This is a genomic window from Streptomyces mesophilus (genome assembly GCF_011044995.1).
GTDB classification, from domain to species: domain Bacteria; phylum Actinomycetota; class Actinomycetes; order Streptomycetales; family Streptomycetaceae; genus Streptomyces; species Streptomyces mesophilus.
This window is the reverse complement of the sequence record NZ_JAAKZW010000002.1, coordinates 57,672-113,141: the sequence shown is the minus strand read 5'-3', so window position 1 is coordinate 113,141 and position 55,470 is coordinate 57,672. Positions and strand designations below refer to the sequence as shown.

The following is a 55,470-nucleotide window of genomic DNA, read 5'->3' as shown; positions in this document are numbered from 1 at the left end:
GAGCATCCGTGATCGCGCGAGGTCAGCGGGAAGCGCCTGGAATCGCAGATCGCGTCGGAGTGCAGCACCGAGGTGAGCGATCTGGTCGGCGCGGCTGAGCACCTCGGGTCCGGTCAACAGGTGCGGGCCGTGGTCCAGGTGGTTGTCGGGTGCGAGCAATACCGTTACGGCAGCATCAGCGACATCACGCTCGTCGACGACGGCTGTGCGCGCCGCTTCTGGGCCTGAGACGACATCGCCCGCCCCCAACTGCTGCACCCAGCCACGGGCGTTGGAGGCCAGTGTGTCGCTACGCAGCACCACGGGTCGCAGTCCGGCATCGTGGAGCAGGGCTTCCATATCCGCGTGCACTTGAACGATGGGATCACTCTGACGAGCGGCTTGGTCGTCTATGGCGGTCGAGGACAGGTAGACGACACGCGGCGCCGCCGTGGTGAGTTCTGCGATCAGGTCGTGGGCAGGGGCGGAATCGAGCAGTGGCCAGATCAGAAAGACCGCGTCGATGTCCACGAGCGCCTCACGCACGGCACCGGCCTCCGTGAGGTCGTCGACCACCCACTCGACTCCTGGGCGCGGGCCGGCCTGATCGCGCACAAGGCCGCGTACGCGCGCGCCGTGCGCTTGGAGACGGTCGACAATCTCTCGGCCGAGGTTGCCAGTCGCGCCGGTGACCAGGATCGATGGACGGTACGGGGAGCTCGTGGGGTCGGTGGTGTCAGGCATGATCGTGACGCTATGGGTTCAGGTCGACATGAAGGCAAGGCGTGTGTGATGAGGACGATCGGGGAAGCGGCCGCAGAGCTCGGCGTTGAGGCTCACGTGCTGCGGCACTGGGAAGACGTTGGTGCCCTCACCGTGCGTCGCGATGGCAACGGCTACCGCATCTATGACGACAGCGCGCTGGAGCAGGCACATACCGTGCTGAAACTGCGACGCGTCGGGCTCTCATTGCCTGAGGTCGCTGCCGCGATGGCACCGACGAAGTCGGCGGCACAGGCCGTCGTGAAGGCGAAGATCGCAGCGCTCGAAAGTGAAGTCGTCCACAGACAGCAGGCAATCACCTTCCTTCAACACACCGTTGAGTGTCGGCATCGATACCTCGACGACTGTCCGGACTGCGCAACTTTCGTCCGTGGCGCTTAAGCCGCACTCACGCCGGGATCGACAGCCCCGACAGCCCCGACAGTGCCCGCGCCACCGTCATGAACGTCATGCCCCGCAACACCTGGACGTTCAGGTGCGGGCCACGTAGACCGTGTTGGTCGCCATGCCGTTTTGCAGGGGGTTGTCGAATTCCACGACGTGAGCTTCCGCCTTCTGGAAAGCCGCCTCCAGCCGCGTGGTGAACTCGCCGTCCGGCGGGTCGTTCGACCACAGGGCGAACACGCCGTCGGGACGGAGTTGGGCGGCAAGCGCCTGTAGCCCTGCGGGCTCATAGAGCGCGGCATGCCGTGGGTGCAGTACGTGGCGGGGCGAGTGGTCGACGTCCAGGAGGATCGCGTCGAAACGGCGGCCGGGCTGCTCGGGATCGAGGCCGTGCACCTCGGCCGCCGGCGCGAAGAAGTCCCCATGCACCAAGCGGCAGCGGGGATCCGTCGAAAGTCCCGCGCCGAGTGGCACCAGCCCTTGCCGGTGCCATGCGATGACTTCGGCGAGGGCGTCGATGACGATCAGTGAGCCGACCCGCGGATCGTCGAGTGCTGCCCGGGCGGTGTAGCCGAGTCCGAGTCCCCCTACGGCGACGTCGAGTTCGTCGCCTTGAAGGTGCTCCAGGCCGAGCCGGGTGAGGGCGATCTCGCCTTCGACGAAGAGGCTGGACATCAGGAACTCGTCGCCGAGTTTGACCTCGTGGATGTCCCGGCCCGTTGCCGGGTCCCGGCGGCGGCGCAGGCAGAGGTCGCCCATCGGGGTCGGGCGCCAGTCGAGTTCCTCGATACGTTTACTCATCGTTCGGCCTTTCTCGGGTGCGGTAGCCAGGGTCGCGGCCCCGCGCCGGTCAGCGCACCCGCCCTCGCGCCTTCAACGGCACCGCGGGAAGTTCCGGGGCCGGCAGCGGATCCCCGTCGTACCCTTTCACCTCACCGAACCGATCGCCGTTCATCCAGTCCGCGCGCGCCTGTTCGATCTCCTCCTGCGCACGGCGAGCAAGACCCTGGCACACGGCATGGGTACCTACTTCAAGGACTGCTCCCACGCCCCGTCGCGATGGGCAAAGTGCCCCCATCTGTACAAGATTCAGTTTCGCAATGCCTTCGGCAAGCAGACCGTCGAGTCCGGGTTCGACACCGAGGCCGCCGCTATCACACGGTTGACAGAAATCTACAACGCGAAGAAGGCCGCGCCCCGCCGGAACAGCAGGGCGGTGCGCATTGCGAAGTATGGGGCAATGCGGTTCGAGGACTATGCGGCGGAGTGGCGGGAGAGTCAGCGGCATCTTGAGGGTTCTTCGCTGCGGCATCTGGACTCGCTGCTGGAACACCACATTTTCCCGGCCATGGGCAGTCGGCGAATGGACTCGTTCGACCACAAGGTGGTGGACGGGTTCATCAAGACGATGGAGCGGAACGGGGCCGGGCCGACGAGACAGTCCAACGCCGACCTGATGCGTGGCTGCGCGCTACGAAAGGCCGAGCCCACGGCCGTGACGCCTCAAGCACCGCAAGATCGGTGAGTATCGGGACGTGTCTCTGCCAGCGCGTACGCGGCTGACCGTCGAGTGGTACGCCGACAAGTACGGCACCACCGACGGCTACCTGCTGCGCGGATCAAGGGCGGATCAAGGGCGGTTCGGTGGTGCGGACCCCGGTTCGGGGAGGGGCATTTGAGCCGCGGCCACTGCTCCGACCACGATGGGGGTGTCGCTGATCCGGCCGCCGATGTCGTTGATATCGGCGATGTCCAGGACGTCGGCGATGATGCAGGTGACATTCTCGGCCCCGCCCGCGCGCAGCGCGAGCCGGATCAGGTTCTGTACGGTTTCCTGGGGTCCTTGGTACGCGGCGAGTGTTTCCTCCATCGTCTCGTGGGAGATCACACCCGACAGGCCGTGGGAGCAGAGCAAGTAGCGGTCCTCCGAGAGCACTTGGTGGATCGAGAGATCCGGGTCGACCGCGCCGCCGTCGAGAACTCGGTCCTGCCGCGAGCCCTCCGCATGCACGGTGGCCTGTTCCCCGGTGAGCCCGGCCTCGTCGACGAGCCGTTGCACCCAGGTGTGGTCCTGCGTGATCTGCGTCAGTACGCCGTCGCGCAGGAAGTACACACGTGAGCTGCCGAGGTGTACGAGGCCCATGCGCTGACCGGTCCACGACAGGGCGGTGAGGGTCGAGGCCATGCCTGCGAGCTGTGGGTCCGCCGCGGACAGTTCGCGCAAGCGGCCGTTGGCGCGCTGTACAGCAGTGGCAAGGGAGGTCAGCATGTCCGAGCCCGGGACGTCGTCGTCGAGCGTGACGATCGTGGAGATAACCTCCGCGGAGGCGACTTCGCCGCCGGGGATGTGGTCGATCCCGTCGGCGATGGCGAGCAGGCGCGGACCGGCGTAGCCCGAGTCCTTGTTGCTGTCGCGGATGCTGCCCCGGTGCGATCCGGCGGCGAAGTTCAGCGCCCGGGGGATCCGCTCCTCGTGCACCGCCTTCGGGTCCGACTGCGGGACGGATTGCGGAAGATGCGCGCGCGAGGGTGCCCCCGGCGGGTCGGATGGGGGCTCGGACGGCGGCGCCGGATACCGGATCGCGCGACCGCGAAGCCCCGCGACGGCCTGGCTCAGCTGCTTCGCGCCGCCGTAGCCGGAGGGGTGCTGTGGGAACAGGGCCAGGAGCGCGACGGTGTCCAACTCGTCCGACAGCTGCGGCTGATGCACCGACGGCCGCGTGGGCCATCCGGTCCCCCTCGGATCGGGGACGGGCCAGGGCGAGCGGCCCGTGAGGAGGGTGTAGAACAAGGTGGCGGCGGCCCGGAGGTCGTCGTCGCCGGCCTCGGGAGGTGTGGCGATGGGCTGCCGGTTCGCCCAGCGGCCCGGGTCCTCGGCCAGGTCGACGAGCTTCACGTGGTGCCCGGGTGTGAGGACGACGCTGTCGGGGTTCAGGTTCCAGCCGAAGACGCCGACCCCATGGGCGTACTCGAGGAGCGACAGCACGTCGCGGACGATGCCGATCGTCTCGTCCGGGTGCGGCAGCCCTTCCCTGATCCGGTCGGTGAGGGTCGAACCGACAACGGCCTCGGTGACCAGGTACGGGCAGCGGACACCGCCGCGGTTCACGTGCCCCATGTCGAGCAGCATCGTGGTCAGCGGATGGTGGAGCAGCGCACGGGACTTGGCCCCGTCGACGAAGCCCTCCGCGAGACGGCTGTCGCCCGCCGCCTGCGGACGCATGACCTTGAGGGTGACCGGCCGGCCCAGCGTCGTGTCGCGTGCGTGATACGTGTCGGTGGCCGCGTCGCGCAGCAGCCGCTTACCCAGTTCGTAGCGGCGTCCGACCAGGCCGGCGCCGGGCTTTCGTACCGCGTACGCCCGGTTGCGGAAGAGGTGCAACTGGCCCGCGCTGTTGCGGACCCGCTTCTGGGGTTCGGGACGGGACCGTGCCCTGAGCCCTTCGGAAAGCAGCCGGTAGACGTTGTCGAGCTCGAGGAGTTCGGGTCCGTCCGGCACTCCCTGTGCGAGCAGGTTGATGAGTTCGCCGGTGAAGACGGTGTGCTGTTCGCCGGGCAACGCGAGCGCCTGGCTCGACTCGCCGGCGGAGGCGAGCACGTAAGTACCCTCCACCATGGCGCCGTTGGCGACCGCGGTCTGCGCTTCGCCCATCGTGCCCAGCGCCCGCCCGCTGTAGCAACAGTCGATGATCATGATCCGGCGCTCGGCGCGGCTGCGCAGGAACTGCCGCCGCACCCAGTCGTACGGCATGGCCGTGTCCGGTTCACCGGAGAGCGACCCGGGCAGGCCGAGCCAGAGGTCACCCTTGTCGGGGTCGATCAGGCCGTGCCCCGCGTAGTACACGAGGAGGGTGTCGGAGGCGCTGTCGACGGCGCTGCGCAGGGGGCCGATCGCGGTTGCGGAGTCACCGGGTTCGAGCACGACATGGCAGCGGTCCGCGGAAAGACCCCAGACCGAGGGGTCCCGGAACTGGCCCGCCAGATCCGTCACGCTGCCCCGGACCGCTGGCAGGTCGGGTAGATGCACGTACCTGCTGACACCGATCAGTACGGCACTGGATCTGTCGGGGGAAGCCGCGGTGGTCATGGACCGTCGGGGTCCGGGGGAGCGCCCGTGCGCAGGGCCGCCAGGATCCGCTCGGCGGTCGCGGCGTCCTGGCCCGAAAGCGTCACCGTCACGCCGCCGGACTCGACGGTGATCTCGGGCGGCTTGGGACGCGAGCCCCGCCAGGCCAGCCAGGCGAGAACGAAGTTCGCCAGCTGGAACCCGCTCTCGAGCATGAGCCGGATGCCCTCGAGGTCGCCGCCCATATGTCCGGGGGCAGGCTCCTTCTCGTCGAGGCGCACCCGGGCGTACCGCCGTACGTGGCTGTCGTCCCGAAGCCACTGGTACAGCGAACGAAGCTCTGCCTCGTCGGCTTCCGCGCCGATTGAGATGCCGATGTCCATGGCCCTGTTCCCCCTGCTGAGCCGTCCCCTGGCCCAACTGTGGCACGCGCTGCGGACCCCCGGGGCCGTCTTCCTGGAAACGCCCCCGCACGCGCCCCGCCACTTATGCGGCCCCCGCACATAGGGAGAGTGGCAGCCGTGGCAGTACTGGCGGCAGTCGTCGGGCTGCGGTCAGCGCGCGGCGAAGGCCGAGCTGTCCCGTCCGTTCGACGGACTCGCCTCGCGCAATGCCGGCGCACTGGTCTGCTCGAACTCCTCGCAGACGGGCTCCTGTACGGCGAGCAGTGACGGCCGCGGTCCGGGGACGCCGAGCGCTGACATCAACGGGCTCCGCGTGCCCGATGCCTACCGAGGCGCACTCTTCGAGAAGGACTTGCCCCTCGGACTTGCGAGGATGCGGGCCGGGCAGTCCCCGATGCTCCCTGTGATGAAGGAAAGCCGAGCCCTGGACGGGCTCGCTCGCCATCACGGGTTCTATGGCGGTCAGGAAAATTCACAGGCGAACAGCCGTCGTGCTCTGCGGTGTTGCGGTCGCGGCGGGTCACGTCCGCTGGAGTGGTGTATCGACGGCCACTCGGTGATCCATTTTCAGATTATGCAGTGTTCGGTCGGCAGGGCGAGATCGTCGGTTTCTCCGTCGATCGGGTTCAGGCGGGCCTTGGCAAGGAGTTCGCGGCTCATGTAGCGGCGGGCTTCGGACCATTCGTCGTTCTGCTCGGCCAGGACCGCGCCGACCAGGCGGATCACCGCGGTGCGGTCGGGGAAGTTCCCGACCACGTCGGTCCGGCGGCGGATCTCCTTGTTCAGCCGCTCCTGTGGGTTGTTGGACCAGATCTGCCGCCAGATCTCGCGTGGAAAGGCGGTGAACGCCAGCAGGTGGGTGTCGGCCTGCGCCGACAACAGCGCGTCGGCGAACGTCTTGACCATCGCGCGCAGCAGGTCCGGACTCGCCGCGGCGAGGTTGTCTTCGGCGAGGGCATGCAGGGGCACACTGTCTGGTGCGGTCGTCGTGCTGATCTCCTTCGAGGCTTCGACACTTCGAAGAAGGGCTCCAAGCAACCGTCGCTCACCGCGCGCGGCTCCCTACTTCCTCACAGTGTGCGTCACCGGCTGATCAGACATATGCGCAGGTCAGCGAACCCGACCCCGCGGCTTCAGTGGCACTGACGGGAGCTCAGGCGCGGGGATTGGGTCCCCGTCATAGCCCTTCACTTCACCGAACCGATCGCCGTTCATCCAGTCCGAACGGGCCTGAGCGATATCCTCTTGGGTACGCCCGATGAAGTTCCACCACATGATGATCTCCTCCTCGAACGGCTCGCCGCCCAGGAGCATGATCGAGGCGTCCGACTCGGCGCGCAGCGGGAGTTGGGTGCGGCCGCAGCCGAGATAGAGCATCGAGCCCGGGACGACGGGGACGGCGTCCACGTGGACCTCGCCGGACATGGAGAGGACCGCGTACTCGAAGTCCGGCTCCAGGGGCAGCGATGTTTCGGTGCCGCGGGTCAGCGTCAGGTCCGCGCCGACGATCGGTGAGTACGTGGCGCCGGGCGAGGTCGCCGTGTCGAGCGTGCCGAGGATGACCGTCGCCGTCAGTCCGGCGGACGTGAGCTGCGGCAGCTCCGTGTGGTGCTCGAAGTGGGCGTCCACGTGCCGGGCGCCGTCGGGCAGCGCGGTCCACAGCTGGGCGCCGTGCAGGAAACGCGAGTGGGACTTGGGCGTCTCCTCGGAGTGGCTGATCGCCGATCCCGTGGTCTGCAGGCCGAGTTCGCGCGGGCGGATCGTGGCGAGCGAACCGGTGGAGTCGCGGTGCAGCACCTCGCCGTCGTGCAGCCAGCTGACGGTCTGCAGACCCATGTGGGGATGCGGCGGCACCTGCATCCCGGGCTCGTCGGCGATGTCGTCGGGACCGTAGTGGTCGACGAAGCACCAGGCGCCGACCATACGGCGTCCCAAGTTGGGCAGCAGCCGCCGCACTTCGGTGGACTCGCCGAGCCGCACCGTACGCGGGGTGAGGAGCTCGCGTACGGGCTCGGCCACGACGAATCCGCGTCCGCCGCACACGGACAGCGCTGCCTCACGGTCAAGATTGCTCATGCGGCTCAAGGTAGCCGTTGGGTGCGGGAAAGTCGCTCAGGGGGCGGAGGTTGCCCCTCCGTCCGGCCCCACGCTCCCCCGGCGCAGCACCCGGACCCGGCCTCAGCGCTTGGTCGCCCGCAGCACGACGAACTTCGGGTTGCCCGCGACCATCCGGCAGTTACCGAAGATCCGCCGCAGCGAGACGTGGTGCCCGAGGTGCCGGTTGCCGACCACCCACAGCTCGCCGCCCGGCCGCAGCGCCCGGCGGGCGTCGGCGAACATCCGCCGTGCGGTGGAGTCCGTGACGGCCTGATGGCTGTGGAACGGCGGGTTGTTGAGCACCAGGTCGACGCTCCCCGCGGGCAGCCCGGCAAGGCCGTCCCCCACCAGGAACTCCGCCTTCCCCTCGGCGTTCTCCCGGTACGTGGCTTCGGCGGAGGCGACCGCCTGGTACGACTCGTCGGTGAAGACCACCTCGGCCTCGGGGTTCGCGAGCGCCGCCGCCGTACCGACGACGCCGTTGCCGCAGCCGAGGTCCACGATGCGCGCGGCACCCGTTGTGTCCGGGAGGTGGCCGAGGAGGAAGCGGGTGCCGATGTCGAGGCGGTCGGCGCAGAAGATGCCCGCGTGGTTGGTCACGCCGCGGCCGCTCATCGGGCCGATTCCGGTGGGCAGTTGATAGCGGTACGGCCAGGGGTCGGCCTCGCGCGACAGGTCCGGGTCGGGCGTCGCGAAGATCAGCCGGGCCTTCTTCTTGGCCAGGGAGGTCTTCGTCGGGCCGACGATCCGCTCGAAGAGCTGGAGCGTCGAGGTGTGGATCTCCTTGACCATGCCCGTGCCGATCACCACGCTCCGCGCGTGCAGCGCGGGGGCGAGGCGGTGCAGCTGGTCCTCCAGGAGCGCGAGGCTCTTGGGCACGCGGACGAGCAGCACGTCGATACGGGCCGGGGGCGTGTCCTGCGTGGTCAGCAGGTCCCCCGCGGTGGCGCCGGCGCGGGCCAGGTTCTCCGTGGTGGCCTGGCGTGTGAGCCAGGAGTCGGTGATCTGGACGGGTGCGTACGAGGCGAGCGCGGTGGTGAGCGCTCCCCAGCGGTCGCCGAGCACGACGATCCGGCGGCCGTCGAGGCCGACGTCGTCCAGGTGCTCGAGCAGGTACTCGTCGGAGGCGTCCCAGGCGCGGAGCTGATCGCGGGGGTCGACGGGGTGGCGTGTGAGGTCGCAGGCGCCCCATGACGTGGTCAGACGGTTCATCGTGCGGTTCAGGCTAGTCGAGCGGGCACCTGTCGGCTGCCGGCGCCCTCCCCATGTACGCCGAGGGCCCCCGTACAAGCGGAGGACACCCCCACGTACGACTGGTGGAATATTCAACTACCAGCTGCCGTTGACCCGCCCGAAGGAGGTCACCCCGTGACGCACACGTACTACACCCAGGGAAGCCCCACCGAGCGCTGGGAGCGCGCCGGCCTGTTCTTCGAGGCCAAGGACTACGCGGCCGCCGCCCGGGTGCTCGGCTCGCTGGTCGAGGAGGTCCCGGAGCAGGTCGCGCCCCGGCTGCTGCTGGCCCGCGCGTACTACCACTCCGCGCAACTCACCCGCGCCGAAGCCGAGTTGCGTGCCGTGCTCGACCTCGACCCGGTGGAGCACTACGCGCGCCTGATGCTCGGCCGCACCTTGGAGCGGCAGGGCCGCGCCGAGGAGGCCGCCGGGCATCTGCGGCTCGCCGAGGCGCTCGGGGCGAGCCTGGTCTGAGGGGTTCCGGGAGCGGGGCACGGTCGTGCGGACCGTGCCCCGTGCGGGCTAAGACCACAGGTTCCGCCGGGCGGCCGCGTGCCAGGATCATGAGGTCGGAGAACCTCGGGAAAGCACAGTTCATGGCGGACGGCTGACACTGGTGACGCTGAGCGGCGACGCGAAGGACCGCGGGGTCGCCTCCGCACGCCCCGGGGCCGCCTCCGGGCGCCGGGGTCCGACCCGGCGCCCGGTGGACCGGGTCCGGATGATCCTCGCCCTGGCCGGGCTCGTGCTCGTGATCGGGCTCGCGGTGCTGCAGCGGGCCGTGCCGGATCTGCTGCTCGCGCCGATCGTCTTCGCGGCCGGTGTGGTGATGGCCGCGGTGCCCGCGTTCGTGGCCGTCGAGCGGCTGTTCCGCGGTGAGGCCCGGCTGGTCACCAATGGCGTGCTCGCCGCGCTCATCGCGTATCTCGTGGCGCTCGGACTCAACCTCTATGTGCTCGGGCCCGGGCCCGACGTGGTGCAGCGCGCTCTCGCGCAGCGGCCCGGCGGCGGCGGGAACATCGCGCCGCTGCATCTGTACATCGCCACCGTCGTCGCGTTCATCACCGTCGTCGGCTTCGCCGACCGGTATCTGCTGCGCAACGCCGCCTGGGGCGGTCTGGTCGTCACCGCGCTCGCCGCGCTCGTCGGGAACACGGCCACGCTGCCCGGCATGCTCCTGACGTTCCTGCTCGGCCGGCTCGTCGCGTTCGCGGTGCGCTGGCTGCGCGGGACGACCGATCCGTCGCCGACAGACGCGGATGTCGCGGCCGCGCTCGCCGAGACGGACCTGCCGCCGGTGACCAGCCGGCGGATCGCCAACGCACGGGACGGTACGCGGCGCTACGAGGCGTTCACCGACACCGACGAACGGTTCACGGTCACCGTGCTCGACCGCGACCGGATCACGGCGGGTCTCGCGTACCGGCTGTATCAGCGGCTGCGGCTGCGGCGGCCCGCGCAGAGCCAGGGACTGATGTCCCTGCAGCATCTGGTGGAGCAGCGCACGCTGCTCGCCCTCGCCGTGCGGCACAGCGGGATCCGGACCCCGCGCCTGGCCGCCGTCCGCAAACTCAACGCCGACGCGGTGCTTTTCGCGTACGAGGATGTGCCGGGCCGGACCCTGGACCGCCTCGCGCCCGAGGAGCTCACCGACGCTCTGCTCGAAAAGGTCTGGCAGGTCGCGGAGGATCTGCACCAGCACCAGATCAGCCACCGGCGGATGTCCGCCGACGCGTTTCTCGTCGGCGACGACGGCAAGGTGTGGCTGACCCGCCTCGAAGCGGGCGGGGTCGCCGCGGCCGCGCTGCAGCACCGGCTCGACGACGCGGAACTCCTTGTCACGCTCGGCCTGCTGACCGACCCCGAGCGGGCCGTGCGCACCGCCCGGACCGTACTCGGCGACGCCACCCTCGGCGCCGTGCTGCCGCTGCTGCGGCCCGCGGGCCTGAGCCTGACCACCCGTTCACGGCTGCGCCGCAACAAGGGTGTGCTCGAGCAGGTGGGCAAGGAGATCCTCGCGTTCCAGCCGGAGGCGCCGGCCGCGAAGGCCGTGGTCTACGAGCGGCTGCAGCCGCGCACGATCCTGTCCGCGCTCGGCGGCTGTGTCGCCGTGTACTTCCTCATCGGGCAGTTCGCCTCGCAGTCGATCGGTGAGGTGTTCAAGGGGATCTCCTGGCCTTGGGCGCTGCTCGCGCTGGCCGGGGCGGCGGTGACGTATCTGGCGGCCGCCATGAACCTCGCCGGGTTCGTGCCCATGCGGCTCAACTACGTCCGCCTGTTGCTGGCCCAGCTCGCGGCCTCCTTCGTCACGCTGGTGACGCCGGCGGCGGTGGGCGGGCTCGCGGTCAACACCCGGTTTCTGCAGAAGGCAGGAGTGGCTTCCGGCCTGGCGGTGACCTGTATGGCGGCCTCGCAGATCGCGATGTTCGGCGCGTTCCTGCTCCTGGTGATGCTCTTCGGTTCGCTGTCGGGTTCGTCCACGGGCTCGCAGCTGCCGCCCTCGTCGGTGATCGTGACGGTGCTGCTCGCGGTGGCGCTGATCGGCGTGGTGATCGCGACCGTGCCGCGGCTCAGGAAGTTCGCACTCGACCGTGTGAAGCCGTACCTCAGCGATGTCGGTCCGCGGATGCTCGAACTGGCCCGGGATCCGGTGCGGCTCGCGTTCGGCGTGGGCGGGGCGTTCCTGCTGCCGCTGGCGGGCAGCCTCGCGCTGTGGGCCTCGGTGCTCGCCTTCGAGGACGACAAGCCGGTGCAGTTCGCGACCGTCGCCGTCGTCTTCCTGATCGGCAAGACCGCCGGATCCCTCGTCCCGACGCCCGGCGGTCTGGGCGCGGTGGAGGCGGTCCTTTCCGGCGGTCTCGCGGCCGCGACCGGGATCACCGGCTCGACGGCGTTCTCCGCCGTGATCCTCTTCCGTCTCCTGACGTTCTGGCTGCCGATCGCCCCCGGCTGGATCGCCACGACCTGGCTGCAGAAGCGCGAGGCGCTCTGACCGGCCTCACGGTCGGTCGGAGCGCCTCGGTCACGAAACGTCTCAGCCCCGGTACGTCTCCAGCAACCGCAGCCACACCTCGCTGATCGTCGGATACGCCGGCACCGCGTGCCACAGGCGGTCGATGGGGACCTCGCCCGCCACCGCGATCGCCGCCGCCTGGATCAGTTCGCCCGCGCCCGGGCCGGCGAACGTCACGCCGATGAGCACCTCGCGGTCGGGATCGACCAGCATGCGGGCCTTGCCCCGGTAGCCCTCGGCGTACAAGGACGCGCCCGCGACCGAGCCCATGTCGTAGTCCACGGCGCGGACCTTGCGCCCGGAGCGTTCCGCCTCGGCGAGGGACGGGCCGACGGAGGCGACCTCGGGGTCGGTGAAGACCACCTGGGTCACCGCGTCATGGTCCGCGGTGGCCGCGTGGGCGCCCCAGCGGTCCGTCTCCAGGAGCGGGACGCCCTGGGCGCGGGCCACGATCGCGGCGCCCGCGATCCGTGCCTGGTACTTGCCCTGGTGGGTGAGGAGCGCCCGCCCGTTCGCGTCGCCCACCGCGTACAGCCAGTCGCTGCCGACCACCCGGCAGCTCTCGTCCACGTCGAGGTACCGGCCCGGTGTGATGCCCACCGACTCCAGGCCGATGTCGTCGGTGCGCGGCGCGCGGCCGGTCGCGATGAGCAGTTCCTCGGCCTCGAGCGTCGAGCCGTCGTCCAAGGTCACCGTGACCGTGTCGCCGGAGCGCGAGACGGACGTGGCCGAGGTGCCGGTGCGGACGTCGGCGCCGGCCTCGCGCAGCGCCTCCGCGACCAGCTCCCCGCAGAACGGCTCCATCTTCGGCAGCAGACCTGATCCCCGTACGAGCAGAGTGACCTGCGCACCGAGCGCCTGCCAGGCGGTGGCCATCTCGGTCGCCACCACTCCCCCGCCGACCACGATCAGCCGCCCCGGCACGGACTGCGCGCTGGTCGCCTCGCGGCTGGTCCAGGCGCGGGCGCCGGTCAGGCCCGGCAGATCGGGCAGCGCGGCACGGGTGCCGGTGCAGACCGCGACGGCGTGCCGGGCCGTGAGCACATGACGCTCGCCCTCGGGACCCTTGACCTTGACCCGGCGCGTGCCGTCGAGGCTGCCGTGACCGCGGTAGATCCGGACGCCGATGCCGTCCAGCCAGGCCGCCTGGCCGTCGTCCTTCCAGTGGCTCGTGAACGCGTCCCGGTTCGCGAGCACCGCGGCGGCGTCCAGCGGGCCCTGCACCGCCGCGCTCAGGCCCGGCACCTTGCGCGCGTCGGAGCGGGCGATCACCGGGCGAAGGAGCGCCTTGCTGGGCATGCACGCCCAGTACGAGCACTCGCCGCCGATCAGTTCGCTCTCCACCACCGCGCAGCTCAGGCCCGCGGCCCGTACGCGATCGGCCACGTTCTCGCCCACCGGGCCCGCGCCCAGGACCACCACGTCGTATTCGGTCGTCTCCACATGTCCCTGTGCCATGAATGCCAGTCTGGTGGCAGGTGTAGTCCGTGGCCACAGGGGCAGTCGACCCGGCACGGATTCGTCAGCGACATCCGTCCCGGAATAGACCGGAGACTCCCGCAGTTGTGCGGGGCAGCCACCAGCCGTCGGCGAAATGGTAGGAAACACCGTGAGCACCCTGGAACTCACCAAGGAAAACTTCGACGAGATCGTCACCGAGCACGAGTTCGTCCTGATCGACTTCTGGGCCGATTGGTGCGGCCCGTGCAAGCAGTTCGGGCCGGTCTACGAGGGTGCCTCGGAGCGCCATGACGACCTGGTCTTCGGCAAGGTCGACACCGAGGCGCAGCCGGAGCTGGCCGCCGCCTTCGGGATCCAGTCGATCCCCACGCTCGCGATCATCCGCGACAAGGTCGCGATCTTCGCGCAGCCCGGTGCGCTGCCGGAGTCGGCCCTCGAGGACGTGATCGGGCAGGCCCGCAAGGTGGACATGGAGGAGGTCCGCAAGCAGGTCGCCGAGGAGCAGGCCAAGCAGGCGGGCCAGGCCGGGGCGAACGGTCAGCCGCAGTAGGCAGAACGGTCGGCCGCAGTACGCGGACCGAGAAGTACACGCAAGGGGCGCCGTTTCCGTGGGAAACGGCGCCCCTTCGCGCATGCTCAGGTCCTTCGCGTACGGCTAGAACGGGTACCCCGCGACATCCCCGCGCACGGTCGTCCACCGCACGTCCGTGAACGCCTCGATATTGGCCGCGCCGCCGAACCGCGCCCCGGTCCCGGAGGCCGCGACGCCGCCGAAGGGGGCGACCGCCTCGTCGTTCACGGTCTGGTCGTTGATGTGCACGATCCCGGTCGGGATGCGGTCCGCGAGGGCGAGTCCGCGGTCGGTGTCGCGGGTGACGATGCCGAGCGAGAGCCCGTACTCGCTGTCCGCCGCGAGCGCCGCCGCCTCGTCGAGCGTGCCGAAGGACCGCACCGGCGCGACCGGCCCGAAGACCTCTTCGGCGTACGCGGGCGAGGACTCGTCGACGTCGGCGAGCACCGTCGGCCGGTAGAACAGCTCCTCGTGGGTGCCGCCCGCCGCGAGCCGCGCTCCGCGCCCGGTGCTGGCGGTGACCAGGCCGTGCACCTTGGTGAGCTGCCCGGAGTCGATCAGCGGACCGAGGTGGACCTGGGCGCGGTGCGGGTCGCCGACGGCGAGCGAGTCGGCCTTGGCCGCGAGGCGCTCGACGTACTCCTCGTAGAGGGAGGAGTGCACCAGGTGGCGGCCGGTGGTCATGCAGATCTGGCCCTGGTGGAAGAAGGAGCCCCAGGCCGCGGTGGAGATCACCGCGTCGAGGTCGGCGTCCTCGAGGACGATCAGGGCCGAGTTGCCGCCGAGTTCGAGGTGCGCGCGCTTGAGGTGGCGGCCCGCGGCCTCGCCGACCGCGCGTCCTGCCGCGGTCGAGCCGGTGAAGGAGATCACGGGGACCAGCGGGTCGGCGACGAGCGCGCGGCCGACCTCGGGCCCGCCGGGCAGGACGTGCAGAAGGTGCTCGGGCAGTCCGGCCTCCGCGAGGACCGCGGACAGGAAGAGCCCGCCGCACACGGCCGTACGCGGATCGGGCTTGAGCACCACCGCGTTGCCGAGCGCGAGCGCCGGGGCGACGGAGCGTATCGACAGGATGAGGGGTGCGTTGAACGGGGCGATCACACCCGTGACGCCGACCGGGACCCGTCGGGTGTACGAGAGACGCGGGGCCTCGCTGGTCAGTACCTCGCCCGTGGGGCGGGAGGCGAGCGCGGCCGCCTCGTAGCACTCCTGGGCCGCGACATGCAGCTCGAAACCGGCCTTGCCCGGTATGGAGCCGGACTCGCGCACCAGCCATTCGGTGAGCTCTTCGGCGTGCTCGGAGAACAGGTCGCCCGCCTTGCGCAGCACCGCCGCGCGTACGAAGTGCGGGGTCGCCGCCCAGGCGGACTGCGCGGCACGCGCGGCGGCCGTCGCGCTCGCCACGTCTTCGGGGGAAGCGAGCATCACCGTGGCGAGCTCTTCGCCGGTGGCGGGCTCGGTCACCGCGTGCTCACCGCCGCCCAGCGGCCGGGACTGCCAGGTCTTGGGGTCGAGCAGGGGCATGCCATGGCTCCGTTCTGTCGACGAAGCGTCGACGTACTGTGCGACGCGAGAAGCCGGCGGACGCGCCGTCAGCTTCTCAGAGGAAGTCCCGTGTAGAGCGCGGCCCGTTCGGTGGCCGCAGGAGAGGAGTCCGCGATCCGGCGCAGCCGGGCAAGCCGCGACCGTTGCTCGAACGCACCCCCATCTGGTTGAGCGTGCAACATCGTAGTCGTGTCGAACGGGAATCGGATGGTCTGCCGCACACGTTCGATACACAACTGTGAGTAGGTGTGGAGGAGTTGCTCTTCACCGTTCCGCTCCACGCACCGGCGCCCTGTGGGAACCGGTCACTCACCTCCCGCTGACCCCACTGCACCCACCTGCTAATTTGCGCGCAGTGCAATGGCTTTCCCGCTCCGACTCAGCGGGAACGGTGGGGGTGACAGGGGTGGCGACTTCCAATCGGCAGCGCCGGACGACCATCGGGGATGTGGCGCGCGCCGCGGGTGCCTCGATCTCGACGGTCTCGCGCGTGGTCAACGGGGTGGACTCGGTGGACGCGGCGCTCGCGGAACGCGTGCGGCAGGTGATCGTGGAGCTCGGCTACCGGCCGAACGCGGCGGCGCAGGGACTGGCGCGGGGGCGATCGGGAACGATCGGCGTCCTGGTGCCCGATCTCGCCAACCCGTACTTCCACGACATGCTCAAGGCCCTCTCCGACGTGGCGCGCGGCAGCGGGCGCCGGGTCCTGGTGATGGACTCGGGCGAGGATCCGTACGAGGAGCGGGAGCTCGCGGACGATCTGATCCGGCACTCGGACGGCATCCTGCTGTGCTCGCCGCGGATGCCGCGCGCCGATCTGGCCGATCTGGCCCGCCGCGGCCACCCGATGGTCGTCGCCAACCGTGTGCTGCTCGGGCTCGAACTGCACACCATCACCGCGGACTTCTTCCGCGGCATGCTCGCCGTCTGCGGGCACCTCGCGCAGCTCGGGCACCGCGAGGTGGTCTATCTCGCCGGCCCTGAGGCCTCCTGGGCCAATGCCGAACGGCTGCGCGCGCTCGGCGCCGCCGAGGACTTCGGGCTCACGTTCCGCACCCTCCCGTGCGGCGCGACCATGGAGGCCGGATACGAGGCGGCGCCCGCGGCACTGGAGGGCGGCACGCGTGCGGTGGTCGCGTACAACGACTTCGTGGCGCTCGGGGCGCTGGCCCGGTTCAAGGACCTCGGGGTGCGGGTGCCCGAGGACGTCTCCGTGACCGGGTTCGACGACATCGGGATGGCCCGCTACTCCTCGCCCGCGCTGACCACGGTGGGCGTGCCCCGGGGGCTGCTCGCCCGGCTCGCGGGCGAAGCGCTGGTGCGGCAGATGCAGGGGGCCGCACCGGTGGATCCGGAGGCGGTCCCCGTTCAGCTACAGGTACGTGATTCGACCGCCGCGCCCGCCTGAGGCGTCAGGCGCGAGTCCGCCACAGGTCACGCAGGAGCGCGATCTCGGCCATGTGGTGGATGAATTCGAAGTTCGTCCCCCACACGACGGTGATGTACGGGTCGTCGGGGTCGGATCCGTACGGGTACTGCGAGTAGCCGACCTGGTCCAGCTGCTCCTCGCTCACGCCCTCGACGGCGTCGCGCCAGCGGCCGACCGTCTCCCAGAAGCGCTCGAGGGCGAGGGAGGCCGAGGGGGTGAAGTCGACCATGAGCTTGGGGTCCTGCTTGCGCTCGCCGAAGGTCCACTCCCAGCCGCCCGCGAACTCGTAGTGGAGATGGCACAGGCGCCAGGCGATGGTGGTGACCGGGGTTTTGTCGGGCGGTACGGGGCCGGTGTGCGCGAGGACCTCCTCGACCCGTGCGGAGCTCACGCTCCAGTCCTCGGCGATCTCCTCGACCGTCATCCCGGAGGCGATCTGCCGGCCGATCTCCGCGTACTCACCGCCCGGGATATCCGGGTTGCCGAGGTCGAGGAGCCACTCCCCCGGCCCGAACGCCCGCGGCGTCCTCGCCTCGCCGCGGGGGCGCAGCGACCAGCAGTCGGCGGCCGGTTCCCAGAGGTACTCGTCGTCCGTGAGCCCGGTCAGCCGGACCTCGGCCATCTCCCGTGCCTTGTCGAACTGGTCGAGCAGCATGCCCAGGCGGTCGGTCCTCGCGTGCGCGAACTCCATGGCCCGCCCCCTTTGTTGTGGCTTCGGGCCGGCGGGGTGATCCACCTGCCGGCGACGGCGAGGGTAACGGCTCGGTCCGGCCGGGGCGATCGAATTTCGCGGCGTGCGGGCACGCGCGCAGGTCGGCTACCGCGCCTCTGGTGCGCGCTCAGCTGCGATTCCCGCGACCCCAGTGCGCGCTCAACTGCGACTCCCGCGACCCCGGTGCCCGCTCAACTCGACTCCCGCACCACCATCGAAGCCGCAAGCAGATCGTGCACCTCGGGCTCGGCGCCCGGCGCGCGCACGACGCGGTCGACCAGTTCGGCGAGCAGCTGACCGGAGGGCATCTCGAGACGGACGGTGCTCAGCCGCGGGCGGATGAGCTTGCCGAGCAGCAGATCGTCCGCGCCGATCACGGAGGTCTCCTCGGGCACCGCGATGCCCGCGTCCTGCAACGCGCGCATCAGAAGCATCGCGTATTCGTCGTTGTACGCGAACACCGCGTCCAGGCCCGACTCCCGCCAGCGCGCGGCCAGTTCGGCCGCCGACTCCTCCGTGTAGGCCAGCGGCAGCGGTACGACCTGCGCGCCGGCCGGTTCGGCCGCCGCCCGTACGCCCGCCAGGCGCGGTTCGGAGAACACCTGCAGACCGGTCTCCTCGGGCACCACGACGCCGATACGGCGCCGCCCGCGCTCCACCAGATGCGCCCCCGCACAGTGGCCGACCTCGCGATGGTCCATGAGCAGCGCATGCGCGCCCTCGACCCGCTCGGACCCCAGCGTGACCACGGCCTTGGCGCCGGCCCGCTTGAGGACCTCGACCTGCCCCGGCTCGAGCGTGCCCGGTACGAACACGGCCACCGGCCGCAGTTCCGCCCAGGCCCGGGCGGCCTCGTCGCCGCCCATGCCGACGCTGCCGTACTGCACGACGGTGTAGTCGAGCCGGCGCAGCGCCCACTGAAGTTCGTACTGGAAGTGGCTGAACAGCGGGCCGACCGGGACGTGCGAGGCGGGCATCAGGACCATGCGCGAGTGCCCGGCGCGCAGGCTGCGCGCGGCGGCGTGCGGCACATAGCCGAGCTCTTCGGCCGCGGCCCGGACGCGATGGCGGGTGGGTTCGCTGATGCGTACGGAGGAGGTGTTGTTCAGGACGTACGAGACCGTCGCACGTGACACACCGGCGAGCCGGGCCACATCGGCGCTGGTCGGTACCGGCCGTGGCCCCTGCGCTTCCTCGCTCTCGATGGGCGGCTGTCCCGCCTGCTTCGGAATCTGCACCATGACGTGCAGCATCCTTCCAGACGGCTTTGCCGCACCCCTTACCGCACACCCTTACCAGCCGGTAACGTGCCGCGTACCCGCAGCCGATCCCGAGGTGGCCCATGACACCCGCCCGCAGCGCAGGCCTGGCCGAGACCGCCCGGGCCCTGGCCGCCGGGGAGACCTCGTCCGTCGCCCTGGTCGAGGAGAGTCTGGCCCGGATCGAGGCCACCCAGTCCTCGCTGAACGCCTTTCGCCGGGTGCGGGGAGAGGCCGCGCTCGACGAAGCGCGCGAGGCCGACCGGCGGCTCGCGGACGGTGAGCGGCTGCCGTTGCTCGGGGTCCCGGTCGCGGTGAAGGACGACATGGACGTGGCCGGGGAGCCGACCGCGTTCGGGTGCCCGGGCGACTTCCCCGCCAAGGAGCGGGACGCGGAGGCGGTACGGCGGCTGCGGGCGGCCGGTGCCGTGATCGTGGGCAAGGCCAACACCTGCGAGCTCGGCCAGTGGCCGTTCACCGAGGGCCCTGCGTTCGGCAACACCCGTAATCCGTGGGACACCGGGCGTACGCCGGGCGGTTCGTCGGGTGGTTCCGCGGCCGCAGTCGCCGCGGGCCTGGTGCCGGCGGCGCTCGGCTCGGACGGTGCGGGATCGGTGCGGATCCCGGCCGCGTGGACGCATCTCGTCGGGATCAAGCCGCAGCGCGGCCGGATCTCCTCCTGGCCGGACGCCGAGGCCTTCCAGGGCATCACCGTCAACGGCACCCTGGCCCGCACCGTCGCGGACGCGGCACTGCTGCTCGACTGCGCGAGCGGCAGCCACGAAGGCGATCTGCACAAGCCGCCCGCGATCCGTGCCGCGCAGGCGGCCGAGCGCGAGCCCGGGCGGCTGCGGATCGCGCTCTCGCTGAAGATGCCGTTCACCGCCACGCCCAAGCGGCTGCACCCTGACGTGCGCAAGGCCGTGACCGCGCTCGCCGAGCGGCTGGCGGGGCTCGGCCACACCGTCGAGGCCGCGGACCCCTCGTACGGGCGGATCGGTCTCACCTTCGTGCCGCGCGGCACCGCGGGGATCGCCGAGTGGGTGGAGCGGGTGCCGGATCCGTCCCTGCTCGATCCGCGCACCCTCGAGGCGGCCCGGCTCGGGCGGCTGCTCCGCGGGGCGCCACTGCGGGCCGCGCGCAAGGCGGAGGCCCGGCTGCACCGGCGGGTGGGCGCGCTCTTCTCCACGTACGACGTGATCCTGGCGCCGACGACCGCCACCGGACCGCCGAGGATCGACACCATCGCGCGGCTGAACGGGCCCCGCACCGACCAGGCGATGATCGCGGCCTGCCCGTACGCATGGACCTGGAACGTCCTCGGCTGGCCGGGGGTGAACGTGCCCGCCGGCTTCGGCTCCGACGGCCTGCCGCTCGGGGCGCAGCTGCTGGGTCCGGCGAACAGCGAACCGCTGCTGATCTCGCTGGCGGCGCAGTTGGAGCACGAGCTGAAGTGGTACGAGCAGTGGCCCGGCGAAGCCACGGCTGCGTGACCACCGGGCGCGGGGGTGTCCACGTGAACGTGAACACCCCTCCGGCAACGCCCAGTTGAGACGTACAGTGAATGCGTGGACGATGTGTCGATGGTGGGCCTGACGGGACGGGTGACCGGCACGGTCGGGCCCGGACTCGTCGGCGAGGTGATCGTGCGGATCCGTGGCGGCGCCGAGCACTTCCTCGCGTATCCCGCCTCGGCGAAGGACCGGATCGACACCGGGACGGTGGTGATGGTCGTCGAGTACCAGCCGCCGAGGACCGTGTATGTCCAGGCGGCATACGGAAGTTGACGGGCCGGCGTCCGCTGTCGTCAGGATCGCAACAAGAAGTCCTCAGTGCCTTCACCCCTGCCCTGGCCGGCAGGACACTCCCCACACGACGCCGGCCGGCGTCGTGGACAAGGGGGGTTGCCGATGTCTGTCGGCATCATCGTGGGGCTTGCGATCGGCGGTCTGATCGTCGTCGTGGGCCTGTTCAAAGCCATGTGGCGGGTCGCCGAACCCAATGAGGCGCTGGTCATCTCCGGTTCGAAACACCGTACCGAGGGTCTCGGCGAAGGCATGGGCTTCCGGATCGTCACCGGGCGCGGCACGCTCGTCACGCCCGGGGTGCAGGCCGTACGGCGGCTCTCGCTCGATCTCAACGAGACCGAACTGTCCGTGGACTGCGTCACCCACCAGGGCATTCCGCTGAAGGTCCGCGGCGTGGTGATCTTCAAGGTCGGCGACGACTTCGTGTCGATCGCCAACGCGGCCCGGCGTTTCCTCGACCAGCAGCGGCTGATGGCCGAGCGCGTGCACAACGTGTTCGCGGGCCATCTGCGGTCCATCGTGGGCGGGTTGACGGTCGAGGACATGATCCGCGACCGGGACAAGCTGACGGGGCAGACCCGGGCCGCGTGCGGGACGGAGATGGAGAAGCTGGGTCTCATCGTGGACTCGCTGCAGATCCATGAGATCGAGGACCCGACGGGCTATATCCAGAACCTCGCGATGCCGCACGCGGCGGCCGTCCAGCGGGACGCGCGGATCGCGCAGGCGGAGGCCAACCGGCGGGCCACCGAGGCGGAGCAGCAGGCCCAGGCGCGGATGGCGGAGGCCACCCGGGACAGCGAGATCCTGCAGGCCGGTTACAAGGCCGAACGGGACCGGGCGAGCGCCGAGTCGGCGCAGGCGGGTCCGCTCGCCGAGGCGGCATCACGGCAGGAGGTCGTGGTGCAGGAGACGCGGGTCGCCGAGCTGGAGGCGCGGCGCAGGGAGCAGCAGCTCCAGGCGGACGTCCGCAAGCCCGCGGACGCCAGGGCCTATGAGACCCGCACGATCGCCGAGGCCGCACGCGACGCCCGGGTCTCGGCTGCCGAGGCGCAGGCCAAGGAGACCGAACTGGCCAGCGCCGCCGATGCCTCGGCGACCCGCGTGACCGGTCAGGCGGACGCCGCCGCGGCCGAGGCACGCGGTCTCGCCGCGGCGGCCGCGGTACGGGCCAGGGGGCTGGCCGAGGCCGATGCGATCAAGGCGCGCGCGGACGCGCTCGCCACGAACCAGGAAGCGGTGATCGCCCAGCAACTCGCCGAGAACTGGCCGGAGATCGTCCGGGCGGGCGCGGGTGCCTTCGACTCGGTGGACAACATGGTGGTGCTCAACGGGGCGGACGGGATGAGCGACCTGCTCGCCAAGGCGCTCACGATGGGCGGCACCGGGCTCGGCCTCGCGCGGCAGCTGATGTCCGCGATGAACGGGAACGGGCAGGTGAACGGGGACGGCCGCCTCGGCGGCCTCGTCAACGGGAGCGTGCCGGCTCAGCAGCCCGCGGCGGAACCGGTCGCCCTCGACGAGGAGGCGAAGAAGGCGGACTGACCACGCCCACGCGGCCGTTGGCCCGGTCTCACCCCGGGCCGGCGTCCGCCACAGCCTGGCCCGGTCTCACCCCCGGGCCAGCGTCCGCCACAGCGCGGGGTCCTCGAAGTTCAGCGCCCACAGCCCCGTATGGCGCACCCCGTATTTGCGCAGCACCGGCAGATGCGCCGCGGTGCCGCGCGCGTCCTGGTACCAGACGACGCGGCGCTGCTTGCCTTCCATGTACGAGAAGTGCGGCGTCTTCGACTCCGGGTCGAGGTGATAGCGGGCGCCCTTCTTGCGCCGCAGCTCCTCCGCGGACTGCCAGGTGACGGCGCGGGCGCGCGCCGGTTTGCCGGTGGCCGCCCAATCCCAGCCGAACGCGGGCAGGGCCATCTCGATCTTCGCCCGGGGCACGAGGCGCGTGGCGTGCTTCAGGATGTCCTCGTACCAGTCGGGAGAGGAGACGGGCCCCGGTTTCCCGCCGGCCCAGTGCAGGTTGTACGCCATGATCCGCAGCCGGTCGCTCGCGGCACCGAGCCGCCGGTAGTCCCAGATCCGGCCGTTCCCGCGGGCCTGCGGGGAGACCGTGGTGATGCACTGCTTGCGCTCGGCGTGCAGCCGCCGGCACAGGGCGGTGATGAACTCGGCGTATCCGGCGCGCACTTGTGGGTAGGTGTCGTCCGGGCTGGGCGCGTGGGTCTCGTAGTCGATGTCGAGCCCGTCGTACGCACGGCTGCGCACGGTCGTCATCAGCGCCTCGATATGGCGGGCGCGGCGCTTCGGGTCGGTGACGAGGGCGGCGAGCCGGCCGGGGCCGAGGCGTTCGTGCACGGTGGGCACCACCTTGATGCCGGCCTTGTGCAGTCCGTCGATCACCCGTTTGTCGCCCGCGCCCATGTGGGGCGCCACCCGGCCGTCGTCCTTCGCCTCGTACCAGAACGGGCTGACGGTGTGCAGCTGGTCCCGGTGGCGCAGGGCGGTGCGGTACGCGGACTCCTGGTCCCAGTACGGCAGCCAGCCGGAGACGGTACGCGGCGCAGGGGCCGCTTCCTGGTCGGCGCCGGACGGTCCTGCGACGTCCGGGTGGGGTGCGGCGGCGAGGGTGAGGGCGAGGGCTGCGGCGACGATGACGCTACGGGCTGACATGGGGCGAGCCTGCGGTTCCTGCCGGGCCCCCGCGCTGCGGGCTGCTCCGGACAGGCCCTAACGTGACCCCACCGGAGCGTATGGAGGGTGGAGCAGGGATGACGGAGCAGCAGGCGGCCGGGCAGGCCTTGGTACCGGGGCGCGGCGGACCGCATGCGACGGCCGAGGCCGAGCCGCACGAGGTGGGTGCCGTCCACATGGAGTACGCGCCCGCGCACGACGGCGACCCCGATCCCGGGGAGATCGTGTGGACCTGGGTGCCCTACGAGGAGAACGACGGCCGCGGCAAGGACCGTCCGGTCCTGATCGTGGCCCGGGAGGCGGCCGGCACGCTGCTCGGCATCCAGCTGTCCAGCAAGCGCCACGACCAGGACCGGGAGTGGGTCGCACTCGGCAGCGGCCCCTGGGACAGCTCGGGCCGTGACTCCTGGGTGGACCTGGACCGGGTCCTGCGCATCCACGAACGCGGTATGCGGCGCGAGGCGTGTGCGCTCGACCGGGGGCGGTTCAACCTGGTGACGCTGAAACTGCGCGAGCGGTACGGGTGGAGCTGACGGCCAGGGCCTGTCCTAGGACGTCGGGAAGGCGTGCTCGAAGGCCGCGCGGGTCGCGCCGCCCTGGCGGTCGAGCACGCCGAACACCACGCGCCGGAAGTGCCCGGCGAAGCGCCCTTCGTCCGTGAGCAACGTACGGAAGGCACCGGCCACTTGGGCCGGATCGTTCTGGAACACACCGCAGCCCCAGGCCCCGAGGACCAGGTGCCGGTAGCCGTGCGCGACGGCCGTCTCCAGGACGCGTTCGGCCCGGGCCGCGAGCGCCGGCCCGATGCGGTGCGCCTCGTCGGGCTGACTGCGGCGGATCACTCCCGCGTTGGGGGCGGGCGAGGTCAGAAAGCCGATGTCCGACGGCTCTTCGAGGAGCCGGCCGCTGTCGTCGCGGAACACCGGGACCGCGGGCGCGTGGATGACCCGGTCCGTGTAGAAGGCGTCGCGGTGGGCGCGGTGGTGCGCGTAGAACTCGGGGACTTCGCGCAGACAGGTGTACAGGGCGGAGGCGCGGCACAGCGCCTCCTCCTGGGCCTGGGCCCCGTTGAGGAAGCCGCCGCCGGGGTTGCGGGCGGAGGCGAAGTTGAGGACGGCCACGGGCTCGCGGGCCTCGGCCACGAGCCGGCGGGCCGCCTGGGTGCTGCCTTCCGGGGTGACCTCGAAGCCGGTCGGGCGGGTGGCGTCGACGGTGCACTCCACCGGGTCGGGGCCGTGCAGTCGCGTACCGGAGCGTGCGGCCGCGATCCGGTACGCGAGTTCGACCGTGCGTCCGCTCGGTGCGGTGTACTCGCCGGCTTCGACGATGGCCTCGGTCGCCTTGGCGAGTTGGCGCAGGCGTGCGCTCATGACGGAAATCCCCCGTGGTGGTGCGGTGTTGCGTCCCCCCGCATCCTTCTGGGGCGACGGTCGGCCGGGCAACGGATTTCTTCCGCCGCCCGTCGCACCCGCTCGCCCTACTCCCCTCGCACGTCCAGCAGCTCCGTGATCTGCCGCGAGGCCTTGCGTGCCTCCTGCGCCGGATCCGCGCCGGTCAGGACCTCCGTCATGTAGCGCTTGATCGGATTGTTGGCCTCCACGGCCGCCCAGAGCGGGGAGTTGGGCGTCGCCCGGCCGCGGGCCGCACCCGCGGCCATCGCGGCGACGCCCGGCTTCCCGTCGACCACCGAGGCGAGCGTGGTCTTGTTGGGAACGTAGTCCATCGTCGTGGCCAGCTCCTTCTGCCAGCGCTCACCGGCCAGCTCCTTGATCACGTTCAACGCCGCCCATTTCTGGTCGGTGCGCTCGGGGATGACCAGGTCCGAACCGCCGGTGAACACCCGGCCCGGCCGTCCCGCCTGCTTGCCGGGTACGGGGAAGTAGCCGATCTTCCCGGCGAGTTCGGGGTTGGCCTCCTCGATCAGTTTCGCCGCGCCCGGCACGGTGACGATCTGCGCGACCTGCCCCTTGGCGAACACATCGGTCTGCGGCGGCGTCTGCTCGTCCGCGTCCTTCGGTCCCCGGCCGAGTGCCTGGAGCCGCGCGTAGAAGTCCATTCCGGCCAGCGCCCCGGGGCTGTCCAGGGCGCCGCTCCACACGCCGTCCTTGTCCACCGCGAGCTCGCCGCCCTCCTCCCAGATGAAACCGGCGAGCGTGTACCAGTCCTGTCCGGCGAGGTAGATCCCCTGCCGGGAACCGGAGTTGAGCTGCTCCGTCTGCGAGAGCCACTCCTCCCGGTCCCGTGGCGGCTTCTTGATGCCCGCGGCGGCGAACAGGTCCTTGTTGTAGAGGACGACCCGGTTCGCCGCGTACCAGGGGATGCCGAACTGGGCCCCGTCGACGGAGCCGGGCTCGGCGAGACCCTGCACCCAGTCCTCCATGCCCAGGTCGCGCGCCGACTCCAGGGACAGGTCGAGCACCCCGCCCTGGTCGACGTACTGCGCCACCTGCGTATTGCCGACCTCGATCACATCGGGTGCGCTCGCCTCGTCGCTCTCCAGGGCGTTGTTGACCTTGTCGCCGATGCCCGTCCACTCCTGGATCTGTATGTCCAGCTCCACGTCACCGTGTTCGGCCTCGTACTCCTGCTCGAACTTCTTCAGGAAGCCTTTCGAGGTGCTGTTCTGCATCAGCCACACCGTGACCGTTTCGCGCTCCTGCGACCCTTCGAGCGACATGCCTCCGCAGCCCGTGAGCGCGGTCAGTGTCAGGACGGACAGGGGCAGAGCGAGGGTGCGGTGCTTCACGCGGCTCACCTTCAGTGCAGGGACATGGAGGAGGGCCCGACGTGGGGGTAAGCGGCTTCGACGCTTGTACGGGTGTGGCCCTGGAGTTTGGTGTGTACCAATGCGTCGGTCAAGGGGCTGACGTTCGAATTCTCACTACGTGACACAGCACGTTCTCAGCACGTGACACGGTGACGCGCCCGGCCCGCGTCCGCCGTCTCGCGCGGCCGGGCCGCGTACGGCACCGTGGAGTGACCGAGTGACCACCTGAAGGAGTGCGACCGCCATGTCGGACCACACGTACCGCGTCACGGAGATCGTCGGCACCTCGACCGAGGGCGTCGACCAGGCCATCCGCAACGGGATCGCGCGCGCCGGACAGACCCTGAGGGCACTGGACTGGTTCGAGGTGACCCAGGTGCGCGGCCATATCGAGAACGGCGAGATCGCCCACTTCCAGGTGGGTCTGAAGGTCGGCTTCCGGCTGGAGGACGACGAGTAGCAGGCGCCTGGGCGCCCTACGTGCGGCCCTCGGTCTCCTGCGCTTCCTTCAGCGCCTGCGAGGAAGCCGCCCAGCGGGCCCGTACGACCTTGAAACCGGCGCGTTCCGCGGCGTCGCACACGAGCTCGTCGTCGTCCACGAGCATCCGCACCTCACGGCCGCGGGCCAGCCTGCGCAGCACCTCCAGTTTGGTGATGCGGGCCGGCCTGCGGTCGCTGTCGCGCCGCATGTGCATCCGGCCTTCGGGCAGCCCGTGCCGGGCCAGCCACTCCTCGGTGTCCGCGCGGCAGCGCTCGGGGCGGCCCGTGAGGTACTGGATCTCGCACTCCTCGGCGCTCTTCAGGACCAGCTCGATGCCGCGCGCGAGGGGCGGGTCCTGGGGCGCCGCGGCGAAGAATCCGGTCCAGTCGCGGGGCTTGCGCTCCAGGAAACGCTGCCGGTGTGCGGTGTCGGCGAGGGTGTTGTCCAGGTCGAACACGGCGACCGGGCGGCGAACGGCGTCCATGGCACCCACCCTAACCAGGGAATCCTGAGCGCTCCCGGGTGTTGTACGGGACGTGACTTCCGCCGACGCAGCCTCAGTTCTCGCCCGGACCCCGATCTCGGTGCTCGACCGCTCCCGTACGCGCACGGGCCACGATCCCGCGCGGTCGCTGCGGGACACGGTGCGGTTCGCGCAGGACGTGGAGGCGCTCGGTGCCTTTCACCGTTTCTGGGTGTCGGAGCACCACAGCGTGCCCGGTGTCGCGGGTTCGGCGCCGACCGTCCTCGCGGCGGCGGTCGCGGCGGCGACCACCACGATCCGGGTGGGCACGGGCGGCGTCATGCTGCCGAATCACCAACCCCTGGTCGTGGCCGAGCAGTTCGGGGTCCTCGACGCGCTGTTCCCCGGCCGGATCGACATGGGGCTCGGCCGCAGCGTCGGGTTCACGGGCGGGGTGCGCAAGGCGCTGGGCCACGACAAGGACGACGCGGAGGACTTCGCCGGACAGCTGGAGGTGCTGCTCGGCTATCTCACGGGTACGCAGACCGCCCACCCCCAGGTCCACGCGTATCCGGCGGAGGGCCGGCGGATCCCGCCGTTCGTCCTGGCCATGGGCGAGGGCGCACAGATCGCGGCGGACGCCGGGCTGCCGCTGGTGATCGGGGATCTGCGGGGACGCTCGCGGATGGTGGAGGCGATCGGGCGCTACCGGGACGGCTTCAAGCCGTCGGTGTGGGCGGACGAGCCATATGTGGTGATCGCGGGCGAGGTGGCGGTCGGCGAGACGACGGAAGCGGCGCGGCGGCTGCTGATTCCGGAGGCGTGGTCGATGGCGTACTCGCGCACCCGTGGCGTCTTCCCGGCGCTGGAACCGGCCGCGGAGACGCTGGCGCGGGGCATGACGGCCAAGGAGCGCGAGCTGTTCGAGTCGGGGCTGGAGGGAAAGCTGTACGGCACGGAGGCCGAGGTGTCCGCGGCCCTGGCGGACGTGATCACGGCTACGGGGGCGGACGAGGTGCTGGTGACCACGTCGACGTACGACAGGGCGGAGCTCCTTGACTCCTTCGCCCGCCTGGGGCGCATGGCCGGCCCGCGCCCGCCGGCCCACCCATGACCGCACGGCCACACTCTCCCGACCTGGGACAATAGGGCCAGCCCACCCCCAGGAGCACCCCGCATGCAGGCCCCCCACATCCGTATCCGCGGCGCCCGCGAACACAACCTGCGAGCCGTCGACGTCGACATCCCCCGCGATCAGCTGGTCGTCTTCACCGGCGTATCCGGTTCGGGGAAGTCCTCCCTCGCGTTCGGCACCGTGTACGCGGAGGCCCAGCGCCGCTACTTCGAGTCGGTCGCCCCGTACGCCCGCCGGCTGATCCACCAGATCGGCGCCCCGAAGGTCGGCGAGATCACCGGCCTGCCCCCGGCGGTCTCCCTCCAGCAGCGCCGTACGACGCCCACCTCGCGCTCCAGCGTGGGCACCGTCACCACCCTGTCCAACTCGCTGCGGATGCTCTTCTCCCGCGCGGGCGACTACCCGCCCGGCGCCGAGCGGCTCGACTCCGACGCCTTCTCGCCGAACACCACCGCCGGCGCCTGCCCCGCCTGCCACGGCCTGGGCCGCGTCCACCGCACCACCGAGGCGCTGCTCGTCCCCGATCCCTCGCTGTCGATCCGCGAAGGCGCGATCGCCGCCTGGCCGGGTGCGTGGCAGGGCAAGAACCTGCGCGACATCCTGGACGCGCTCGGCCATGACGTGGACCGGCCGTGGCGGGAGCTGACGCAGGCGGACCGCGACTGGATCCTGTTCACGGACGAGCAGCCGGTCGTCACGGTGCATCCGGTGCGGGAGGCCGAGCGCATCCAACGCCCGTACCAGGGCACGTACATGAGCGCCCGGCGCTATGTGATGAAGACCTTCGCGGAGTCCAAGAGCCAGACCCTGCGCGGCAAAGCCGAACGCTTCCTCGAGAGCACTCCGTGCGAGAGCTGCGGCGGGAGCCGGCTGCGGCCCGAAGCGCTCGCCGTGACCTTCGCCGGCCGGACGATCGCGGAGCTCGCCGCGTTCCCCCTCGACCGCCTGGCCGCCCTCCTGGGGACGGCGGACCACTGCGATGAAACGGTCCGCATCCTCACCACCGACCTGCTCGGCCGGATCGCCGTCGTCACCGAACTGGGCCTCGGCTACCTGAGCCTCGACCGCCCCACACCCACCCTCTCCGCGGGCGAACTCCAACGCCTGCGCCTGGCCACGCAGTTGCGCTCGGGCCTGTTCGGCGTCGTCTACGTCCTCGACGAACCCTCGGCGGGGCTGCACCCCGCGGACACCGAGGCGCTGCTCACGGTGTTGCGCCGCCTGAAGACCGCGGGGAACTCGGTGTTCGTCGTCGAGCACCACCTCGATGTCGTACGCGAGGCGGACTGGCTGGTCGACGTGGGCCCCGGCGCGGGCGAGCACGGCGGCCGGGTGCTGCACAGCGGCCCGGTCGCGGAGCTGAAAGGGGTCACCGAGTCGGCGACGGCGCGCTATCTGTTCGCCCGTGAAGACGCTTCGGTACGTGAACTCCGGGCGCCCAAGGGCTGGTTGAAGCTCGCCGGGGTCGAGCGGCACAATCTGCGCGGGGTCGACGCCGAGTTCCCGCTCGGGGTGTTCACCGCTGTCACCGGGGTCTCCGGCTCCGGCAAGTCCACCCTGGTCGGCGGCGCCCTCGCACCGCTCGTCGAGGGCGAGCCGGGCCCCGGGCGGATCGACGGCGCCGTGGACCGCGTCGTCCAGGTCGACCAGCGGCCGATCGGCCGTACCCCGCGCTCGAATCTGGCCACGTACACCGGGCTCTTCGATGTCGTACGGAAGGTCTTCGCGGACTCGGACGAGGCGCGGGCGCGCGGCTACAAGGCGGGGCGGTTCTCGTTCAATGTGGCCGGGGGACGGTGCGAGACCTGCCAGGGCGAGGGCTTCGTCTCGGTGGAGCTGCTGTTCCTGCCCAGTACGTACTCGCCCTGCCCGGACTGCCACGGCGCCCGCTACAACCCCGAGACGCTCCAGGTCACGTACCGCGGCCGTTCGATCGCCGAGGTGCTCGACCTGTCCGTAGAAGCGGCCGCCGAGTTTCTCGCGGAGATCCCCGCCGCCGCACGCTCGCTCGGGACGCTGCTCGATGTGGGACTCGGGCATCTGCGCCTCGGACAGCCCGCGACGGAGCTGTCCGGCGGTGAGGCACAGCGGATCAAGCTGGCGACCGAGCTTCAGCGCACGAGGCGCGGGCACACGCTGTATCTGCTCGACGAGCCGACGACCGGACTGCACCCGGCCGATGTCGAGGTGCTGATGCGGCAGTTGCACGGTCTGGTCGACGCCGGGCACTCGGTGATCGTGGTCGAGCACGACATGGATGTGGTGGCGGGCGCGGACTGGGTCATCGATCTGGGGCCCGGCGGCGGCGCGGACGGCGGCCGGATCGTGGCGGCCGGGCCGCCGGCCGAGGTGGCGAAGGCGGACGGAAGCCGGACCGCGAGCTATCTCGCGGCCCGGCTGGGGAGGTAGTCCCCCGATCCACGGATCGGGGACGTCAGACGGCCGCTCCGGGCGACTTCGCCGGCGCCACGTGGGCGAACCAGCGGGCCGTCTCCTCGTCGGTGAGGACACGCTCCAGGACCAGATCGCCCTGCATGCCGGGAAAGAACCGCCCGGCCGGCCAGCCGCGCGGGTAGGGCGGCGGGTCGAGCACGAGCAGCCGGGCGCCGTCGACCACGGGTATGTCCACCGGCGCGCCCTCGTTCCAGATCCAACTGCCGTCCGCGGCCACCAGGTTGAAGGAGCCGGTGGTCGGCACCTGGCCGGGCGCGTCCCGGCACACGGCCGCCTCCTGGGCCGAGGGGACGTACGCGTCCACATGGCCGCCGCCCGCGAGGACACGGGCGAGCAGCGTGTGCAGCTGGAAGTTGTCGCCGATGCCGCTCATGCGCAGCGCATAGCCCCTGCCGCTCGCGCGGTCCAAGGCGACGAGCGGCTCTTCGTCGAGGACCGTCAGTGCGTACGTGAGGCACTTGAAGTCGTGTCCGGACGCCTCCTCGACCGGGCGGAGCAAGGCGAGCACCTCGCCGCGCAGAGCCGGGTCGAGCGAGGTGCGCACGCCCGGGTGGTTGAGCATGGCCACCGAGGCCATCTCCCACTGCTGCAGCGTCCACCAGGCCATGGCCGCCTGCGGGCCGACCCGTTCGAGCAGGGCGTCGTCCACGTCGGAGCTCTCCGGGTCGGGCAGCTCGCCTCCCCCGGTCGCCGCCCACCGCTCGCAGAACTCGCCCGCCCCGCGCACGGCGTCGAGCAGTCCCTCGAAGACGGCGGGCGCGCACGGCCCGGCGTCGGCGCCGCGCTCCACACAGGCGCCCACGATCACGGCGACCGTGCCGCGCGGCCCCGGCGGCACGTCCATCAGCAGGGCGGCCAGGCGGGCGCCGGCCTCCTGGACTTCCTGATCCCCGGCTTCCCCGAAGTGCTCGTGCAGGGCGCCGAACGCCTGCTCCGCGCGGTCGGCGTCCTGCCCGCGCACGGCGGCCTCGAAGTCCGATACGGCTTCGAGGAGCCGCCCCCGCCCCTTGCGATTGAAGATCATGCCGCGCAGCGTAACGACGGCCACTGACATCGACGAGGGCGGGTCGGGACCGGCGTCCCCTCCGGTCCCGACCCGCCCTCTTCAGGCTCCACTTGCGGCGATTCCAAGCTCTACTTCGGAGCGATGAACTGCACGTCGAGGTGGATCTTCACCACCTCGCCGAGCAGCCCGGGGGCGAAGGTCAGCCCGTACTCGCTGCGCCGGATCTCCCCCGTCGCCTCGAACCCGGCGTGCTTGCTGCCGTCGTGCGGAACGTCCACGACGCCGCCGAACTCCACGGCGAAGGTGACGGGCCGGGTGACTTCGCCGATGGTCAGCTCGCCCTCCATCGTCCAGTCCTCGCCGGCGCCCGCCAGCCGCGTCGAGCGGAAGCTCATGGTGGGGCGGCTGGCGACATCGAGGAGATCCGAGGCGCGGACGTGCGCGTCACGGTCCGCGTTGCCCGTGTTGACGGAGGCGAGCTCCACCGTCGCGGTGATCGAGGAGTCGGCGAGGGTCTCGCCCACGACGAGCGACGCGTCCAGCTTGTCGAAACGACCGCGCACCTTGGAGATGCCGAGGTGGCGGATCGTGAAGCCGACGGCCGAGTGGAAGGGGTCGAAGGCCCAGCGGCCGGCGGTGAGCGGGAGGGCGGTGGTGGCAGCGGTGGCAGTGGTCTCTGAAGTCATGGCTCCACCGTGCCGGTCCGCAAGGGCCGCAGGGAGGCCGAGCCCAGGCTGGTAGTGACAGGGCCACCCTGAGGGCCCAGGCAGGTAGTGACAGGGCCACCCTCGGGCGCCGTGCCCCTCGTACGATCGACGGATGAGCGACAACGCACTCGGCGCCTTCCTGCGCGCCCGCCGCGAGGCCGTCACCCCGGCCGAGGTCGGGCTGCCCGAGGGTGCGCGCCGCCGCACCCCCGGGCTGCGCCGCTCCGAGCTGGCGATGCTCGCGGACATCAGCGTGGAGTACCTGGCCCGCCTGGAGCAGGGCAGGGACCGCCATCCGTCACCGCAGGTGCTCGGGGCGCTCTGCGACGCGCTGCGGATGCCCCTGGAGGAGCGGCTGCACCTGCGCAATCTCCTCAAGGCGGAGGAGGGCCACTTCCTGTGCGCGGTCGCACCGCGGCCCCAGCGCGAAGTCCGCCCGACGGTACGGGCGTTGCTCGACCGGATGGAGCCCACACCGGCCGTCGTGCTCAACTGGCTGGGCGAGATCGCCGCGTACACCGAGGGCTACACACGCCTGGCACGGCCGCTCGGCATCCTCGACGGGGAATCCCCCAGCATGCCCCGCTACGTCCTGACCGACCCGCGCGCCAGGACCGCGTTTCCCGACTGGGAGCGGGCCGCCGACGAGCAGGTGGAGACACTGCGCTTCGGCATCTCCAAGGGCGACCCGGAGACGGCGGAGCTCGCGCGGGAGCTGGCGATCACCGTGGGTGCCGCGTTCACCGACCGCATCGCGGCCCCGGCCCGGGTCGCCCGCCGCAGCGGCACCGCGACGTGGGTGCACCCGGAGGCGGGCGAGCTGCGGCTCTCGTACGAGGTACTGGAGCTCCCGGAGGGCGACGGCCAGCGCATGATCGTCCACCTGCCCGCCGACGAGGCCACGTCCGCGGCCCTCGACCGGCTCAACGGGCTCCGGCCGGGGACCTTGCGGGCGGTCGGGGACTGACCAGCGGGGCCGGCGAGGGCTGAACCGTCCGACAAGGGCTACCGCTTGGCGGCCTTGCGGTTCGCCCGCAGCCACTCCTTGTTCATCGCCGCGATCGACGGCAGCGGGATGCCCTTCGGGCAGGCCGTCGCGCACTCGCCGGTGAGCGTGCAGCCGCCGAAGCCCTCGTCGTCCATCTGCCCGACCATGTCGAGCACCCGGGTCTCGCGCTCGGGTGAGCCCTGCGGCAGCACGTTGAGGTGGTTGACCTTGGCCGAAGTGAACAGCATCGCCGACCCGTTGGGGCAGGCCGCGACACAGGCGCCGCAGCCGATGCACTCGGCGTGCTCGAACGCGAAGTCCGCGTCCGGCTTCGGTACGGGGGTGGCGTGGGCCTCCGGCGCGGCGCCGGTCGGGGCGGTGATGTAGCCGCCGGCCTGGATGATCCGGTCGAAGGCCGAACGGTCCACGACCAGGTCCTTGACCACGGGGAACGCGGAGGCCCGCCACGGCTCGATGTCGATCGTGTCGCCGTCGTCGAAGGACCGCATGTGCAACTGGCAGGTGGTGGTGCGCTCGGGTCCGTGCGCATCGCCGTTGATCACCAGGGAGCAGGCGCCGCAGATGCCCTCGCGGCAGTCGTGGTCGAAGGCGACGGGGTCCTCGCCCTTGAGGATGAGCTCCTCGTTGAGCGTGTCGAGCATCTCCAGGAACGACATGTCCTGGGAGATTCCGTCCACTTCGTACGTGGACATCGCGCCGTCGGCGCCGGCGTTCTTCTGCCGCCAGACGCGCAGGGTGAGCTTCATGCGTAGCTCCGCTGAGTGGGGTGGACGTACTCGAAGTGCAGTTCTTCCTTGTGGAGTACGGGGGAAGCGCCCGTGTCGGTGAACTCCCAGGCCGCCGCGTACGAGAACTCCTCGTCCCTGCGCTCGGCCTCGCCGTCCGGCGTCTGCGACTCCTCGCGGAAGTGGCCGCCGCAGGATTCCGCGCGGTGCAGTGCGTCGAGGCACATCAGCTCGGCGAGTTCGAGGTAGTCGACGATGCGGTTGGCCTTCTCCAGGGACTGGTTGAACTCCTCGCCGGTGCCCGGGACCTTGATCCGCCGCCAGAACTCCTCACGGATCTGCGGGATGCGCTCCAGGGCCTTGCGCAGTCCTGTCTCGGTGCGCGCCATGCCGCAGAACTCCCACATCAGCTCGCCGAGTTCACGGTGGAAGGAGTCGGGGGTGCGGTCGCCGTCCACGGAGAGGAGGAGGTTGAGCCGGTCCTCGGTCTCGGCCAGGACCTCCTGGACCACCGGGTGGTCCTCGCTCAGCGCGTCCTTGTGGGGAGTGCGGGCGAGGTAGTCATTGATCGTGGAAGGGAGCACGAAGTAGCCGTCGGCCAGGCCCTGCATCAGCGCGGAGGCACCGAGGCGGTTCGCGCCGTGGTCGGAGAAGTTGGCCTCGCCGATCGCGAACAGGCCCGGGATCGTGGTCCCCAAGTCGTAGTCCACCCACAGGCCGCCCATCGTGTAGTGCACGGCGGGGTAGATCCGCATCGGCACTTCGTACGGGTTCTCCGCGGTGATCCGCTCGTACATGTCGAAGAGGTTGCCGTACTTCTCCTCGACCTTGGCGCGGCCCATCCGCTGGATCGCGTCCGCGAAGTCCAGGTACACGCCCTGGCCGCCGGGGCCCACTCCCCTGCCCTCGTCGCACACGTTCTTCGCGGCGCGCGAGGCGATGTCGCGCGGCACGAGGTTGCCGAAGGACGGGTAGATGCGCTCCAGGTAGTAGTCGCGCTCGTCCTCGGGGATCTCGTTGGCCGGCCGCGTGTCGCCCTGCGCCTTGGGCACCCAGATCCGGCCGTCGTTGCGCAGCGACTCGCTCATCAGCGTCAGCTTCGACTGGTGCTCGCCGGTGCGCGGGATGCAGGTCGGGTGGATCTGCGTGAAGCAGGGGTTGGCGAAGTACGCGCCGCGGCGGTGGGCCCGCCAGATCGCGGTCGCGTTGGAGTTCATCGCGTTCGTCGACAGGTAGAAGACGTTGCCGTAGCCACCGCTCGCGAGGACCACCGCGTCCGCGAAGTACGTGTCGATCTTGCCGGTGATCAGGTCGCGGGCCACGATTCCGCGGGCCCGGCCGTCCACGACGATCAGGTCGAGCATCTCCGTACGGGCGTGCAACTCGACGTTCCCCGCGGCGATCTGGCGCGACAGGGCCTGGTAGGCGCCGAGCAGGAGCTGCTGGCCTGTCTGGCCTCGGGCGTAGAAGGTGCGGGAGACCTGGACGCCGCCGAAGGAGCGGGTGTCGAGGAGTCCGCCGTACTCGCGGGCGAAGGGCACGCCCTGGGCCACGCACTGGTCGATGATCTCGACGGAGATCTGTGCGAGACGGTGCACGTTGGACTCACGGGCGCGGAAGTCGCCGCCCTTGACGGTGTCGTAGAAGAGCCGGTGGATCGAGTCGCCGTCGTTGCGGTAGTTCTTCGCCGCGTTGATACCGCCCTGCGCGGCGATCGAGTGGGCGCGGCGCGGGGAGTCCTGGAAGCAGAACTGGACGACGTGGTAGCCCTGTTCGGCGAGCGTGGCGCCCGCCGAGCCGCCGGCGAGGCCGGTGCCGACGACGATCACGGTGTGCTTGCGGCGGTTGGCCGGGTTGACCAGCTTGGCCTCGAAGCGGCGCTTGTCCCAGCGCTCGGCCACCGGGCCCTCGGGCGCCTTGGTGTCGACGACAGGATCGCCGGTCGCGTACTCGGCAAAGTTGTTCATGTCAGCTCACCACTCCGGTCATGACGGCGACGGGGACCGAGACGAAGCCCAGCGTCAGCACGAGGGCAAGGGTGTTGGCGATCAGCTTGAGCAGGCGTTCACGGCGGGCGTTGCCCACGCCGAGGGTCTGCGCGGCGCTCCAGAAGCCGTGCCGTACATGCAGGCCGACGGCGCTCACGGCGACGATGTAGATGACGTTGCCGTACCAGGTCGAGAAGGTGTCGATGAGGTTCTGGTAAGGGTGCAGATGCTCGAACTCGCCCGGGTGCACGGTGCCCGTGGTCAGGTCGAGGATGTGCCACACGATGAACAGGGCGAGGATGATCCCGCCCCAGCGCATGGTGCGGGTCGCGTAACTCGCGCGCTTCCTCTTGTGCACGTACTTCTGCGGGCGCGCCTTGATGTCACGACGGCTCAGCTGGTACGCGGACACGGCGTGCCCGACGACCGCGGCGACCAGCACGATACGGACGAGCCACAGCGCCCACTCGTGGTGCAGCACCGGCTCACCCATGGTGCGCAGGAACCGTGCGTAGGCGTTCATCTCGTCGGGGCCGAAGAAGACCTTGAGATTGCCGATCATGTGCGCGACCAGATAGCCGAGCATGATCAGGCCGCTCACGGCCATCACGGTCTTCTTGCCGATCGTCGAGTCCCACAGAGAGCGTGCCGGGGACGGTCGTTTACCCGGGGCGGTGCCCTTGACGGGCCGCGTTGCCAGAGCCATGCAGATGACGGTAGGGGCCAAGGACCTCATCGGTCCAAGACATGATCCAGCTCATTTCGATAGCTGATGCCTATCGTGCGCGTACGCTGGCGGGTATGCAGTTCCAACAGCTCCAGTACTTCGTCGCGGTCGCGGAGACCCGTCACTTCACGCGGGCGGCGGAGACGCTGCACGTGGCGCAGCCGTCGCTCTCGCAGCAGATCAAGGCGCTGGAGCGGGAGCTGGGCGCCGAGCTGTTCAGCCGGGCGCGCGGCAATATCGCGCTCACCGACGCGGGCGAGGCGCTGCTGCCGCTCGCGCGCCGGATCCTCGCGGACGCGGACACCGCGCGCCTGGAGGTCCAGGAGCTGGCGCAGCTGCGGCGCGGACGGGTCAGGCTCGGTGCGACGCCCAGCCTCTGCACGGGTCTGCTGCCGGACATCCTGCGCGCCTTCCGCGACGAGTATCCGGGGGTCCAGCTGATGGTCGAGGAGGGCGGTTCGCACGACCTCGTCCGCGAACTCGCCCGTGGAGCCCTCGACTTGGCCCTGGTCGTCCTCCCCCTTCCGTCGCCCTCCCCCGCCCTGACGACCGTGGAGCTGCTGCGCGAGGACCTGGTGGTGGTCTCCGCCCCCGACGCGCCCGCGCCCGGGCGTGCGGGGCGCTCGGTGCGGATCGCGGATCTGCAGGACGAACCGCTGGTGATGTTCCGGCACGGCTACGACCTGCGGGAGCTCACCGTCGCGGCGTGCCGTGCGGCGGGGTTCGAACCGGACTTCGCGGTCGAGGGCGGCGAGATGGACGCGGTGCTCGGGTTCGTACGGGCGGGCCTGGGAGTGGCCGTGGTGCCGCGGATGGTCGCCATGCGGGCGGGCCTGGGCCTGCGGGTCACCCCGCTGACCCGCCCCGGCCTGCACCGGACGGTCGCCCTGGCCCACCGCAGCGACGTGGCTCCGCCGCGGGCGGCGCGGGAGCTGCAGCGGATGCTGACGGGGCATTTGAGCTGAACGGTGCGGCCGGCTGATGTCACAGCCCGAGGGGCCGCCTCGTCGAAGGGGAAAGGAAAGTCCGCGCACACCTTCGAGGAGCTCGCCATGAACGTGGCCTACGCCGTCTTCGCCGTGATCACCATCGCGTACAACCTCTTCTCCGCCGGCGCCGACTTCGCCCGCTGGGAGCGGATCGCCGAGGGGATGGACCGCGTGGGCGTACCGCGCCGGATCCTGCCCTGGCTCGGACTGCCCAAGGCGGCCGCGGTGGTGGGCCTGGTCGTCGGGTTCTGGATTCCGGCCATCGGGATCGCCGCCGCGGTGGGCCTTGTCCTCTTCTACGCGCTGGCGATCGCCACCCACGTACGGGCGAAGGACTACTCCTTCGGCCTGCAGTACCCGTTCCTCGTGCTGGCGGCCGCGACGCTGGCACTCGGCGTGACAACCGCGTGAGCTGGGTCGGCGTCACACCGAAGGTGTCCGGGGGCGTCACGCCGAAGGTGTCCGGGGGCGTCACGCCGAAGGTGGCCCACAGGCGTCACGCCGACGGCGGCACCGGTCCGCCCCACCCCACCGCCCGCAGCACCGCCTCCGCCACCTCGGTCACCGTCCGCCGCGCGGCGTCGACGGAGCAGTCGGCCACGTGCGCCGCGTCCAGGATCCCGGCCAGCTCGCCGGACCGGTCGAGGTGCCAGCGCAGGCCCTCGGGGTCGTCGGTGTGCCGGGCACGCAACCGTTCGCGTACGACGGGGAGTTGGGCTTCGAGACGGCAGACCGTCAGCGGGACGCCGACCGCTTCGGCCAGCGCGCGCACCTCGTCCCGGCTCTCGGCGACCCCGGCCAGCACGAGGCGCCGCGCCCCGGACTCGAGGTAGGTGCCGGCCACCGCCCGCACATTCCGCAGCAGCACCCGGGAGTTGAACGGGTCGCCGGCCGGTGCGGGCCACACCTGGCACAGCCGGTCGAGGTCGACGACGCCGTGCGGGGCCCCCGCCTCGGCCAGCCGGTCCCCGACCGCATCCGCGACGGAGGTCTTGCCGACGCCGACGGTTCCGGTGATCAGCACGGCTTGCGGTGACGGCGTACGGGGCGTGGCGATCATGCCGCCGATGCTAAGACCCCCGCGCGGAACCCGCCCCGATCACGGGAGCCGCCCCGTTCATCCCACCGCGTCCACCAGAGCCAGCTCGTGCAACCGGTCCGGCGGTCCCGGCCGTGCGTAGTACCAGCCCTGAGCCGTGTCGCAGCCCAGCATCCGCAGCTGCTCCGCCTGCGCCCCCGTCTCCACGCCCTCCACGGTCACCGACAGGTCCAGGCTGTGGGCGAGGCCCACGATGCCCTCGACGATCCGCAGATCCACCGGATCGACCGGGAAACGCTGCATGCCCTGCGTGAACGAGCGGTCCAGCTTCAGGATGCTCACCGGCAGGCGCCGCAGATTGGCCAGGTTCGAGTAGCCCGTACCGAAGTCGTCCAAGGCGATGTCGACGCCCATCTCGGCGAGCCGGCGCAGCGGTTTGAGCAGATCGTCGTCCGCGCCGATGAGCGCCGATTCCGTGACCTCGAGGCAGAGCGAGCCGGGGGCGAGCCCGGACCGCTCCAGGATCTCCACGGTGTCGGCCACCAGGCCCGGGTAGTGGAGTTGGTGCGGGGAGAGGTTGACGTTGATGCGCAGCGGCCCGGCGCCCACGTGCCGTTCCTGCCACTCGCGCGCCTGGCGCACCGCCTGGTCGAGCACCCAGCGTCCGAGCGGCACGATCAGACCCGTGTGCTCGGCGAGCGGGATGAAGCGGTCCGGGCTGAGCACCCCGTGCTGCGGGTGCAGCCAGCGCACCAGCGCCTCTGCTCCGCGTACGCTCCCGTCCGCCAGGTTCACCAGCGGCTGGTACTCGATGAAGAACTCCTCGCGGGCGAGGGCCGCGGGCAGGGCGGTCGTCAGGCCGTAACGCGTGATGGTGCGCGCGTCGGCCTCCGGGTCGGCGAGTTCGTAGCGATTGCCGCCGGCCGACTTCGCCCGGTACATCGTGATGTCGGCGCTGCGCAGCACCTCCGCCGGGCTGCGCTCCCCCGCCGGGCCCTCGACGATGCCGATCGAGCCGCGCACGGTGAGCTCGCGTCCTTCGATACGGACCGGGATCGCCAGCATGCTGAGGATCCGCGAGGCCAGCTCGTCGACCTCGCGCTCGGTGTCGGGTCCGGTGGTCAGGGCCACGAACTCGTCGCCGCCGAGCCGGGCCACCATCTCCCCGGGGCCGGTCGCACAGGACTGCAGCCGGTCCGCGATCTCGACGAGGAGCCGGTCGCCGGCCGCGTGCCCCATGCTGTCGTTGATGGCCTTGAAGCCGTCGAGGTCGAGGTAGCAGAGCCCGAAGCGGCGGCCCTCGCCCGCGGCGAGTGCCTTGTCCAGGCGCTCGAAGAACAGCGTGCGGTTGGGCAGACCGGTCAGGGCGTCATGGGTCGCCTCGTAGCGCAGCCGCAGGTTGAGCAGGCGGCGCTCGGTGGTGTCCTCCATGAGGGCCAGCTGGTACTGCGGGCGGCCCTCGGCGTCGCGGAGCAGGGAGACCGTGAGATTGGTCCACAGCACCGTGCCGTCCGCGCGGTAGTACGGCTTCTCCACGCGGTAGTGCTCACGCCGCCCCTGCACCAACTCCTCGTACAGGCGCCAGACTTGAGGAGCGTCATCGGGATGGGTCCAGTCGGAGACCTTGCGGCCGCGCAGCGTCACATCCATGCCGCCCGCGCCGAACATCGTCTTCAGGGTGTCGTTGACCTGGAGGATGGTGCCGTCGAGAGCCGCGATCCCGATCCCCACCGCCGCGCCCTCGAACACGGCGCGGAAGCGGGCCTGACTGCTGTGCAGCGCCTCCGCCACCACCTGCCGTGCCGTCAGCGCGGCACGGGAGATCGCCTCCTGCTCGCCGAGGGTGCGCTCGCGCAGGGCGCCGGCGAAACCGCCGGCCATCGCATGCTGAAGCCGCGACGAACGAGCCCGCTGCGCCTCGCGCTCCGTCTCGTCCGAGGTGCCGCAGTAGAGGACCAAGTAGGCGTCGACGACGTCCAGGGTCCGGGTGAGTGCCTCGGGGTCGGTGCAGTGCGCCTCGATCAGCGCGGCGCCCACCTGCCGCCCGGCCGCCGCGTCGAAGGCGCGGGCGGTCAGCGCGTCACGCAACTGGCGGGCCAGCGGCAGGAGTTGCTCGTCGAACTCGACCCGCGTGCGCGACGTCGCCGTCACCGGGAAGACGGCCCGGCTCCATATCGTGACGAACCGGCGCAGCCGCGAGTCCGGGCCGTCCGACCCGGCCGCCTCGTCACGATCATCGGCCGCGTTCACGTCAGCAGCCCCACACCCGCGTATCCCGAGAAGGCATACGGGTCCTCCTGCTCCGGCGGTGCGTCGGGCCGCCACAGCGGCATGGAGACGAGGCCGGGTTCGACCATCTCGTACCCCTCGAAGAAGCGGCCGATCTCGTCACGCGAGCGCATGATCAGCGGGTTGCGGATGTCCTTGTAGACGCCGACCGTGCCGCCGGCCCGCTCCTGCGTCAGCGGTATCCCGTCGAACGACGCGTGCGTGAGGATCAGAACGCTGCCGGGCGCGAGAGCGTCGCGCAGGGTGGCGACCGCCTCGTACGGGTCGTCGGAGTTCTCGACGAAATGCAGAACCGCCACCAGCAGCAGCGCCACGGGGCGGTCCAGGTCGAGCAGCCCGGACAGCTGAGGGCTGCCCAGGATCTCCCGCGGCTTTCTCAGATCGGCGGCGAGCACCACGGCGTCGGGGTTGCCGTCGAGCACGGCCTCGCTGTGCGCGACGGCCACCGGATCATGGTCGACGTACGCGACACGGGCTCCCGGGTGCAGCTCCTGGGCCACCTCGTGGACATTGCCGAACGTGGGGATGCCGGAGCCGATATCGAGGAACTGGGTGATGCCCCGCTCCACCGCGTAGCCGACGGCGCGTCTCATGAAGGCACGATTCGCCTGCATGATCTTGGGCAGCCCCGGCATGAACTCCATGGCCTTGCGGGCCGCTTCACGATCCGACTCGAAGTTGTGCGAACCACCCAGGTAGTAGTCATAGATACGCGAAACGCTCGGCACCGAGATATCGATGCCCCGCGGGGCCCAGGCGGGTCGCTCCATCAGATTCTCCCTGTTCGACATCTCGGGTCTGTGACCGAGCCGGTGTTCGAGGCGAGGCTACTGATCGGCAGGTGGCGGGTCGAGCCGAACCGGAAATTGCTCGTCCGTTCTCGGTCACTGCCTCCGGCAAGTGCATCTGCAGCTGCACGTGCAGCCGAATTCTCGTCACTTTTGGGGTAGTTCGGTGCGATGGAACTCGACTCCCCTCTTCCACAACGGACTTCTCCGGTGTGACGCAAGTCCTTTTGGAATTGTGAACTTCCTGACCGGACTTCCGGCAAACAATACGGGCCGGTTCCTCCACCGCAGAGGGTGTGGAGGAACCGGCCCGGCCGGCGTACCGCAGCGGGCGCCGTCTACTTGGGCGCGCCGACGAGCTTGCCCTGGGGCGAGACCGCGTACCAAGTGCCGCCCACGCCCTGCCCGTTGGTGTCGCCTGGCGCCTGGTCACCGGCGTAGGTGTACAGCGGCCAGCAGTCGATGGTCTGCTGCTGGATGCCGTCGGGGCGGTCGAAGGTGACGAAGCCCTTCTTGAGGATGCCCTCGGTGTCGTTCTTGTCGACGGGCTCGACGACCGGCCAGTTCTCCAGGCAGTCGCCGGTGCACGCCGACTTCATCGGCCAGGCGGAGTCCTTCTTGAAGCGGTAGACGGTCATCCCGTTCTTGTCGATCACGATCTCGCCGAGCTTCGGGTCCTTGCGGGTGGACAGACCCGCGAGATCGGCCTGCTCGCCGCCGCCCTCCTCGGCTGCGGCGGGGGACGCTTTCTTGCCGTCGGGCGCCGAGGCGAACCAGGTGCCGCCCACGCCCTGGCCCTTGGCGTCGCCGGGCTTCTTGTCCTGGGCGTAGCGGTACATCGGCCAGCCCGCGATGGTCAGCTGCTCGGTGCCGTCGGCCCGCTTCACGGAGCCCATCAGGGCCGCGTCGACGCCCGGTGCGGCCTTGGCGTCCTCGGCCGCGACCACCGGCCAGGCCTTGGCACAGTCCCCCTCACAGTTGGATTTCGGCGGTTTCGCCGTGTCCTCGTCGAAGCGGTAGAGCGTGAATCCCGCGCTGTCGGTGACGACCTTGCCGAGCTCCTTGCTGTCCCAGACAGCGAGCTGACCTGCGGGCTTCGCCGCGGCAGCCTCCGCCCCCGCGTCGCCGGACCCGCCGTATCCGTCCCCGTAACCGTCCTCGGCCGGTGCCGCGTTGCCCACGGACTGCCCGTTCGGCTCGTCGGAACCCTTCTCCTGACCGCACGCCGTCGTCAGCGCCAACAGGGCCGCTGCTGCTGCCGCGATCGAGGCGCTCCGCCAGGTCTTCATCGTGAACTCCCATGGTCCGCTTGTGGTGCGGCGCTTGGATGCGCCGCACATGGCCCTAGGTACGCAAGCGGACAGCGGCTGCGTTCAACTCACTTCAAGATTTCTTTTCCCGCCCGCCTCCCGCACGGCGGTGAAGTGCACTTTTTCCCTGCGTTTCGGTGGAACCACCCGCCCCAGGAATCCCAGGGGAAGCTAAATGGCCGAATTGCATCGCCTGACGCACCCTGAGGGCATGCCCTGGCAAGCGCCGATCGTGGTCCACCCGCCCCGCGCGGGGCACCCGGGACGCCGTGTCGAGGTGCGCGGCGTCGCCCTGGGGACCGCGTACGACGACGCGGACCTCGTGGAGTTCCTGCGCCGCGCGGGGCTCAGCGATGCCGATATGTCGCTCGACGACCCCCATCTGGTCGAGTGGCGCGGACCAGGGGCGCACGCGTGGTGATCGCGGGGCCGCTCGACTGGTCGCTCGTCGACGGCCCGCTCCCGCTCGCCCTGCGGGTGATCGGCCTGCTCTCGCTGGCCTTCCTGCTCGTGACCCGTGACCGGCGCTGGTGGACCCGTTGGCTGCCGGCGGCCCTGGTGCTCGCCGCGCTCCTCACGTATCTGGTCAAGGTCATCGTCAACGACTGGTGGCAGCCGTTCCCCGACGAGCTGCCCTTCGAGGTCCTCTTCTGGATCGGCATCCTGCTGCTCGGCCTGCTGCTCGCCGCCTTCAAGCTGCGCTTCCTGCGCTGGCGCGGCCGGCTCGGCGCGCTGTTCGCCGCGCTGTTCGTGAGCTTGTACGCGATGAACCAGGTGAACATCTACTTCGACAACTATCCGACCGTACGGACCCTTCTCGGCCCGCAGGACACGGTCAGCCTCAAGGACGCCACCGGCACCACGGAGCCGGTGCTCGAGGTGCCCGAGGGCAAGACGATCGCGGAGGTCTGGAAGCCGCCGAAGGACCTGCCCGCCAAGGGCACCCTGTCGCAGACCCCCATTCCGGGGGCGAAATCCGGCTTCAAGGCGCAGACCGCGTACGTCTATCTGCCGCCCGCCTACCACGCGTCGCCGCGCCCGCTGCTGCCCGTCCTGGTGCTGATGCCGGGGCAGCCCGGCGCCCCCGAGAACTGGGTGACCTCCGGGCAGCTGCCGATGATGATGGACGCGTTCGCGGCGCGGCACGGCGGCCTCGCGCCGATCGTGGTCGTCGCGGACCCCCTGGGCTCCCCGTTCAACAACCCGCTGTGCGTGGACGGCAAGCTCGGCAAGGTGCAGACGTATCTCTCCGAGGACGTCCCGAACTGGGTCACCGCGCATCTGCAGGCCGCCAAGGACCGCACCCAGTGGGCCATCTCGGGCCTGTCCAACGGTGGCACCTGCTCGCTGCAGATCGCCGTGAACGCACCCCAGCGCTACGGCGCGTTCATCGACATCTCCGGCGAGGACGAACCCTCCATCGGCAGCCACCAGCAGACCGTGAACAGCGTCTTCGGCGGTGACGAGGCCGCCTTCCGCAAGGTCAATCCGATGGACGTGATGGCCCGGCAGAAGTTCCCGGACACCGCGGGCGTCTTCGTCGCGGGCACGGACGACGCCACTTTCGGGCCACAGGCCAAGGTGGTGTACGACGCGGCGCGCAAGGCCGGGATGCACGTCGACCTGATGGACCTCCCGGGCGGGCACACCTGGCAGGTCTGGCGGCCGGGCCTGGAGAAGAACATCCCGTGGCTGGCCCGGCAGACCAAGCTGATCCCCTGATCCGGCGTCAGCTTCCTTGGTCCGGTACACCGCTCGGACTCCTCTCGCACAACAACCCCCGCCGATCGTGCGGCGCCACGGCCCATGTCCCACCAACGGCCCAGCCGTATGCCCCATTCGCACGACAGCGATCGCGGCCGTACGGGCGCCTCCTTAGCGTTTCCGGCATCGAGGTGCATTTCCGGCAACAGCGGTAAGGTCCGCGGCTGCTCCTCGGGGACCCGGAGGACTCACCATGCGTGCGATACGCAGCTTCCCAGCGCTCGCTCTGCTCGCTCCCGCCACCATCTGCGCCCTCACGATCGGCATGCCCCCGGCACAGGCCTCCCCGGCCGCGGAGAAGCCGGCCGCGGTGAAGGGCGACAACAACATCACCTCGTTCGGCTTCAGCGTCACTCCCTCGACGATCGCCGCCGGCGGCCAGGTCACCTTGAAGGTCGACGGCTGCGACGGGCAGGCCACCGCATCGTCCGGCGTCTTCGACACCGTCACCGTCAACTCCGGCCAGAGCGCCAACGCCACCGTGGACTGGGACGCCAAGCCCGGCGCGATGTACACGGTGACCTTCGACTGCCGAGGCGAGAAGGGCACGACGCAGCTCACCATCGCGTCCGGCAGCGGCGGCTGGACCCATCAGCCCACCAACCCGCCGATCCACCACGGCGTGAAGGCCGGCATCGGCGGCAGCCTCGCCGACCTCGACTTCGGTGAGATCGCCTTCGGCGGACTGCTCATCGCGGGTGCGCTCGGCTCCGCCCTGCACTTCGCCCGCCGCCGGCCGTCCGACGGTGACCACACCTGAGCGAGGCCGGCACCACAGCCGCCGGGCGCGGGCGTCGCCACAACTCCCGAGCTCGGCCCAGCACTTCGCCCCCGGGATCTCGACGATCCCGGGGGCGAAGTGCGTGTACGGGCGTCAGGCCTTGGACTCGCCCCGGCGCCGCAGCCAGAACATCCCGCCGCCGGCCACCGCGGCCGCCACCAGGCCGGTGCCGATGGCGATGTCGGTGGAGGTGGCGCCGCTGGTGACGGAGCCGCCGGTGCCACCGTGGGCGGGACCGACCACGGTCAGTGCCAGGTCCTTGGTCACCGACTGGCCGCCGCAGGTGGCGGTGACAGAGTGGTGACCGAAGCTGGCGTGCGAGTAGATCGTCGGGTTGGCGTGACCGCCGCCACCCGTTCCGTTCAGATGCGTCTGGGGAAACGCGGTCGAGGTGATGGTGCCGCCGCTGCCGCATTCATGGGCGTTGACCGTCACCGCTACCTGGGAACCACGGGCCGGGTGAGTGGGGCTGACGCTGATGACACTCCCGTCCCAGGCGCTTGCCGTCGGTGCTGCGAGCCCGAGAAACGCACCGGCGACGCCCAGGGCCGCCAGGGCACGAGTTGTACGCATGTGGACCTCCGCGAAAGACGCCCCGGGGAACCTTCCCCGGTCAATCGGCGAGAGCGCCTTTCAGATCAGACCCTCGAACGCCCTGCGCAGGCCCGCATTTCGGGGCTGGTCCGTACCGGTGAGCGACACGCCGAGCGTAATTCCGTATGCCGGATATCACCGCAGGTCACAGACCGTCAGAAATGGTTTGGGCAAGTCGACTCGGATGGCGCAGGCACCGCCGTATCACCACCCGTTCGGTGCCGACCGATCGCCGCCCGTACGCAATCCACTTAGCGTTCTTGCATGCGCGAACGGCGTGGGACAACTGCCGCGTCGAGAGGGGACTGTGAATGGATTCGGCACATGGTGCACAGGAGGAGGAGCCGCAGAAGAAGCGGGCTCCGTGGGGTGTCATAGCGCTTGTTCTGCTCACCGGTCTCGCACTGATCCGGAACGGCTCGGGCGAATTCGCCGTAGGCCCTCCGCAACCGGCGTCGGCCGCGGAGCGGGTGACGGCGGGGGAACCGCGGGCCCCCGGTGTGCAGGCCCTGCCGTTCTCGATCGCGGAGCGGATCAGGATCGACCAGATCCAGGTGAACGCACCGATCCAGCCGGTGGGTCTGGACGCGGACGGCTGGGTGGACGCCCCGCCGCCCGAAGACCCCAACCTGGCGGGCTGGTTCACGGGTGCGGTCTCGCCGGGCGAGAACGGCACGTCCGTGATCGTCGGCCACGTCGACAACAATCAGGGGCCCGCGGTGTTCTACGGGCTCGGTTCCCTCAAGAAGGGAAACCATGTGGAAGTGAGCCGCAGGGACGGCAAGACGGCCGTTTTCGAGGTGTACGGCGTCGAGGTGTTCTCGAAGGCCAATTTCCCCGGCGGAAAGGTGTACAACGCCACGGGCTCCCCGGAACTCAGGGTCATCACCTGCGGTGGCGGATTCACCAAGAAAGACGGCTACGACGGGAATGTCGTGGTCTTCGCCCGCCTGGTCGAGACGCGCTGACAACAGCGGCGCCGATCAGGCGGGCGCAAGCCCGAAAGGAAAGCCGCCCGATGAGGCGGGCTCTTTCGGGAATTACGTGATTCTGCGCTGCGGAAGCCCGAAGCGATAGCCGTCCGCAAGCAGGCGCGGCAGATAGATCCGCAGCGCCTCCACGCTCTGCCAACGGTTGCCGCCCGCATCGTGGTTGAGGATGACCACCCCGGAACCGGCGCCGCGCAGCACGTTGTCGACGACCTTGCGGGTACCGGGCTCGGTCCAGTCGAGCGAGTCGGTGGTCCACGCGAGGGGCTCCATGCCGAGACCCGCGCCGATCTCGAACGCGTCCCGGTTCCATGCCCCGTACGGCGCGCGGAACCACAGCGGGGCCTCGCCCACCGTCCGCTGGACGACCTCACTGGTGGACTCGATCTCGCGCAGCACCCCGGAGCGCCGCAGGCGCAGCAACTGCGGGTGGGTCCAGGTGTGGTTGCCGATGAGATGGCCGTCGTCGACCATCTCGCGCAGCAGATCGGGCGATGCGGCGGCCATCTCGCCGCAGACGAAGAACATCGCGCGGACATGGTGCTGTCGCAGGGTGCGCAGGATGTGCGGGGTGAAGCGGGGGTCGGGTCCGTCGTCGAAGGTGAGCACCATCGTGCGGTTGCGGCTGGCCAGCCGCAGGATCGGCTTGGACCGCACCGGAGCGGCGGCCGGCAGCGAACGCGCGGGGCCGTAGCCCGCGATGGGCCTGAGCCGGTACGCGGCCGGCTTCTGTGGACGGCGCAGGGCGGGAGCGCCGCCCGCCGGTGCGGGAGCGGGCGGTGCGGGCTGCGCGGACCATGGCCTGCTGAAGCAGCCGGCGGTCGTGGCGAGGGTCGCGAGGGCGGCGCCGCGCAGCAGCGCACGGCGCCCCGGAAGCAGTTCTTCCTTTTTCATGACTAATGCGTCGCACGGCCGAAGGCGCCCGGGCCTCATCAACACGGGGGCCCGTCGAGAAGCACCTGTTGGAACCGTCAGAAGTGGCGGAGACGTCAGCGGCGTCGTACAAGGGGGAACGGCAGCGTCTCGCGGATCGTCAGGCCCGTGAGGAACATGACGAGCCGGTCCACGCCGATCCCCAGACCACCGGTCGGCGGCATCGCGTATTCGAGGGCGTCGAGGAAGTCCTCGTCGAGCTCCATCGCCTCCGGGTCGCCGCCGGCCGCGAGCAGCGACTGGGCGGTCAGGCGCCGGCGCTGTTCGACCGGGTCGGTCAACTCCGAGTAGGCGGTGCCCAGTTCGGTGCCGAAGGCGACCAGGTCCCAGCGTTCCGCGAGCCGGGGGTCGGTGCGGTGCTGGCGGGTGAGCGGCGACACGTCGGTCGGAAAGTCCTTGTAGAACGTGGGCAGCTTGGTCTTCTCCTCGACCAGGCGCTCGTACATCTCCAGGACCACGTCCCCGCGCCCCATCTCCGCGGTGTACGGGACACCGCTCCGGTCGCAGAGCCGGTGCAGCCCGGGCGGATCGGTGTCGGCGGTGACCTCTTCGCCGAGCGCCTCGGAGATCGCCCCGTACACCGTCTTGACCGGCCAGGACCCGGAGATGTCGTGCTCGACGAGCTTGCCGCTCTCGTCGGCCTTGCGGGCGACCGGGGAGCCGAACGCGGCGGTCGCGGCGCCCTGGATCAGTTCACGGGTGAGGTTGAGCATCACGTCGTAGTCGGCGAAGGCTTGGTAGGCCTCCAGCATCGTGAACTCGGGGTTGTGCTTGTACGAGACGCCCTCGTTGCGGAACGTGCGGCCCATCTCGAAGACCTTCTCCAAACCGCCCACGCACAGCCGCTTGAGATACAGCTCGGGGGCGATACGGAGGTAGAGGTCGAGGTCGTAGGCGTTGATGTGCGTGGTGAACGGGCGGGCGTTGGCGCCGCCGTGGATCTGCTGCAGCATCGGCGTCTCGACCTCGAGGTAGCCGCGCTCCAGAAGGCCCTGGCGCAGCGCCTGTACGGCGGTGGAGCGGGCCCGTACGACGTCGCGGGCCTCCGGGTTGGCGACCAGGTCGACATAGCGGCGGCGCACCTTGGCCTCGGGGTCGGACAGACCGCGGCGCTTGTCCGGCAGCGGGCGCAGGCATTTGCCGGTGAGCTGCCAGCCGGTGACGAACACGGACAGCTCGCCCTTGTCCGTGACGCCGATCTCGCCCGAGGCGGTGATGTGGTCGCCGATGTCGGTGGCGCGGGTGAAGGAGTCGAGGACCTCCTGGTGTTCGCGCGAGAACACCAGCTGGAGGTCACCGGACCAGTCCCGCAGATCCGCGAAGGCGACACCGCCGAAGTCACGGATCAGCATGACGCGGCCCGCGACGGTGGTCTGCTCCCCGGTGCGCGCGCCCGGTGCAAGGGCGGGGTGGGCGGTGCGGATCTCGGCCAGGGTGTGGGTGCGCGGGGCGATGCCGACGGGGTACGGGTCGATGCCCTCGTCCTGCAGCCGCTCGAGTTTGCGGTGGCGGATCCGGACCTGTTCGGGCATGCCGGCCAGCGGGTCGGCGGTCCCCGACGCGGCGGCGCCCAGGCCGAGTTCGTCGATGGCGGGCAGGCCCGCGGTGGTCGCGGGGCGGTCGAACTTGGCGGGGCTGCGGCCCTTGCCCCACAAGGTGCCCAGACTCGGTACGGCCACGAAGCCCTCGGCGATACCCGAGGCCAGGGAGACCCGGGCCAGCGATCCGGCGTCCCCGTAGCAGATGAAGCGCGGGTACCAGTCGGGGTCGTACTTCGCGTTCGAGCGGTAGAGCGCCTCGAGCTGGAACCACTTGGAGAAGAACAGCAGCAGCTTGCGCCAGAGCCTGAGGATGGGGCCCGCGCCGATCCGGGCGCCTTCCTCGAACACGGAGCGGAAGACCGCGAAGTTCAGGGAGACACGGCGTACGCCCAGCTTGCCGACGGTGGCGCAGAGTTCGGCGACCATGAACTCCATGACGCCGTTGGGAGCGCTGCGGTCGCGGCGCATCAGGTCGAGCGAGATGCCGTCCTTGCCCCAGGGCACGAAGGACAGCAGCGCGAGGAGTTTGCCGTCGGCGTCCATGCACTGCACCAGGAGGCAGTCGCCGTCCTGCGGATCGCCGAGCCGGTCGAGCGCCATGGAGAAGCCGCGTTCGGTCTCGGTGTCGCGCCAGGCGTCGGCGCGGTTGATGATCTGCTTCATCTCGGCGTCGGTGAGCATGGAGTGGCGGCGGATACGGCAGGTGGCGCCGGTGCGCCGGACGCGGTTGACGGCCTGGCGCGTGACGCGCATGTCGCGGCCGTCGAGGTCGAACTTCTGCACGTACAGGATCGCCTCGTCACCGAGCTGCAGCGCGCCCATCCCGTGCCGGGCGAAGGCCTTCGCGCCCTCCTCGGACGCGCCCATCACGGCGGGCGCCCAGGCATAGCGCCCGGCGATCTCCAGCCAGGCCTCGATCGCCTGGTCCCAGGCGCCCGGATCGCCGACGGGGTCACCACTGGCCAGACAGACTCCGGCCTCCACGCGGTAGGTGACGGCCGCTTTGCCGTTCGGGGCGAAGACGACGGCCTTGTCGCGGCGGGTGGCGAAGTAGCCGAGCGAGTCGTTCTCGCCGTACGCACCGAGCAGCGCCCTGATCCGCGTCTCCTCGTCCCCGTGCAGCGCCGCTTCGAGCCGCTGGGAACGGAACAGGGTGAAGGCGGCGTTCAGGAGCGCCAGCGCACCGAACAGGCCGAGGAAGAAGTAGAGCGGCCGCGGGGGCGTGCCGTGGAACTGCTGGCCGGAGACTAGACCCCCGAGCACCCGGTTGGCCGCCCACGGGAAGCGGTGGCCGCGCTCCAGCGTGCCGGGGAACAGCTCGACGAGACCCCAGCCGGCCAGGATCGCGACCGCGAGGCCGCCCACCAGGACCCCGAGGGCGCGCAGGAACTGACCTCGCCGGGTCTGGCCGTAGAACTCCTTGTGGGCGAGGACCAGGACCACCAAGGCGATCCCGCAGACGATCGCCGAGGGCAGGACGTCCTTCCACTCCCCCTGCGCGATCCCGATGCCGTCCACGATCAGGAGCAGCCCCAGATACGCCACGACCAGGCGCCACGCGATGGTCTTGCGGGAGGCGCAGGCGGCGGCGAGCAGCGTCAGGAACAGGGCGTACGCGAGGTTGGCGCTGACCGGGACCGTGGCGTGGTCGAGGGCCTGGGTGACGGGGCGGGCCAGACGGCGCAACGGGGCGATGATCGCGAGGATGCCGCAGTAGAGGCCGAGCAGGCCGAAGAAGGTCGCGAAGATATCCGGGACCCTGCTCAGGAACGGTGACGTGCCTGGTCCGAGCCGGTCCGCATCGTGCGTCTGGCCCTTGGGTATCGCGGCTTCCACGCTGGCGCTCATGGACCGACTCTAAGAAGAGCCACGCGCGCCCGCCCGTCGGGAAGGGCCCGGCGGGTCACACCCCGCGCCGGCTGAGCTAGCCTCACGGCTGTGAGCGAAGAGCAGGCGACCCGGTTCGAACGCGGTACGGACGGCCCCAAGGTGATCATGGTCGGGGTCGACGGCTCCGATACCTCACTGCGCGCCGCCGCCTATGCGGGCGGCCTCGCACGGCGGCAGAACGCGCTGCTCGCCGTGGTCTACGTGCAGCCCGTGATGGCGGCCGGCGCCGCGCTCGGCGCGCCCGTCGGAGAGGTCACGGACGAGATCGCCGAAGGGCTGATCGCGGAGATCAAGGACGCCACCGAGCGGGTGAAGGACATCTTCTCGGTGCGGTGGGAGTTCCACACGTTCCGCGGGGACCCCTACAACAGCCTGGTCACCGCGGCCGACGAGCTCAAGGCGGACGCCGTGATCGTGGGCGCCTCCGAGCAGGCCGGGCACCGGATCGTCGGCTCGGTGGCGGTACGGCTGGTGAAGGCGGGGCGCTGGCCGGTCACGGTGGTGCCGTAAGCGTCGCTCGGGCGCCGCCACGCACGGTTGTCTCCCGCAGCCCGAACGGCCGAGGGCCGCATCCGTCGCGGCGGATGCGGCCCTCGGTCGTTCGGCGATATGTCGCTCAACTGCCCATCGTCAAGCCGTGCTTGGCGGCGCCCCGGCTGAGCGTGACGCGGCGGATGCGGTCGCGTACGTCCGTGTAGTCGGCACCGCGCTTGATCGCGGCGTTCAGGTTCACCACCCGGCCGTCGCCCGTGTCGAACCACTGCGGGATGAACTCCGCCTCGGACACCTCCCACCGGCCGCCGGGCTGCTTCGGCGGTACGAAGGTGAAGCGGCCGATCGTGCCCTGGTTGCCGCGCGGGTCGGAGGACCCGGAGTAGTTGATCATGTCGCCGGCGATCTGGTCGCCCATGCCGTAGATCACCCAGGTGCCGTTGACCTTCTCGTACGGCTGCGGGACGTGTGCGTGCGTCCCGATGATGAGGTCGATGTCCGGGCGGCCGCCGCTCTTCGAGGCGGTCAGGCGCTTGGCGAGGCGGAGTTGGCGGCCGTCGGGCTCGTCCTGCCACTCGGTGCCCCAGTGCGGGCTCACCACGACCACATCGGCGCCGGCCCTGCGTGCGGCGCGGGCGTCCGCGATGATCTTCTTCTCGTCGATCAGATTGAGCGCCCAGGGCTGCCCCTTGGGGAGCGGATAGCCGTTGGTGCCGTAGCTGTACGCGAGATGGGCGACCTTCGCGCCGCCGGCCCGCAGGATCGTGGGCCGCTTGGCCTCGGCCGCACTGCGGGCCGAACCCGCGTGCCTGACCCCCGCCTTGTCGAGGGCGTCGAGGGTGCGGCGGATGCCCGCGGCGCCCGCGTCGAGGGTGTGGTTGGAGGCGGTCGAGCAGGAGTCGTAGCCGGTCGCGCCCAGCGCGGCGGCGACCTGGGGCGGGGACTTGAACGCCGGGTAGCCGGTGTAGTCACCGTCGGCCCCGTACACGGTCTCCATATGGCAGATGGCCAGATCCGCCTTGGAGATCACCGGCTTCACGCCGAGCAGCATCGGGCGGAAGTCGTACCCGTCGCCGCCGGCGTCGGCGTTCGCCTGGCGGATGATCGACGCGTGCGGCAGGACGTCACCCGAAGCGGCCAGGGTGAACCCCCTGGCGGGAGCGGGCGCGGGACCGCCGGCGGCGGACGGGGCGGGCGGTTTCCTCGAGGACTCGGGCCCTGGCGCGGAGGCGGGCTGCTCGGTGCCGCAGCCCGCGACGGCGGCCGTCAGCAGCGCGGCGAGCGCCGCACGTGCGGTGTGTGCACGGAATGAACCAGTGCGTTCAGTCATCGACCGTGGCTTCCCTTGAGTGGTGGACGAGCCGGCGGAGAGCGATCGCAATCTCCGTACATGAATCCATCCGGGGCGTAACGGGAAGTCAAGGAGCTTTGCCGCGCCCATTACGAATATGGAACTACTTGGAGGAAACGGAAGCTAATCACCCGATTCCGGAACGATCGATTCCTCCCGGCCGCCCAGCCTCCGCGGGCGACCGTTCACCGCGCCGTTCGTCGCACCGCTCGTCGCACCGCTCGACCTGCACGGGAACCGTTCGGCGCACCGCTCGGCCGTCCGTTCGACTGCCGCCGCACGGGCGCTCCGCACGCTCACGCGTCGCGGTTACGTTCACGGCGACGCGGCGACCTACCGGAGGAGTCAACGGTGACCACCGCCATGGAGCACCCCACCCGCACCCCCGAGCAGGAACTGGCCGAACTGCAGGAAGCCCATGGACGCGCCCTGTTCGGGTTTCTGCTCGGGCTGACCTACGGCGACCGGCAGCGCGCGGAGGATCTGGTCCAGGAGACCCTGGTGCGCGCGTGGCAGCACCCCGAGGCGCTGCGCAGCGATCACGACTCGATGCGGCCGTGGCTGTTCACGGTCGGCCGGCGTCTGGCGATCGACGCGCGCAGGGCCCGCAAGGCCCGGCCCACCGAGGTCGGCGCGGACAGCATCGAGCTCGCACCACCCGTGGGCGTCATAGGCGACGGGCACGAGGAGCGGTCGGTGACGGCGCTCGACGTCCGCGAGGCGCTCACGACCCTGCGCCGCGAACACCGCGACGTCCTCGTGCAGCTCTACTACCGCGGGCACTCGGTGACGGAGGCCGCACAGGCGCTGGGCATTCCCGCGGGAACCGTCAAGTCCCGTTCGCACTACGCGCTTCGGCGGCTCAAGACCGTCCTGCCGGGATACGGCGCGGGGCCGCTGCACTGACACCCCGGGCGTGAGCAGCCTCACCCCCTGAACCTCCAGATCATGGCGGAGTCCGCTCCCTCACCGCCCTTAGTGTGAGGCGAGAACCAGGTGCGCCATGCCCCTTGTGCACCGCTCGCACCACAGGGCTCGTGACGTCCCTTCCGTCTGCCGACGGAGAGGTCGATTTCGAAACCACTGTGTCCAGTTGAGTAAAGCCGGACCCACGTGCGTGCCCGACGGTGAAGGCTGCCCTTCGGGGCTCGAAGGGGTCCCACAGGGGGCAGAGAAAGGGAGTAGGTGGATCGGTTGCTGCCCGACAGGAGAAACGGCAGGAGTACCGGCGAACTGGCCGTGCCGATGGCATGGCTGTACGCGGAGTACATCGCCGACGAACTGCTGCGCACCGGGGACCTCGTCCCGTCGAGCACCCTCGAGTACCGGGCCGGCCGGCAGACCCTCGCGCTCACGATCTATCTGTCCGACCAGACGGACGAGCTCTCCGGTATCCGGGTGGTGTCCCAGCTCGACGAGTGGCTCTCCTTGACGGCGTACGGCCATCCCTGGCAGGAGTGGGTGCGCGAGCGAATGGAGCGCCGCGTCGCCGAAGGCGGCGGGCCCGATCTGGCGTTGGCGACGGAGACCTGGGGGTGGCTGCAGCGCACCGAGCTGCTCGCGGCCGATCTGGACTCGTCGCTGCAGTGGCAACGCGTCGGGATCGAGGTCGACGAGGACGACCAGGTGTGGACGCCGGCCTGGGAACTGGGGCTGCCGCTCGGGCACTTGGCGATCCATCTGTTCTGACGACCACGGCCCCGCCCGCGGACTCAGCGGCCGGAGTGCACTCCGGCCCGGTACTTGGGCACCCGTACCGTGATCTTCATGCCGGCGCCGAGTCCGGTCTCGATGACGAGGCCGTAGTCGTCCCCGTACAC

The 55,470-nt window shown here is 70.6% G+C and carries 52 protein-coding genes and 2 pseudogenes (2 of these 54 running past the window's edge); 23 read left to right on the top strand and 31 right to left on the bottom strand.

Translation table 11 applies throughout. The features are described 5' to 3' along the window. Positions 1-723 carry the 5' portion of an SDR family oxidoreductase gene (locus G6045_RS01300; RefSeq protein WP_165329841.1) on the bottom strand. 159 nt of this gene lie to the left of the window's left edge, so only the first 723 of its 882 coding nucleotides appear in the window; the start codon lies at positions 721-723; the stop codon falls past the left edge of the window. A gap of 48 nt (positions 724-771) precedes the next feature. Here G6045_RS01300 and G6045_RS01295 point away from each other — a divergent pair, with 48 nt between their 5' ends. Beyond that, positions 772-1,143 carry a MerR family transcriptional regulator gene (locus G6045_RS01295; protein ID WP_165329840.1) on the top strand — a complete coding sequence of 124 codons (372 nt, stop codon included), beginning with the start codon at positions 772-774 and terminating at the stop codon, positions 1,141-1,143. A 90-nt stretch (positions 1,144-1,233) separates the two neighbouring features. On the opposite strand, the gene G6045_RS01290 is transcribed toward G6045_RS01295, so the two are convergent. Next, positions 1,234-1,947 (bottom strand): polyamine aminopropyltransferase, encoded by a 714-nt coding sequence (locus G6045_RS01290; protein WP_165329839.1) that lies wholly within the window; start codon positions 1,945-1,947, stop codon positions 1,234-1,236. A gap of 49 nt (positions 1,948-1,996) precedes the next feature. Further along, a pseudogene (locus G6045_RS01285) lies at positions 1,997-2,140 on the bottom strand (pirin family protein); the annotation flags it as partial. Between the two features lie 24 nt (positions 2,141-2,164). On the opposite strand from G6045_RS01285, the gene G6045_RS01280 reads away from it, so the two are divergent. Further along, positions 2,165-2,671, top strand: a complete 507-nt coding sequence (locus tag G6045_RS01280) for a hypothetical protein (RefSeq protein WP_165329838.1) — start codon at positions 2,165-2,167, stop codon at positions 2,669-2,671. A 105-nt stretch (positions 2,672-2,776) separates the two neighbouring features. On the opposite strand, the gene G6045_RS42100 is transcribed toward G6045_RS01280, so the two are convergent. The 6 genes and pseudogenes from G6045_RS42100 to G6045_RS01250 form a co-directional block, all read right to left on the bottom strand. Then, positions 2,777-5,233, bottom strand: coding sequence for a caspase, EACC1-associated type (locus G6045_RS42100; RefSeq protein ID WP_408056286.1), 2,457 nt, complete (start codon positions 5,231-5,233; stop codon positions 2,777-2,779). Next, positions 5,230-5,595: an effector-associated constant component EACC1 gene (locus G6045_RS01270; RefSeq protein WP_165329836.1), complete on the bottom strand. Its 366-nt coding sequence runs from the start codon at positions 5,593-5,595 to the stop codon at positions 5,230-5,232. Before G6045_RS01270 ends, G6045_RS42100 begins: the two co-directional genes overlap by 4 nt. Before the next feature lie 171 nt (positions 5,596-5,766). Then, entirely contained in the window at positions 5,767-5,916 is a 150-nt protein-coding gene (locus G6045_RS01265; RefSeq protein WP_165329835.1) for a hypothetical protein, read from the bottom strand. A gap of 267 nt (positions 5,917-6,183) precedes the next feature. Then, positions 6,184-6,483: pseudogene (locus G6045_RS01260) on the bottom strand (transposase); the annotation flags it as partial. Between the two features lie 243 nt (positions 6,484-6,726). Further along, positions 6,727-7,692: a pirin family protein gene (locus G6045_RS01255; RefSeq protein ID WP_165329834.1), complete on the bottom strand. Its 966-nt coding sequence runs from the start codon at positions 7,690-7,692 to the stop codon at positions 6,727-6,729. Between the two features lie 102 nt (positions 7,693-7,794). Beyond that, positions 7,795-8,925, bottom strand: a complete 1,131-nt coding sequence (locus G6045_RS01250; protein ID WP_206343145.1) for a methyltransferase — start codon at positions 8,923-8,925, stop codon at positions 7,795-7,797. A gap of 156 nt (positions 8,926-9,081) precedes the next feature. Here G6045_RS01250 and G6045_RS01245 point away from each other — a divergent pair, with 156 nt between their 5' ends. Together G6045_RS01245 and G6045_RS01240 are read left to right on the top strand one after the other, a co-directional pair. Next, on the top strand, positions 9,082-9,423 hold the full coding sequence (locus G6045_RS01245) for a tetratricopeptide repeat protein (protein WP_165329833.1): 342 nt from the start codon (positions 9,082-9,084) through the stop codon (positions 9,421-9,423). A 142-nt stretch (positions 9,424-9,565) separates the two neighbouring features. After that, the gene (locus G6045_RS01240) at positions 9,566-11,941 is read left to right on the top strand and encodes a lysylphosphatidylglycerol synthase domain-containing protein (protein WP_165329832.1); all 2,376 of its coding nucleotides are present in this window, start codon (positions 9,566-9,568) and stop codon (positions 11,939-11,941) included. A 42-nt stretch (positions 11,942-11,983) separates the two neighbouring features. On the opposite strand, the gene G6045_RS01235 is transcribed toward G6045_RS01240, so the two are convergent. Next, positions 11,984-13,420, bottom strand: a complete 1,437-nt coding sequence (locus G6045_RS01235) for a dihydrolipoyl dehydrogenase family protein (RefSeq protein ID WP_165329831.1) — start codon at positions 13,418-13,420, stop codon at positions 11,984-11,986. Positions 13,421-13,571: 151 nt separating this feature from the next. Between G6045_RS01235 and G6045_RS01230 the strand changes: the two genes are divergently transcribed. After that, entirely contained in the window at positions 13,572-13,973 is a 402-nt protein-coding gene (locus tag G6045_RS01230; RefSeq protein WP_408056285.1) for a thioredoxin family protein, read from the top strand. A 105-nt stretch (positions 13,974-14,078) separates the two neighbouring features. On the opposite strand, the gene G6045_RS01225 is transcribed toward G6045_RS01230, so the two are convergent. After that, complete coding sequence (locus G6045_RS01225; protein ID WP_165329829.1) at positions 14,079-15,515, bottom strand: benzaldehyde dehydrogenase; 1,437 nt, start codon at positions 15,513-15,515, stop codon at positions 14,079-14,081. Between the two features lie 427 nt (positions 15,516-15,942). Between G6045_RS01225 and G6045_RS01220 the strand changes: the two genes are divergently transcribed. Then, positions 15,943-16,944 carry a LacI family DNA-binding transcriptional regulator gene (locus G6045_RS01220; RefSeq protein ID WP_328707617.1) on the top strand — a complete coding sequence of 334 codons (1,002 nt, stop codon included), beginning with the start codon at positions 15,943-15,945 and terminating at the stop codon, positions 16,942-16,944. 4 nt (positions 16,945-16,948) lie between these two features. Here G6045_RS01220 and G6045_RS01215 read toward each other — a convergent pair whose 3' ends face one another. Further along, positions 16,949-17,656, bottom strand: coding sequence for a DinB family protein (locus G6045_RS01215; RefSeq protein WP_165329827.1), 708 nt, complete (start codon positions 17,654-17,656; stop codon positions 16,949-16,951). Between the two features lie 212 nt (positions 17,657-17,868). Continuing rightward, on the bottom strand, positions 17,869-18,918 hold the full coding sequence (locus G6045_RS01210) for a LacI family DNA-binding transcriptional regulator (RefSeq protein WP_165329826.1): 1,050 nt from the start codon (positions 18,916-18,918) through the stop codon (positions 17,869-17,871). Positions 18,919-19,019: 101 nt separating this feature from the next. Between G6045_RS01210 and G6045_RS01205 the strand changes: the two genes are divergently transcribed. The 3 genes from G6045_RS01205 to G6045_RS01195 all read left to right on the top strand — a co-directional run bounded on the left by G6045_RS01205 (position 19,020) and on the right by G6045_RS01195 (position 22,289). After that, a complete protein-coding gene (locus G6045_RS01205) occupies positions 19,020-20,429 on the top strand; it encodes an amidase (protein ID WP_165329825.1) in 1,410 nt (469 codons plus the stop codon). A gap of 90 nt (positions 20,430-20,519) precedes the next feature. Next, positions 20,520-20,723 carry a hypothetical protein gene (locus tag G6045_RS01200; RefSeq protein WP_165329916.1) on the top strand — a complete coding sequence of 68 codons (204 nt, stop codon included), beginning with the start codon at positions 20,520-20,522 and terminating at the stop codon, positions 20,721-20,723. A 123-nt stretch (positions 20,724-20,846) separates the two neighbouring features. Continuing rightward, complete coding sequence (locus G6045_RS01195; RefSeq protein WP_165329824.1) at positions 20,847-22,289, top strand: flotillin family protein; 1,443 nt, start codon at positions 20,847-20,849, stop codon at positions 22,287-22,289. Positions 22,290-22,355: 66 nt separating this feature from the next. On the opposite strand, the gene G6045_RS01190 is transcribed toward G6045_RS01195, so the two are convergent. Further along, on the bottom strand, positions 22,356-23,417 hold the full coding sequence (locus G6045_RS01190) for a glycosyl hydrolase family 18 protein (protein ID WP_165329823.1): 1,062 nt from the start codon (positions 23,415-23,417) through the stop codon (positions 22,356-22,358). Positions 23,418-23,515: 98 nt separating this feature from the next. Here G6045_RS01190 and G6045_RS01185 point away from each other — a divergent pair, with 98 nt between their 5' ends. Continuing rightward, entirely contained in the window at positions 23,516-23,971 is a 456-nt protein-coding gene (locus tag G6045_RS01185) for a type II toxin-antitoxin system PemK/MazF family toxin (RefSeq protein ID WP_165329822.1), read from the top strand. Between the two features lie 15 nt (positions 23,972-23,986). On the opposite strand, the gene G6045_RS01180 is transcribed toward G6045_RS01185, so the two are convergent. Both G6045_RS01180 and G6045_RS01175 read right to left on the bottom strand, forming a co-directional pair. Then, complete coding sequence (locus tag G6045_RS01180; protein WP_165329821.1) at positions 23,987-24,808, bottom strand: TIGR02452 family protein; 822 nt, start codon at positions 24,806-24,808, stop codon at positions 23,987-23,989. Positions 24,809-24,915: 107 nt separating this feature from the next. Beyond that, the gene (locus tag G6045_RS01175; RefSeq protein ID WP_165329820.1) at positions 24,916-26,184 is read right to left on the bottom strand and encodes an extracellular solute-binding protein; all 1,269 of its coding nucleotides are present in this window, start codon (positions 26,182-26,184) and stop codon (positions 24,916-24,918) included. A 265-nt stretch (positions 26,185-26,449) separates the two neighbouring features. Here G6045_RS01175 and G6045_RS01170 point away from each other — a divergent pair, with 265 nt between their 5' ends. After that, complete coding sequence (locus G6045_RS01170; protein ID WP_165329819.1) at positions 26,450-26,665, top strand: dodecin; 216 nt, start codon at positions 26,450-26,452, stop codon at positions 26,663-26,665. 16 nt (positions 26,666-26,681) lie between these two features. On the opposite strand, the gene G6045_RS01165 is transcribed toward G6045_RS01170, so the two are convergent. Then, on the bottom strand, positions 26,682-27,170 hold the full coding sequence (locus G6045_RS01165) for a phosphatase domain-containing protein (protein WP_165329818.1): 489 nt from the start codon (positions 27,168-27,170) through the stop codon (positions 26,682-26,684). Positions 27,171-27,222: 52 nt separating this feature from the next. On the opposite strand from G6045_RS01165, the gene G6045_RS01160 reads away from it, so the two are divergent. Then, a complete protein-coding gene (locus G6045_RS01160) occupies positions 27,223-28,263 on the top strand; it encodes an MsnO8 family LLM class oxidoreductase (protein WP_165329817.1) in 1,041 nt (346 codons plus the stop codon). Between the two features lie 63 nt (positions 28,264-28,326). Continuing rightward, on the top strand, positions 28,327-30,693 hold the full coding sequence (gene uvrA / locus G6045_RS01155) for an excinuclease ABC subunit UvrA (protein WP_165329816.1): 2,367 nt from the start codon (positions 28,327-28,329) through the stop codon (positions 30,691-30,693). Between the two features lie 25 nt (positions 30,694-30,718). Here uvrA and G6045_RS01150 read toward each other — a convergent pair whose 3' ends face one another. Together G6045_RS01150 and G6045_RS01145 are read right to left on the bottom strand one after the other, a co-directional pair. Beyond that, entirely contained in the window at positions 30,719-31,762 is a 1,044-nt protein-coding gene (locus G6045_RS01150; RefSeq protein WP_165329815.1) for a hypothetical protein, read from the bottom strand. A gap of 110 nt (positions 31,763-31,872) precedes the next feature. Then, positions 31,873-32,430 carry a YceI family protein gene (locus tag G6045_RS01145; RefSeq protein ID WP_165329814.1) on the bottom strand — a complete coding sequence of 186 codons (558 nt, stop codon included), beginning with the start codon at positions 32,428-32,430 and terminating at the stop codon, positions 31,873-31,875. 133 nt (positions 32,431-32,563) lie between these two features. Here G6045_RS01145 and G6045_RS01140 point away from each other — a divergent pair, with 133 nt between their 5' ends. After that, complete coding sequence (locus tag G6045_RS01140) at positions 32,564-33,418, top strand: helix-turn-helix domain-containing protein (RefSeq protein ID WP_165329813.1); 855 nt, start codon at positions 32,564-32,566, stop codon at positions 33,416-33,418. 38 nt (positions 33,419-33,456) lie between these two features. On the opposite strand, the gene G6045_RS01135 is transcribed toward G6045_RS01140, so the two are convergent. The 3 genes from G6045_RS01135 to G6045_RS01125 are packed head-to-tail and all read right to left on the bottom strand — an operon-like array spanning position 33,457 to position 36,879. Beyond that, positions 33,457-34,206, bottom strand: coding sequence for a succinate dehydrogenase/fumarate reductase iron-sulfur subunit (locus G6045_RS01135; protein WP_165329812.1), 750 nt, complete (start codon positions 34,204-34,206; stop codon positions 33,457-33,459). After that, the gene (locus G6045_RS01130; protein WP_165329811.1) at positions 34,203-36,152 is read right to left on the bottom strand and encodes a fumarate reductase/succinate dehydrogenase flavoprotein subunit; all 1,950 of its coding nucleotides are present in this window, start codon (positions 36,150-36,152) and stop codon (positions 34,203-34,205) included. Before G6045_RS01130 ends, G6045_RS01135 begins: the two co-directional genes overlap by 4 nt. A gap of 1 nt (position 36,153) precedes the next feature. Then, the gene (locus tag G6045_RS01125; protein WP_165329810.1) at positions 36,154-36,879 is read right to left on the bottom strand and encodes a succinate dehydrogenase; all 726 of its coding nucleotides are present in this window, start codon (positions 36,877-36,879) and stop codon (positions 36,154-36,156) included. A 95-nt stretch (positions 36,880-36,974) separates the two neighbouring features. On the opposite strand from G6045_RS01125, the gene G6045_RS01120 reads away from it, so the two are divergent. Then, positions 36,975-37,865 carry a LysR family transcriptional regulator gene (locus G6045_RS01120; protein WP_165329809.1) on the top strand — a complete coding sequence of 297 codons (891 nt, stop codon included), beginning with the start codon at positions 36,975-36,977 and terminating at the stop codon, positions 37,863-37,865. Positions 37,866-37,952: 87 nt separating this feature from the next. Beyond that, entirely contained in the window at positions 37,953-38,300 is a 348-nt protein-coding gene (locus G6045_RS01115; protein WP_165329808.1) for a DoxX family protein, read from the top strand. A gap of 85 nt (positions 38,301-38,385) precedes the next feature. Here the strand turns inward: G6045_RS01115 and G6045_RS01110 are convergent, their stop codons facing one another. From G6045_RS01110 to G6045_RS01095, 4 genes are all read right to left on the bottom strand, one after another. After that, a complete protein-coding gene (locus G6045_RS01110) occupies positions 38,386-38,949 on the bottom strand; it encodes an adenylate kinase family protein (protein ID WP_206343142.1) in 564 nt (187 codons plus the stop codon). 57 nt (positions 38,950-39,006) lie between these two features. Further along, complete coding sequence (locus G6045_RS01105) at positions 39,007-41,178, bottom strand: putative bifunctional diguanylate cyclase/phosphodiesterase (RefSeq protein WP_165329807.1); 2,172 nt, start codon at positions 41,176-41,178, stop codon at positions 39,007-39,009. Next, positions 41,175-41,987: an SAM-dependent methyltransferase gene (locus tag G6045_RS01100; RefSeq protein ID WP_165329806.1), complete on the bottom strand. Its 813-nt coding sequence runs from the start codon at positions 41,985-41,987 to the stop codon at positions 41,175-41,177. The genes G6045_RS01105 and G6045_RS01100 overlap by 4 nt, the downstream gene beginning before the upstream one ends. Before the next feature lie 356 nt (positions 41,988-42,343). Further along, positions 42,344-43,294 (bottom strand): SCO0930 family lipoprotein, encoded by a 951-nt coding sequence (locus G6045_RS01095; RefSeq protein ID WP_165329805.1) that lies wholly within the window; start codon positions 43,292-43,294, stop codon positions 42,344-42,346. A 232-nt stretch (positions 43,295-43,526) separates the two neighbouring features. On the opposite strand from G6045_RS01095, the gene G6045_RS01090 reads away from it, so the two are divergent. The 3 genes from G6045_RS01090 to G6045_RS01080 all read left to right on the top strand — a co-directional run bounded on the left by G6045_RS01090 (position 43,527) and on the right by G6045_RS01080 (position 45,839). Next, on the top strand, positions 43,527-43,736 hold the full coding sequence (locus G6045_RS01090; RefSeq protein ID WP_165329804.1) for a hypothetical protein: 210 nt from the start codon (positions 43,527-43,529) through the stop codon (positions 43,734-43,736). After that, positions 43,730-45,037, top strand: a complete 1,308-nt coding sequence (locus tag G6045_RS01085; RefSeq protein WP_206343141.1) for an alpha/beta hydrolase — start codon at positions 43,730-43,732, stop codon at positions 45,035-45,037. Before G6045_RS01090 ends, G6045_RS01085 begins: the two co-directional genes overlap by 7 nt. A 235-nt stretch (positions 45,038-45,272) precedes the next feature. Next, positions 45,273-45,839, top strand: coding sequence for a hypothetical protein (locus G6045_RS01080; protein ID WP_165329803.1), 567 nt, complete (start codon positions 45,273-45,275; stop codon positions 45,837-45,839). A 114-nt stretch (positions 45,840-45,953) separates the two neighbouring features. On the opposite strand, the gene G6045_RS01075 is transcribed toward G6045_RS01080, so the two are convergent. After that, positions 45,954-46,433, bottom strand: coding sequence for a hypothetical protein (locus tag G6045_RS01075; protein ID WP_165329802.1), 480 nt, complete (start codon positions 46,431-46,433; stop codon positions 45,954-45,956). A 332-nt stretch (positions 46,434-46,765) separates the two neighbouring features. On the opposite strand from G6045_RS01075, the gene G6045_RS01070 reads away from it, so the two are divergent. Continuing rightward, entirely contained in the window at positions 46,766-47,422 is a 657-nt protein-coding gene (locus G6045_RS01070; protein ID WP_165329801.1) for a class F sortase, read from the top strand. Between the two features lie 72 nt (positions 47,423-47,494). Here G6045_RS01070 and G6045_RS01065 read toward each other — a convergent pair whose 3' ends face one another. Continuing rightward, positions 47,495-48,337 (bottom strand): polysaccharide deacetylase family protein, encoded by an 843-nt coding sequence (locus G6045_RS01065; protein WP_165329800.1) that lies wholly within the window; start codon positions 48,335-48,337, stop codon positions 47,495-47,497. Positions 48,338-48,432: 95 nt separating this feature from the next. Then, on the bottom strand, positions 48,433-51,765 hold the full coding sequence (gene lysX / locus G6045_RS01060; RefSeq protein WP_165329799.1) for a bifunctional lysylphosphatidylglycerol synthetase/lysine--tRNA ligase LysX: 3,333 nt from the start codon (positions 51,763-51,765) through the stop codon (positions 48,433-48,435). 147 nt (positions 51,766-51,912) lie between these two features. Here lysX and G6045_RS01055 point away from each other — a divergent pair, with 147 nt between their 5' ends. After that, positions 51,913-52,317, top strand: coding sequence for a universal stress protein (locus G6045_RS01055; RefSeq protein WP_206343150.1), 405 nt, complete (start codon positions 51,913-51,915; stop codon positions 52,315-52,317). Between the two features lie 106 nt (positions 52,318-52,423). On the opposite strand, the gene G6045_RS01050 is transcribed toward G6045_RS01055, so the two are convergent. Next, on the bottom strand, positions 52,424-53,629 hold the full coding sequence (locus G6045_RS01050; protein ID WP_165329797.1) for a CapA family protein: 1,206 nt from the start codon (positions 53,627-53,629) through the stop codon (positions 52,424-52,426). 384 nt (positions 53,630-54,013) lie between these two features. On the opposite strand from G6045_RS01050, the gene G6045_RS01045 reads away from it, so the two are divergent. Together G6045_RS01045 and G6045_RS01040 are read left to right on the top strand one after the other, a co-directional pair. Beyond that, positions 54,014-54,556, top strand: a complete 543-nt coding sequence (locus G6045_RS01045) for a sigma-70 family RNA polymerase sigma factor (protein ID WP_165329914.1) — start codon at positions 54,014-54,016, stop codon at positions 54,554-54,556. Between the two features lie 288 nt (positions 54,557-54,844). Next, positions 54,845-55,339 (top strand): hypothetical protein, encoded by a 495-nt coding sequence (locus G6045_RS01040; RefSeq protein WP_235967399.1) that lies wholly within the window; start codon positions 54,845-54,847, stop codon positions 55,337-55,339. Positions 55,340-55,362: 23 nt separating this feature from the next. Here the strand turns inward: G6045_RS01040 and G6045_RS01035 are convergent, their stop codons facing one another. Continuing rightward, positions 55,363-55,470, bottom strand: partial view of a histidine kinase gene (locus tag G6045_RS01035; protein WP_165329796.1) — the 3' end only. It continues 1,104 nt past the right edge of the window; only the last 108 of its 1,212 coding nucleotides appear in the window; its start codon lies off the right edge, out of view; the stop codon is at positions 55,363-55,365.

Coding starts and splice junctions, on each gene's coding strand:
- G6045_RS01295 (WP_165329840.1), top strand. CDS start 772: ATGAGGACGATCGGGGAAGCGGCCGCAGAGCTCGGCGTTGAGGCTCAC.
- G6045_RS01290 (WP_165329839.1), bottom strand. CDS start 1,947: ATGAGTAAACGTATCGAGGAACTCGACTGGCGCCCGACCCCGATGGGC.
- G6045_RS01280 (WP_165329838.1), top strand. CDS start 2,165: ATGGGTACCTACTTCAAGGACTGCTCCCACGCCCCGTCGCGATGGGCA.
- G6045_RS42100 (WP_408056286.1), bottom strand. CDS start 5,233: ATGACCACCGCGGCTTCCCCCGACAGATCCAGTGCCGTACTGATCGGT.
- G6045_RS01270 (WP_165329836.1), bottom strand. CDS start 5,595: ATGGACATCGGCATCTCAATCGGCGCGGAAGCCGACGAGGCAGAGCTT.
- G6045_RS01265 (WP_165329835.1), bottom strand. CDS start 5,916: ATGTCAGCGCTCGGCGTCCCCGGACCGCGGCCGTCACTGCTCGCCGTA.
- G6045_RS01255 (WP_165329834.1), bottom strand. CDS start 7,692: ATGAGCAATCTTGACCGTGAGGCAGCGCTGTCCGTGTGCGGCGGACGC.
- G6045_RS01250 (WP_206343145.1), bottom strand. CDS start 8,925: ATGAACCGTCTGACCACGTCATGGGGCGCCTGCGACCTCACACGCCAC.
- G6045_RS01235 (WP_165329831.1), bottom strand. CDS start 13,420: ATGGCACAGGGACATGTGGAGACGACCGAATACGACGTGGTGGTCCTG.
- G6045_RS01225 (WP_165329829.1), bottom strand. CDS start 15,515: ATGCCCCTGCTCGACCCCAAGACCTGGCAGTCCCGGCCGCTGGGCGGC.
- G6045_RS01215 (WP_165329827.1), bottom strand. CDS start 17,656: ATGGAGTTCGCGCACGCGAGGACCGACCGCCTGGGCATGCTGCTCGAC.
- G6045_RS01210 (WP_165329826.1), bottom strand. CDS start 18,918: ATGGTGCAGATTCCGAAGCAGGCGGGACAGCCGCCCATCGAGAGCGAG.
- G6045_RS01205 (WP_165329825.1), top strand. CDS start 19,020: ATGACACCCGCCCGCAGCGCAGGCCTGGCCGAGACCGCCCGGGCCCTG.
- G6045_RS01200 (WP_165329916.1), top strand. CDS start 20,520: ATGGTGGGCCTGACGGGACGGGTGACCGGCACGGTCGGGCCCGGACTC.
- G6045_RS01195 (WP_165329824.1), top strand. CDS start 20,847: ATGTCTGTCGGCATCATCGTGGGGCTTGCGATCGGCGGTCTGATCGTC.
- G6045_RS01190 (WP_165329823.1), bottom strand. CDS start 23,417: ATGTCAGCCCGTAGCGTCATCGTCGCCGCAGCCCTCGCCCTCACCCTC.
- G6045_RS01185 (WP_165329822.1), top strand. CDS start 23,516: ATGACGGAGCAGCAGGCGGCCGGGCAGGCCTTGGTACCGGGGCGCGGC.
- G6045_RS01180 (WP_165329821.1), bottom strand. CDS start 24,808: ATGAGCGCACGCCTGCGCCAACTCGCCAAGGCGACCGAGGCCATCGTC.
- G6045_RS01170 (WP_165329819.1), top strand. CDS start 26,450: ATGTCGGACCACACGTACCGCGTCACGGAGATCGTCGGCACCTCGACC.
- G6045_RS01165 (WP_165329818.1), bottom strand. CDS start 27,170: ATGGACGCCGTTCGCCGCCCGGTCGCCGTGTTCGACCTGGACAACACC.
- uvrA (WP_165329816.1), top strand. CDS start 28,327: ATGCAGGCCCCCCACATCCGTATCCGCGGCGCCCGCGAACACAACCTG.
- G6045_RS01150 (WP_165329815.1), bottom strand. CDS start 31,762: ATGATCTTCAATCGCAAGGGGCGGGGGCGGCTCCTCGAAGCCGTATCG.
- G6045_RS01145 (WP_165329814.1), bottom strand. CDS start 32,430: ATGACTTCAGAGACCACTGCCACCGCTGCCACCACCGCCCTCCCGCTC.
- G6045_RS01140 (WP_165329813.1), top strand. CDS start 32,564: ATGAGCGACAACGCACTCGGCGCCTTCCTGCGCGCCCGCCGCGAGGCC.
- G6045_RS01135 (WP_165329812.1), bottom strand. CDS start 34,206: ATGAAGCTCACCCTGCGCGTCTGGCGGCAGAAGAACGCCGGCGCCGAC.
- G6045_RS01130 (WP_165329811.1), bottom strand. CDS start 36,152: ATGAACAACTTTGCCGAGTACGCGACCGGCGATCCTGTCGTCGACACC.
- G6045_RS01125 (WP_165329810.1), bottom strand. CDS start 36,879: ATGGCTCTGGCAACGCGGCCCGTCAAGGGCACCGCCCCGGGTAAACGA.
- G6045_RS01120 (WP_165329809.1), top strand. CDS start 36,975: ATGCAGTTCCAACAGCTCCAGTACTTCGTCGCGGTCGCGGAGACCCGT.
- G6045_RS01115 (WP_165329808.1), top strand. CDS start 37,953: ATGAACGTGGCCTACGCCGTCTTCGCCGTGATCACCATCGCGTACAAC.
- G6045_RS01110 (WP_206343142.1), bottom strand. CDS start 38,949: ATGATCGCCACGCCCCGTACGCCGTCACCGCAAGCCGTGCTGATCACC.
- G6045_RS01100 (WP_165329806.1), bottom strand. CDS start 41,987: ATGGAGCGACCCGCCTGGGCCCCGCGGGGCATCGATATCTCGGTGCCG.
- G6045_RS01095 (WP_165329805.1), bottom strand. CDS start 43,294: ATGAAGACCTGGCGGAGCGCCTCGATCGCGGCAGCAGCAGCGGCCCTG.
- G6045_RS01090 (WP_165329804.1), top strand. CDS start 43,527: ATGCCCTGGCAAGCGCCGATCGTGGTCCACCCGCCCCGCGCGGGGCAC.
- G6045_RS01080 (WP_165329803.1), top strand. CDS start 45,273: ATGCGTGCGATACGCAGCTTCCCAGCGCTCGCTCTGCTCGCTCCCGCC.
- G6045_RS01075 (WP_165329802.1), bottom strand. CDS start 46,433: ATGCGTACAACTCGTGCCCTGGCGGCCCTGGGCGTCGCCGGTGCGTTT.
- G6045_RS01070 (WP_165329801.1), top strand. CDS start 46,766: ATGGATTCGGCACATGGTGCACAGGAGGAGGAGCCGCAGAAGAAGCGG.
- G6045_RS01065 (WP_165329800.1), bottom strand. CDS start 48,337: ATGAAAAAGGAAGAACTGCTTCCGGGGCGCCGTGCGCTGCTGCGCGGC.
- lysX (WP_165329799.1), bottom strand. CDS start 51,765: ATGAGCGCCAGCGTGGAAGCCGCGATACCCAAGGGCCAGACGCACGAT.
- G6045_RS01055 (WP_206343150.1), top strand. CDS start 51,913: ATGGTCGGGGTCGACGGCTCCGATACCTCACTGCGCGCCGCCGCCTAT.
- G6045_RS01050 (WP_165329797.1), bottom strand. CDS start 53,629: ATGACTGAACGCACTGGTTCATTCCGTGCACACACCGCACGTGCGGCG.
- G6045_RS01045 (WP_165329914.1), top strand. CDS start 54,014: ATGGAGCACCCCACCCGCACCCCCGAGCAGGAACTGGCCGAACTGCAG.